Below are 57,671 nucleotides of genomic sequence, written 5' to 3' on the forward strand. Positions count from 1 at the left end.
GGTCTTCTGGACCTTGGGGTCAAAATCCTGCACCCCGAGGCTCGCCCGGTTGAGTCCGGACTGAGCGAGCGCCTCCACATGGTCGACGGTGATGGTACGGGGATCGATCTCGACGGCAATCTCCGCGGTCGCAAGGATCCCGAACGAGCGTTCCAGGAGGCTCATGACGCGCCGGAGATCGGCTCCCGACAGGATTGTCGGGGTGCCGCCGCCCCAATGGATATGTGCAACGTCCATCCGGTTCGGCAGAGACTTGGCCACAAGCTCGATCTCGCGCGCCAGGAGGTCCACATAGGAGGCAACCGGGCTATAGCTGCGGGCAACCGTGGTGTGGCACCCGCAATAGAGGCACAGTTCCGCGCAGAACGGGACGTGCAGATAAAGGGAAAGAGCCGTGTTTGGCGCCAGTTCCGAGAGCCAGTGCGCATAGATCGCCTTGTCCACTTCGGGCTTGAAGTGGGGAGCGGTGGGATAGCTCGTATAACGCGGAACGCGCTGGTCGTAGCGGGCGATGAGTTCTGGAGTCATCCCGGCTCTTTGCTCCGTCCCGGCGCCGGAAGCCTTGATTTAGGTCAAGCCGATGTGCGCTCCCGCGGCGTCAATCGGGGGCTTGCGGGTTGAACGTCGGGGATGATCCGCCATCTTCATTCTAGGGATGTCCCGTATTCAAGGGATGGTCCTTCGAGATCTCCTTCTCCGGGGGCTCCGGAGGCGGGTGCAAGGAGTTTGTCGATGCAATCACCTGAGGAGTGGCAGATCCCGCCCGAATTCCAACCTGATCCTGATGCGCTCGCCTACGATCTGCAGGAGGCTCTGAAGTCTATCGTTGCGCTCCGGGCCCGGGTCCCGGGCGATGCTTTCACGGCTGAAACCCTCGGGACCGATCGGGCCGGCCAAGGCGTAGTCATCCGGGCGGACGGTCTCATCGTCACGATCGGATACCTGATCGCCGAAGCGGAAGAGGTCTGGCTGACCACGAATACGGGGCGCACGGTCGAGGCCCATGTGATCGCGTATGATTATGACAGCGGCTTCGGGCTGGTACAGGCGCTCGAACCACTCGGGCTGCCGGCTTTGCCTCTCGGGGATTCTCGGCGCATATCGCCTGGAGATCGGGTCGTCATGGGAGGAAGCGGCGGCCGCACGCATTCCTTGGCGGCTCAGGTCGTCGCCTGTCAGGAATTCGCCGGCTATTGGGAATATCTCATCGACAATGCGATCTTTACCGTGCCGGCCCATCCTAATTGGGGAGGCACGGCGCTGATCGGACCACGGGGGGATCTGGTAGGCATCGGGTCGCTTCAACTCCAGCACCAGGCCCAGGGCGGCGCCATCGTTCCCTTGAACATGAGCGTGCCCATCGATCTCCTGAAGCCGATTCTGGACGACCTTTTGACCCTCGGCCGGGTCGGCGCTCCCCCAAGGCCCTGGCTGGGCTTCTATGCTTCGGAGACGGAGGAGGATCAGGTTTCGATCATCGGCCTTGCGGGCGATGCCCCGGCACAGCGCGCAGGGTTGAAGGCCGGCGATCATGTGAGGGCTGTCGCGGGAAGCGATATATCGTCCCTTCCGGAGTTCTACCGGGCGATCTGGTCCCTCGGCTCTGCCGGCGTGGACGTGCCGCTGACATTGGAACGCGAGGGCGATACCTTCGACGTGACGATCAGATCCGCCGATCGAAGCCGCTTCATGAAGACGCCGCGCCTCCAATAGAGCATCGGACGCAAAAGTGGGAACCGGTTTTGCGCGAAAAGATGCTCGAAGCAAGGTGTTAGAGCATCGAGCGTGGGAAGTGGGACCGGTAGTGCGTTCGATTTCACGTCCGATGTTGTTGTCGGAAACCCCGAATTTCTCGCTTCTCTGAAAGGACAAGCCATGTACATCCCTTGCCACGCAGGTCCGTTATGAACCGGGAGGTTGCGCTGCCGTCGGGCGAAACGATTCCTGCTCTCGGGCAGGGAACATGGCAAATGGCGGAGATGGCCGGCCATCGCGCTCAGGAGATCGAGGCACTGCGTCTTGGCGTCGAACTGGGCATGAGCCTGATCGATACCGCGGAGATGTATGGCGAGGGCGCTTCGGAGACGCTCATTGCGGAAGCCTTGGGCCCGGAGCGCGATCGGCTATTCCTCGTGAGCAAGGTCTATCCGCATCATGCGAGCCGTACAGGCGTGATCGAGGCATGCGAGCGGAGCTTGAGGCGGCTCAAGACGGACCGGCTCGATCTTTATCTTCTGCACTGGCGCGGAGGGGTGCCCCTGGAGGAGACGGTTTCCGGATTCGAGGAATTGCGCCGCGCCGGCAAGATTCGCCATTGGGGCGTCAGCAATTTCGACACCGACGATATGGAAGAGCTGTTCGATGCCGAAGGCGGCACGAACTGCGCAACCAATCAGGTCCTCTACAACGTCACGCGGCGCGGGCCGGAATATGATCTGATTCCGTGGATGGAGAAGCACCGGATGCCGCTGATGGCCTACAGTCCCATCGAACAGGGACGTCTGCCGAAAGCAGGTCTTCTTCAGGAGATCGGACGCAGGTACGATGCAAGCAGCTATCAGATCGCCTTGGCCTGGCTTCTTCGGAAACCCGACATCGTTGCCATTCCCAAAGCCTCGAGCCCCGCGCATGTGAGGGACAACCGGCGCGCCCTCGATATCCGGCTCAGCCGCGACGAGCTGGAGGCCATCGATGCGGAGTTTCCGCCACCAAGGCGCAAGCGCCCGCTTGAGATGATATGATACTTGCCTTTATCTGGAATGACCGAACAGGCATGTGTTGAGTCCGATGATATTTTCCAGAGCCGATGCCCTTACCGTTGCGGAGATTCTCAGGAACGCCGCGCAAAGCGAGATCCTGCCGAGGTTCAAGAATCTGTCCGCCGGTGGAATTCGCACCAAGACCTCTCAGCTCGACCTTGTGACGGATGCCGACGAGGTGGCAGAGCGCGCCATCGAAAACCAGCTTCTGCGGGCCTTTCCGAAGGCCGTCGTGATCGGTGAGGAGGGCGTCAGCCGGGACCCGGCCCTTCTCGACGGTTTGGGGGAGGCCGATCTTGCCTTCATTCTCGACCCTGTCGACGGCACCCTGAATTTCGCATCCGGCCTGCCGCTGTTCGGTGTTATGGCCTCGGCCGTGATGAAGGGCGAGGTCGTCTGCGGTGTCATTCTCGATCCGATTTCGGATGATTGGGCCGTCGCCGTTCGGGGCGAGGGGGCTTGGCTGCAACGCTCAGACGGCGCGACGCGGACTCTCAGTGTTGCTCCGCCTGTTCCTTTGCCGCAGATGGCAGGCAACGTGTCTTGGCGATATCTGCCCGAGGCATTGCGCCCGATCGTGACCGGCAATCTGCCGCGCGTTGCGATGGCGGCCGACTTGAGATGCGCCGCGCACACCTATCGCCTGCTCGCCGGCGGCCATCTGCATTTCTCCTTCTCGTCGAGCATAATGCCATGGGATCATGCCGCAGGCTGGCTGATCCACCGTGAAGCCGGCGGCTACACGGCCCACTTCGATGGGTCGCCCTACCGGCCTACCCATCGCGGCGGCGGTCTGATCAGTGCTCCCAACAAGGAAAGCTGGCAGGCTTTGCGGGACGCTCTTCTGCCGACTCAGCTGTAAGATCGCTGTCCGGCAGGCTCGACGATTGCGTCGATCTCGGCGATCCTGGCACAGCGTTTCTTGCACTGCCGATCCAGATGCCAGGAGCGGCCGACGCTCAGCCCGAGAGCAGGCAGAGACCAGAGAAAATCGATTGCACTCAACATGACGAGGAACAGGGCTGCGAGCGAGACGAGCCATATTTCGATCCGCCCGAAGCCGAGGGTGTACTCGTTCTTCAGGACGAGTTGCTGGCGCTCGAGGAGCAAATCGATATGAGCGGGCCTCATGTCCTTTCGCGTCGAGGATCTCGTTTCCTGGCTCAACGCCCGAAGTGTTTTGTGGAGCAGGGTCAATTGCGGCAGGCGGTCGTCGGAGCTGCCAGCCGGCTGGACGATGGAGAACGCGCTGAAGAGACGATTGTAGAGCGCCTGAACGGCAGGAGGGGAATTGTCCTGCTCCGAACCAGCACGCGGCGCTTGGAAGCGATCGGTGATGCGCCTGCGGATCTGCGCTGCCGTGCCATCGGCCTTGGAGAAGGTCTCGTCCTGTTTGAAGGAGATGGCAACATGGTCCGCAATCAGGTTCTCGACCGCTATGAAACTCTTCTCCGCCGGCATGAATCGTTCCCCTCCCTGAAGGCGGCGTCAGCGGCTTTGATCGTGGCTGCGCCGACAGACGATGGCCTTCCGATCATGAATTCTTAAGGTTAATGGACCCTTAAGGGAGGGTGTTCAGTCCGGCGGTAAGTAATGTTTATGCGTCGGATTCAGCTTCCGGATGTCCCGGAACCATTTTGGCCAAGTTCTGGAGGAAGGTGACAGCCTCTTTCGGGCGCCCTTCCTGCTCGGCGATCTTGCTGATGTTCTGGAGAAGGGTGGCGATTTCGTTTGCCTTCGCGACTCGCCCCACGGCCAGAACGTGGAAGAAAGCCGAGAAGGCGACCATGATGGCCTGATTGTGCTCCTCCAGTCTTTTGCTCTGCTCCTTCAGAGCCTTGATGTCCTTCTCCTGCGATGAAACGATATCCACAAGGGTCAGCATCTGTTCGGCTAAAGTATCGACGGAAGCGGTCATATCGGTCGGGATGTCCTGCTCTTCAGGAGGGGCGGGCGTGAATGCGTCTCCGGTCACATCATGACCTTCTCTCGGATAGGACGGCGTGTGCAAGGCGTCGGGTGAATCGTCCGAATCCTCGACTCTCACAGCCGGGAGACGGGCAGCATCCGCGATGCGTGATGCCGTCTGCTGCAGGAGACTGCGAAGGCGTTCCTGAACGCGTGCGATCATTGTGTAATCCAAGCACGGCTGCGCACTTTAGGAAAGTGCGATGTCACCACCCTGCGCTTGCCCGCTCAGCCCAGCGCATAGAGCAGGCGGGCCCGGATCGTGCCTTCGAGGGCCCGGATCTCCTTCAGCATCTCACGGCTGTGCTCGGGCTGGCCCTCAACCTCGATGACGACATAACCAATCTCGCCGTCGGTCTGCAGATGCTGGGCCGTAATATTGAGGCCACGCTGGGAAAATGCCTGGTTGAGGCGTCCGAGTATGCCGGGCACGTTACGATGCACATGAATATAGCGCGTTCCCGTGGCACGCGACGACAATTGGGCTTGCGGGAAATTCACCGCGCCTATGGTCGAGCCGACATCCGAATAATCGACCAGCTTCCGGGCCACTTCCGTGCCAATGCGCTCCTGCGCCTCCTCTGTCGAGCCGCCGATGTGAGGCGTAAGGATGACATTGTCGAGGCCCTGAAGCGGTGTTGCAAAGCGCTCCTTGTTCGAAGCGGGCTCGGCGGGGAAAACGTCAACGGCTGCGCCGCGCAAATGCCCGCTCTTCAGCGCTTCCGCGAGGGCACCGAGATCGACGACGGTCCCGCGGCTGTTGTTGATGAGATAGGCCCCGTTCTTCATCGCGGCCAATTCGGCGGCACCGATCATGCCATGCGTGGCGGGTGTCTCGGGGACATGCAGGCTCACCACATCGCTCTGGCTCAGCAGGTCGTACAGGTTGTCTGCCGGTTCGGTGTTGCCGTGCCGGAGCTTGTCGGTGTGATCGTAGAAGATTACCCGCATTCCCATCGACTCGGCGAGATAGGACAGTTGCGAGCCGATATTGCCGTAGCCGACGATGCCGAGCGTTTTGCCGCGGACCTCGTGACTGTCGACCGCCGACTTCTCCCAACCGCCGACATGGGCTGCCGCGGATTTCGGGAAGACGCGCCGAAACAGCATGACGATTTCGCCGATCACGAGCTCGGCGACGCTGCGGGTGTTGGAGAAGGGGGCATTGAAGACGGGAATCCCCGCGTGGCGGGCTGCGTCCAGATCGACCTGGTTCGTGCCGACACTGAAGCAGCCGACGGCGATGAGCCGATTTGCGGCGGCGAACACGTTCGGGGTCAGCTGGGTCCTGGAGCGAATTCCAAGAATATGCACGCCCTGGAGCGCTTCGATCAGCTGCGTCTCGTCAAGCGCTGTCTTGAGATGGGTCAGATTGGTATAGCCGGCAGCCCTGATCAGCTCGACGGCGCTGTCGTTGACCCCCTCGAGCAGAAGCACGCGAATCTTGTCTTTCTGAAGTGAGAATTGCTCGCTCATGTCGGCTCCATTCACCTGCCACGCTCTGCCCATAGCTCTCGCGGAACGCCCCAAAAATCCCTTTGGCGCTTCGGCTGCGAACTGAACATCCGTTGGGATGGTCAGTGCCCCAGCCGGGGCCTCCTTTGCAAGAGGGCAGGTTCCTCGGAGGGGGCAATTTCATACCTCCTATGCGTCACGGCCCCCTCTGGGAATGGGAGTATCTTGAATGAATCCGGTTGCTCGGGCGACCGGCCAGAAAGGCGGGAGCCGGTGCCGGATGTACGCACGGCTCCCGTTCTTTTGTTTCAAAACGCTCCGACGATCCGCGACCTGCTCGAGCCTAGCGCATCGTGTGAAAAAGTGGCCCCGGTTTTCGCGAGAACGATGCGCTCATTCCAAGAAGGGAGCATCGGATCGATCCCAAAAGTGGAAGCCACTTTTCACGTCCGATGCTCCAGCCCGTATCTCCCGACGTCTCATAAGCGGCAGCAATGCATGGAACCGGGGCAGGAAATTTTGCGTCATTCACGTGCAGATGCTGTAGAGGCTGTCGTTCTGCAGTCTCGCCTTTTTAGGTAAATAAACTTATAGAGGGGGCGCGGTGCCGCGGATCCTGACCTACAATGTCCGCCGCTGTCTTGGAACGGACGGGCGACTTTCTCCGGGGCGGATCGCCGATGTGATCGCCGCATACGAGCCGGACGTGGTGGCTCTGCAGGAACTCGATGTCAGGCGCGCTCGCACGGGCGGCGTCGATCAGGCGCATGCGATCGCACAGGCCCTCGGGATGCAGATGCACTTCCATGCCAGCCTTCGGGTGCTGGAAGAGGAATACGGCAATGCAATTTTGACGCACCGGCCCTCGCATGTGATCAAGGCGGGTCCGCTTCCAGCCGGATCCGGCCGCCGGGCGCGGGAACCAAGAGGAGCCCTCTGGACCTCGATCAATCTCGGCGGAACGGACGTGCAAGTGATCACGACGCACCTTGGTTTGCACCGTCATGAGCGTTTGGCGCAGGTCGATTGCCTTCTCGGGCCGCAATGGCTGGGACATCCGTCCTGCCGCGAGCCTGTCATTCTGCTGGGAGATTTCAATGCATCGCCCCGATCCCGGGCATATCGGCGATTGGCCTCCCATTTTCGCGACGCGCAGGTATCCGCGCCACACCGGCGCGCAAAGCCGACCTTCCCGTCTCGTCTGCCGATCCTGCGGATCGACCATGCCTTCGTCACACGCTCGATCCACGTGGTTCGTGTCGAGTCCGTACGATCGCCCATGGCTCGGATCGCTTCCGACCACCTGCCACTCATGGTCGAGTTCCAGGTCATGCCCGTAAAGGGAGGCAAGGTCGATATGGAGCATGTCCGGGAGTAGGCAGAATGGGAACCGGCACGCCTCAGGATCGCTTGTCCTCAATCGGTCCGGCGGGCAGACGTGACAGGCCAAAGTGACGGGCTTCGGCACCGTCTCTTCATGAAACGGGATGATGGATGCACAAATTCTGGAAGCCCCTCGTCGCGGTCGTTGCGGTTGGCCTCGCCGCCTTCCTGCTCTACCGCACCCTGAGCGGCTACAGCATCGATGACTTGACGAAAGCCGTCGCCGCCATTCCTGTGGGTCGCTTGGTTGTCGCAGGGGGCTTCGCCGCGGCGAGCTACATCTGCCTCAGCGGTTTCGATTACCTCGCGCTGCGCTATGTCGGGCGGCCCCTACCTTATCATAAGGCGGCCTGGGCCTCGTTTACCAGCTTGTCGCTCGGTCACAATATCGGTTTCGCCTTCCTCAGCAGCGGAGCGGTGCGATACCGGTTCTATCGCCGCTGGGGCCTGAGTGCGGAGCAAGTGGCGAAGGTCGTCGTCTTTTGCGGCACGACAGTCGGGATCGGCCTCATGGCGTTGGGCGGCATGGCATTGCTGTTGCGCCCTCGGCTTGCGGTCGAGATGACAAATCTCTCCATGCCCCTCGTCATCACTCTTGGCGTCATCTGTCTGGCTTTGCCCGTGCTCTACCTCGTGCTTTCGGCATTCGTTCGCAAACCCCTCAGCGTGTGGCGCTGGTCGTTCGAGTTGCCACGCCTGCGCTTGGCCCTTGGGCAGGTCATCCTCGGATCCGTCAACTTCGCCTGTGTCGCCGCCTGTCTCTACCAGGCTCTCGCCGCAGTGACGGATGTCTCCTACATGGGCGTGGCCTCCGCCTATGTGATCGCGAATACCGCCACCATCATCAGCCATGTGCCGGGAGGACTTGGCGTGATAGAAAGCGTGGTCATGTATCTTCTGCCGGGGCAGAACCTCATCGGACCGCTCCTGGTCTTCAGATTCGTCTACTTTCTGATCCCGCTCTTTCTGGGCCTCGTCGTCTTGCTGGTGACGGAACTTGTCTTTCGCAGGAAGAAGCGAGCCCGCGCCGCGCTTGAGGATGTCCCGGCCGGCGCATGATCAGTCCTTCGATCGCTTCATGAACCAGAATGGTTCGAAGGGCTCGACAGGGTCGAGAAGATTCGTGCCCATGGCAGGTTCGACCGGTCCCTCGTCGAACATTGCGTCGAACGGATGCAGACGTCTGTCGCGGACGTTCAAGCGCTCGATGGCGGCAATCAGCGACCCTCTCTCCTCCGAGATCATCTTCACCAAGGTATCGACGTCCGTATCCAGGTGCTCCGCGAGAAGACGGTTGCGCAGACCGTCGATGGCGCCGCGCATCTCGCCATTGGTGGCTTCGATGGCGAGATCGCATTCCGTGTCGAGGCCGAGTGAGCGGTTGTTCAGATTGGATGAGCCGATGCGGAGAAAGCGATCATCCACGATGATCAGTTTGGAGTGGACCAGAACTTGGCAGAATCCGTCTCCGGCCGGCACGACGGGATAGTAGGCGCGGAGTCGATCGTACCGATCGGCTTGACGCAGGCGGCGGATGAGACGGTCCCGGTTCGTCCCCATGACCTTTTTCTCCGCCCAGCCATGGGACTCATGGGTCTGGATCACCACGATCTCAGGTCCGTCCGGAGCGGCAAGATGGCGTTCAAGAACATCGCCGATGCAGGGCGCTGTCATATACTGCGCTTCGATGTAGATGGATTTTCTGGCAGCGGAAAGCGCATCGAGGTTGAGGGCCGCGGCTTCCTGAACGGCAGATTCCTGTCCCCAGGCCGGGTAGGTGCGCGCGATGGCAACCGGCGCACGGGAAAAGTCGGGAGCAAGATCGGAAGGCCAGGGATCCATGTCTGGTCGGGAGAGGGGTTGGACGTCCTCGCCGGTCGCGATTGTCCAGCGGGCACAGGCGAGTTGGGCGATCGAGTGCGCGGCAGGGCCGTTAACGGCCATCTGGACGTCATGAACAGGGTCGTAGATCGTGCCGTCGTCCCGCAAGCGAAAGGGCGTGTCGCAGGCATGTTCCTTCGTGTCCCAACGCCGCACGGTCAGATCCATCCCTCCGACGAAAGCCAGACTGTCGTCGATACAGACAATCTTCTGATGATGGGCGGCGTATAAGGGGTGGTGCCTGTCGAGACGCAGGTGAAGGCGAGGGTGATCCTGCCATTCGGCGCCAAAGATCAGCGGGCCCGATGCCCCGGGAGCGTGCACGACGGCCACGCTCCAGACCAGAATACGGATCTCGAGGTTCGGATTCTCTTCCACAAGCGATCGCAGCAGGTCCCCCAGCGGTGGTGACTCTGCAGGATCGACTTGGGGTCGAAGGCGAATGCTGCCGTCGAAATCCCAACCGATGATCATAATGGAACGTTGCGCCTTGCGGAGAGCTGTCTCCAGGCGGGCAAAATATTCCTCCCCGTCGACGAGAGCGGCGGCCCTATCCGCATGCACGATGCGCCAGCAGTTCCTGCCCGGCCGCAGGATCGGGCGTGAAGCTGCGCGCGTCTTCGTCGCTCTCCGGTTCCATCCGGTCAGTCCGCTGGTTTCATCGAGAAAGTTCACGTTGCTCATCGTCATGAGGACTGCATCGCCAACTCGATCGCCAAGCCATAGTTCCAGCCCATGAGATATTTTGCCTAGCTTGGTTCGAGTCCGATCGTCGTACGCATAAAAATAATCTTCTGATCGCGCTTAAAACCTCAAGCTTGCCCATATCGAGCCGTTGCCATTCGCCAAGAGCGCCTAATAACTTATGCAGCTTGCAGATGGTGATTGCTGCCTCGCGGGTGAAGATCATTCACCGCGTGTCGAGGCGCATCGGGATGAAGGCAAAAGGTGGTTATGGACAGTCAGCTAGAACAGAAGATCCGGGAACGGGCATACGAACTCTGGATGCAGCATGGGAGTCTGCCGAACCGGGCCGATGACTACTGGTACCAGGCCGAAGAGGAGATCCTTCGGCGCCAGGAGGACAGAGGACAAGGAATCGACGGTCCCGCAATCGTCGGCGATGAGGAGGCTGCCGTCGAGACCAGCCCAGCGCCGCTTGGAATGACCAGTCAAACTCTGGACGAGGTCTTAAGCGCTCCGGCCGCCCCCAAAGCCCGCAAGCGGAGAAGCACGGCTGCCGCAACGGCCGATACCGCCTCGGACATCAACGGGGTGGCCGGCGAGACGGTCGTTGCGCCGAAGCGGAAGCGCCCCAGAAAAACGACCCCATAGTTGGGAAGCGTTCAGGTCTTCCCTCGGTTCGGAGGGAAGGCCCGAGGGGCAGGCGCCCGTCGCAGGTTTTCGGAACAGGCGAAGAGAATTGCCGGCCGGTTTCTAGAGTCTACAGAGCAGAGCGGGCGTCCGCAGTTGATGTGAGGACTTTATCGTGCCTAGCCCAAGCGTTTCTTATGCACCTCTTGCCCGCCACGCGATGGCTTACATCCTTGCGGGGGGACGCGGTTCCAGACTCATGGAACTGACCGACATTCGCGCAAAGCCCGCCGTCTATTTCGGCGGCAATACGCGGATCATCGATTTCGCCCTCTCCAATGCGCTGAACTCGGGCATCCGCCGCATCGGCGTCGCAACGCAATACAAGGCGCACAGCCTCATCCGCCATCTGCAGAGAGGCTGGAACTTCTTTCGTTCCGAGCGCAATGAGAGCTTCGACATCCTCCCGGCGAGCCAGCGCGTTTCCGAAACCATGTGGTACGAGGGCACGGCGGATGCCGTGTATCAGAATCTCGACATCATCGCGAGCATCGATCCGGAATACATCATCATTCTGGCCGGTGACCACGTCTACAAGATGGACTACGAGATCATGCTCCGCCAGCATGTGGATTCCGGCGCGGACGTGACGGTGGGCTGCCTCGAAATTCCTCGCATGGAAGCAACGGGATTCGGTGTGATGGGCGTCGACGAGACGGACCGCATCGTGTCGTTTCTGGAGAAGCCGGCAGACCCACCTGGAATCCCGGGCCGGCCCGATATGGCTCTCGCCAGCATGGGGATCTATGTCTTCAACACGCGCTTTCTCTTCGACCAGCTCAAGCGCGATGCCTCGACGCCCGGCTCGAGCCGCGATTTCGGGAAGGACATCATTCCCTACCTCGTACAGCACGGCAAAGCAGTTGCGCACCGTTTCACCGATTCCTGCGTCCGGTCGGGTGCCGAGGCCGGAGGGAGCGATGCGCCCGCCTACTGGCGCGATGTCGGAACGGTCGATGCCTATTGGGAAGCCAATATCGACTTGACCGCCATTGTCCCGGCTCTCGATCTCTATGACCGCAATTGGCCGATCTCGACATTCTCCGAAACCTGGCCTCCCGCCAAGTTCGTCCATGATGAGAACGGGCGGCGCGGACACGCCATCAATTCTCTCGTGTCGAGCGGATGCATCGTGTCCGGCGCGTCCTTGCGCCAATCGCTCGTATTCACCGCAGCTCACCTCCATTCCTATGCTCATGTCGAGGGTGCGGTGATCCTGCCTTATGTGGATGTCGGCCGGAGGGCGCGGCTCAAGAACGTCATTATCGACCGCGGCGTGCGTATTCCGGAGGGTTTGGTCGTGGGTGAAGACCCGCAGGAGGATGCGCGCCGGTTCCGCCGGACGGACCGTGGGATCTGTCTCATCACGAAGCCGATGATCGACAGGCTCTCTGGATGAAGCCCCTGAATGTCCTGTCCGTCACGTCGGAGCTGTTTCCGATCATCAAGACCGGAGGTCTGGCCGATGTGGCCGGCGCTCTTCCCTTTGCCCTGAAGAAGGAAGGGGTGCGTGTCGTTTCGCTCCTCCCGGGATATCCCGCGGTCATGAGGGCACTGGAGCATGTCGAGGTGGTTCGAGAATATCCGGATCTCTCGAGAGGACCGGCACGGCTCATTTCTGCAACGGCCCGTCAATTAGAGCTTTTCGTTCTCGACGCCCCGCATCTCTATGCGCGTCCCGGCTCTCCCTACCTGACTCCGGAGGGGCGGGATTGGCCCGACAATGCACGGCGCTTCGCCGCGCTCGGACGCGTTGCCGCGGATATCGGGCAGGGGGCAGTACCGGGGTTCGTCCCCGATATCGTTCATGCCCATGACTGGCAGGCAGGTCTTGCGCCGGCATTTCTGCATTACGGCGACGGACCCCGGCCGGGTACCGTCATCACGATTCACAACATTGCCTTTCAAGGCATCTTTCCCGCGGACCTTCTCTATGAGCTCGGCCTGCCGCCCTATGCCTTCACGGTGGATGGAGTCGAGTATTTCGGTCAGATCGGCTTCCTCAAGGCAGGTCTGCGGCTGGCTGACCGGATCACGACCGTATCGCCGACCTATGCGAAGGAGATACAGACGCCGGAAAGCGGGATGGGCCTGGACGGCCTCCTGCGATCCCGTTCGAAGGACGTCTTCGGAATCCTGAACGGGATTGACGACAGCGTCTGGAATCCTTCATCGGACCTATCCTTGGCCGCAACCTTCACCGTAGATTCATTGGAACGACGCAGCGCGAACAAGCAGGCGCTTCAGGAGCGACTTGGGCTGGATCCTGATCCCGATGCGCTGCTCTTCGGTGTCGTGAGTCGATTGTTCGAGCAAAAGGGGTTCGACCTTGTTCTCGCGGCCTTGCCGACGCTGCTCGCGGACGGAGCGCAGCTCGCGCTTCTCGGAGCAGGAGACACGACGCTCGAGGAGAGCTTTCGGGCTGCCGCCATCGTCTATCCGGGACAGGTCGGGTGCTTTTTCGGCTATGACGAGGAGCTTGCGCATCTCATTCAGGGGGGGAGCGATGCTCTTCTCGTTCCGTCGCGCTTCGAACCCTGCGGCCTGACGCAGCTCTGCGCGATGCACTATGGCAGCGTGCCGATCGTCTCTCGCGTCGGCGGCCTCGCCGATACGGTGATCGACGCGAACGAGATGGCGATCGCGTCCGGAGTTGCGACGGGCTTTCAGTTCTCGCCCGTCAATCTGACCGGACTCCTGGATTCGATCAATCGCGCCAAGGCGCTCTGGCCGGATCGGAAATCCTGGCGGACCATGCAGCTGAACGGCATGGCGGCAGATGTCGGGTGGAGCAGACCTGCCCGACACTATGCGGAGGTCTACCGTTCATGCCTTCCAACGATCTGATCCGCTATCGGGTAGCGCATCGGGCGAGAAAGTGACCCCGGTTTTTCGCAGCCAGCGATACGCTGTTCGATAGGGTGAGCATCACGCTCGTCATGCCCGGCCCTGAGCCGGGCATCCACGGCTTTGTGGCGCAGGGGCTCCCAAGACGTGGACGGCTGCAACGAGTGCGGCCATGACGATGAACGGCGACGGCATCGGACGTGACATCGAACCCACGTCTGGTGCTTTAACATCGTGGTTTTGAGCATCTTTTCACGCAAAACCGCTTCCCGGTCTTGCGTCTGATGCTCTAGGCGCTTCGCTTTTTCTCCGGTTTAGGCTGCTCTTCTGGCCGGAGCTGGAAAAGAAGGAGCGAGCGTCCCGTCACGGTATATTCCTTGCCGAACCTGAACGGTGCCGGAAATGACAGCTCCGGCTTGTTCGTGTCGACAAGGCAGATCCAGCCCGTGCCACCCGTGACAGGCGGCAGCTTGCATTTCACGACGTCATGATGGGCATTGACGATCAGCAGCAATGTCACGTCCGTGCCGCGCCTGCGGATACCTGTCGGCTGGGCGCGACCGTCCAGCAGAATGCTCATGCAGCGGGCATGCGGGTCCTGCCAATGCTCGGGCGTCATCTCATCACCCGCAGGCGTGAGCCAGCTGATGTCCTTGACGTCGAGCTCCTCATTGTAGACGCCGGACAGAAAGCGTCCGCGCCGCAAGAGGGGTAGATTTTGCCGGAGCTGGATCAGCTTGCGCGTGAACTCGAAAAGCTCGGCCCCGTCCTCGTCGACGCCCTCCCAATCGATCCAGGAGATATCGTTGTCCTGCGCGTAAGCGTTGTTGTTGCCCTGCTGCGTTCGGCCGAACTCGTCACCCGCCAACAGCATGGGCGTCCCCTGGGAGAAGAACAGCGTCGCGAGGATGTTGCGTTTCTGGCGGTTTCGCAAAGAGCGTATCTCGGGATCCTGCGACTCGCCCTCGGCGCCATGGTTCCAGGACAGGTTGTGATCATGCCCGTCCATGTTGTCCTCGCCGTTCGCCTCATTGTGCTTGTCGTTATACGAGACGAGGTCATGAAGCGTAAAACCGTCATGCGCCGTGACGAAGTTCACGGACGCCCAGGGTTTCCGGCCACGCTTGTTGAAGAGATCGGCCGAGGCGGTGAGGCGGGAGGCGAGTTCCGGCAGCTGTCCGTCCTCGCCTTTCCAGAAGGCGCGAACCGTATCCCGATAGCGGTCGTTCCACTCGGCCCAACCGGGGGAGAAGCGACCAACCTGGTAGCCGCCGGGGCCGCAATCCCAAGGCTCGGCAATCAGCTTGACCCGACTGAGAACCGGGTCCTGCCGCACGGCGTCGAGAAAGCGACCATCCTCTTCGAAGCCATGCGGTTCGCGGGCCAGGATGGTGGCGAGATCGAAGCGGAAGCCATCGATCCGGACCTCCTGAGCCCAGTACCGGAGGCTGTCCGTCACCATCTGCAGGACGCGGGAGTGGCTGAGATTGACGGTGTTCCCCGTGCCAGTGTCGTTGATGTAGTATCGTTTGTCAGGAGCAAGCCGATAATAGGAAGCGTTGTCGATGCCCTTGAATGAAAGGGTCGGGCCCAGCTCGTTTCCCTCGGCCGTGTGGTTGTACACGACATCGAGGATCACCTCTATTCCGGCATCGTGGAAATGGCTGACCATCTCCTTCACTTCGTTCACGAACGGAGTTGCCAAATAGCGGGGCTGCGGGGCAAAAAAGCCGATGGTGTTATAGCCCCAGTAATTGTGCAGCCCTTTCTCGATCAGGTAACTGTCATCCACGAAGGCGTGAACGGGCAGGAGCTCGATTGCGGTGACACCGAGACTTCTGATGTAGTTGATGACTTCGTGGTGCATCAGCCCAGCGAACGTGCCTCGGATGTCTTTCGGAATCGCCGGATGCTTCATGGTGAAGCCGCGCAGATGGGCCTCATAGATGATCGTGCGTTCCCATGGGGTTTGAGGCCGGCGCTCATTGCCCCAGCTATAGGCGGATTCGATGACCCGGCACTTGGGCATGAAGGGAGCGCTGTCGCGTTCGTCGAAGGAAAGGTCGGCATCAGGGGAGCCGACCGTGTACCCGAACAGCGCCGGATCCCATTTAAGGTCGCCGAACAACTGTTTGGCATAAGGGTCGAGCAACAGCTTATTGTGGTTGAAGCGGTGCCCGGCGTCAGGTTCATACGGACCGTAGACGCGGTAACCGTAAGTGGTGCCAGGGCGTGCGTCCGGAAGATAGCCGTGCCAGACCTCGTCCGTGTACTCGGGAAGCTCGATCCTTTCGATCTCCCGCCTGCCGCTCGTGTCGAAAAGGCAGAGCTCGACTTTGGTTGCGTTGGCGGAGAAGAGCGCGAAGTTGACACCGAGCCCGTCCCAAGTGGCACCCAGAGGATAAGGCAGGCCCTCTCGAAGACGGGATGTGCGCCGCACGGCTGGGGCGACGATTTCGGTTGAGGCAGGTTGGTGGACTTCGACTTTGTCGTTCATCGGAAGGCTCTGGGAAGCGAAGCAGATCGGTTTAGGCCTTCAACGCGCAAAGACGCTGGAAGTCCCGTCGAAGCTCAACAATAAGTGCTCAAGTCCGGGAGGGCTCCCAAACGAAAATCAGAGTGGCGAGCGGTGGAATGGTCAGGCAAAGGGAACAGGGGCGTCCATGGCTGGGCGTATCCTCCGCCGATACCCCACCGAGATTGCCGATATTGCCGCCGCCATAGACGGCGGCGTCCGTATTCACGGCCTCCCGATAAAAGCCTGGTACCGGAACGCCGATGCGATATCCCTCCCGGGGAGCGGGCGTGAAGTTCGAGACGACCACGGCAATCGAATCCTCCCTATCGCCGCGGCGCAGCCAAGCAATCACGCTGTTGTCCCTGTCGTCCGACACAATCCATTCGAAGCCCTTCCATTCGCAGTCGCGCTCATGCAGGGCTGGTATCGTACGATAGGCGTGATTGAGATCGCGAATAAGGGTTTGAACGCCTTTGTGAGCGGGATCATTCAACAAGTGCCAGTCGAGGCTGCTGTCGTGATCCCATTCCCGCTCCTGTGCGAATTCCCCGCCCATGAACAGGAGCTTCTTGCCAGGATGCCCCCACATGAACCCGAAATAGGCACGCAGATTGGCGAAACGCTGCCATTGATCACCTGGCATCTTGCGAATGAGGGAGCCCTTGCCATGGACGACCTCGTCATGGCTGAGCGGCAGGATGAAGTTCTCCGAGAATGCGTAGAGAAGACCGAAGGTGAGGTCGTGATGGTGATAGCGGCGGAAGACCGGATCCTTGCTGATATAACGCAAGGTGTCGTGCATCCATCCCATGTTCCATTTGAACCCGAAGCCCAGGCCACCGGCATAGGTCGGCTGCGACACGCCGGGCCATGCGGTCGATTCCTCTGCGATCGTGATGACGCCCGGCGAGGAGGCATAGGCGACTTCGTTCATGCGGCGCAGGAAATCGATGGCGCCCAGATTCTCGTTGCCGCCGTAGCGGTTGGGAATCCACTCGTCGGGTTTGCGGGAATAGTCGAGATAGAGCATCGAGGCGACCGCATCGACGCGCAGACCGTCGAGATGGTACTGCTCGAGCCAGAAGCGAGCATTCGCCACCAGAAACGCAGCAACCTCCTGTCGCTCGTAATTGTAGATGTAGGTCCCCCAATCCTGATGAAAGCCGAGGCGGGGATCAGCATGCTCGTAGAGATGGGTGCCGTCGAAGTAGCTCAGGCCATGCGGGTCGTTCGGAAAATGCGCCGGGACCCAGTCCAGGATGATGCCGATCCCGGCTTCGTGAGCGGCTTCGACGAATGCCGCGAAATCTTCCGGCGTCCCGAAGCGGCTGGTCGGGGCATAGAGGGATATCGGCTGATAGCCCCATGAGCCGTCGAACGGGTATTCGGTGATCGGCAGAAGCTCGATATGCGTGAACCCCAGATCCTTCACGTAGGGAATGAGTCGGACTGCAAGCTCGCGGTAGGTGAGATAGCGATTGTCCTCCTCCGGCACGCGTGCCCAGGAGGCGAGGTGGCATTCATAGATCGCCATGGGAGACTTGCGGTGGTTTTGCGCCGCGCGGGACTTCATCCAGTCGCCGTCCCGCCATGGGAACGCCAAGTCGCCCTTCAGAACCGAGGCGGTCGCGGGAGGGTTCTCGGCCGTAAAGGCGACCGGGTCCGCCTTGAGCGCCAGGAGATTGCCGTGCAGACCCACGATCTCGAACTTGTAGCGCTGACCTGCAGCGACATCCGGGATGAAGAGCTCCCACACGCCTCCCTCGTGACGCCGCCGCATGGGATGACGGCGCCCGTCCCAGGCATTGAAGTCGCCGACGATGCTCACGCGGCGTGCGTTCGGCGCCCAGACGGCGAAGAGAAAACCCTGGATGCCGCCGAGGTCCAGATGATGCGCGCCGAGCTTCTTATAGACCGCGTCGCTGCCGGGGTGGCGAAGCGCAGCAAGATCTTCGTGCGACAGGAAGGTCCCGAAGCTGTATGGATCGTGCCGCACCTCCGCGTGATCCTGCCGCTCGATCCGCAGGCGGTAGTCCGGCCGTTCGGATGCTTTCAAGGTGCCGACGTAAAGCCCCTCCGGGTGCCTTCTCTCCATGGAGGCGAGAAGGGTTTCGCCGTCAGGGCCGACAAGAACCACATCGTCGGCATCGGGAGCGATGACGCGGATTTCCCACGTGCCGGGAGAAACCTCGTGAGGTCCAAGCACGGAAAAGGGGTCGCCCGAGGTGATGATGTCGGCGATGGTTCGCGGTTCGTCCGGGCGCTCCATGATGCTGTGCGATCCACCCCTGCGATGAGCCATTTCGGCATTCCCTCGGCTATCCTACGCAGCCATGGGCATGCCTGCCCGATGGCCTTCTTGCTTCGTGAGAGACACCATTATGGAGCAGGCGCATCGGGCGACCAGATCAAGGTCAAAGAGATGAACCTGCCCTGCTGCCCGGTCCGTCAGATCGGCTTGAGAACGGCGAAAGGAAAGGGCGAGAGTGTCCTGCTCAAAGCCTGCCCCTTATTCCCGGTCTCGACGATCTCGTCTGTTAGGATGTTACGCCAATGTCCCTCCGGCAGAGCTGCGCTGGTGCCTTCCCAGAGCACGCCGTCGAAACGAAGGCTGTCCGTGCCGGTCAACCGATCCCAGAGACGCGGGACAATCACGGCAACCCTGTCCGTCCCATGCCGCCTCTGGAAGGCGATCAGATGAGACGCTCGTTCGCCTTCGACCGGTAGGAGAGAGTAATCGCCATTGCCATAGAGGGCAGGGGCCTCGCGGCGCTCCTGCAGAAGGCGCCTGAGAACATGCTGTTTGATGTGGCCGTCCCGCCATCGTGTCAGGAGAGCATTCGGAGGAGCCGCATCATCGAGAGCTTTCGCTCGACTGGCGTAATCCACAGGGCGCCGGTTATCGGGGTCGACAAGGGAAAAATCCCAGAACTCCGTACCCTGGTAAATGTCGGGTACGCCCGGCAGCGTCATCTTCAGAATGGTCCGGGACAGTCCGTTGAGCATGCCGAGCATGGAGAGGCGCTGTGCAAGGGGGCGAAGGCGGGCGAGAATGGCGTTCTTTGGGTCGAGCACCACCCGCAGAAGGGTATGCGCGGCCTCCTCGTAGGGTTCGTTCGGGGCGACCCAATTGGTCTGGCGCTTGGCTTCGCGAAGCGCTTTCGTGACATAGCCCTGCATCCGCTCCTGAAATGAGCTGAGGTGAGCATTATCGTCCTGGTCCAGAAGCTCGAGCGGCCATGCGCCGAGGAGAGCCTGAAGCAGAATGACCTGATCGTTGGCGTCCGGCGCCGGCGCTCCGTTCACGTCCGAGAGATAGGCGGCGATGAGATCGCGCCACAATCTGAGGGTGCGCTCCCATTCTTCCGGCATCTCGGAGAGCGCGATCAATCGTGCCCGGGCATCCTCGCCCCGCTTCGTGTCGTGGGTGGCGGTTCCGACCATGGAGTGCGGCCAATTCAGCGCTCTGTCGGCATTCGCCTCGTGGAATGCCCTCGGGGTGATGCCGAAATGTCCGGGATCGCCGCCGACCTCGTTCAGGGCGATCAGCCGGCCGTAGCGGTAGAACAGCGTGTCCTCCAGGCTCTTGGCCATGACAGGGCCGGTCAATTGCTGGAAGCGTCGGCGGAAGCGGTACATGTCTTCAGGATTTGCCGCTTTCGCTTCGCCAAGGAGGAAGGCCCCTATGACATGATGCACGCTCCGATCGGGCAGCACGCTGGATCGTTGGGCTGCCGCGACGGTGTTCTCGATCAGCCGAACATCGGCAGGTGCCGGTTCGCCCTCCTTGAGATAGCTCCGATAGACCGGAAACGCGGCGATGATCTCGACCAGGGCTTGGCGCAGCGCATGAACCGTGTAATCACGCGTGCGGCGGCTGGAATCGGCAATCCCCTTGATGTCCGAAACCAGGGCTTCGAGCTCGCTTGCGAAATTCGTCCGCGTGATGGCGAGTTTCGCCTGTTTCAGCATCTCGTCGTAGTCCTCCGAGAGGCCCGAGGCCTCCCGGTAGATGCGTTCGAAAGCCTCGCCCGACCGGTGATCGACGAGGACGCCGTCGATCAGATTGAGCACATCGTATCCGGACGTTCCGGCGACGGGCCAGGGGCGGAGCTTTTCGCCGGGTTCGAGAATCTTCTCGACGACCACATAGAAGCCCGGGCCGACCTTGCCCTGCAGGGTATGGGCATAGCCCTCCGGATCCGCAAGGCCGTCGATATGATCGATCCTCAGGCCGTGAACACGATCCTCGTTCACGAGACGGATGACGAGATCATGGGTGCGCTCGAAGACGTCGGGAGTTTCGACACGCACGCCCGCAAGACTGTTGATGTCGAAGAAGCGCCGGTAATTGATGTCGCTCGACGCAACCTGCCAATAAGCCAAGCGATAGGCCTGGGCTTCGAGCAGGCGATGAAGCGAATTGAAGCTCTCAGGAACATCCTTCGTGCCATTGATGGTCGTCACGGCATGATCGATGGCTTTCCGGATTGCCGGCTGGCTGGCTGAAATCGCCGCCACGCGTCCCTTCAGCCGCTCGGCTTCCTCCATCAGGCGAGAAGCCCGTTCCGACGAGGGCGCCTCTCCCATGGCACGCATCTGTTCCGTCAGGGTGAGGAGCTCGCGAGCCTCCGCGCCGTTGCCGAATGCCGCCAAGGCTAGGTCGAGGATCATGGGATAGGTGATCGGACAGATCGGGAGACGATGCTCCCAGTGCCAGACACTGAAACTTCCCTTCTCCGCATCGAATTTCAGTTGAATGTGCCCGTTCTCCAAGGCCTCGCCATAAAGGCTGCCGAGAACAGGAACGATGAGCTTGCCTTTCGCTGCCGGGCGCTCCCAGTCGATGTCGAACGTGCTCGCGAACGGCGACAGACGTCCCCATTCCAGCACGGAGAGCCACGACTCGTTCGCATCGCCGCCGACACCCATATGGTTGGGGACGATATCGAGCAGAAGCTTCAGGCCGTGAGCGGTCAAGGCGTTCGACAACCGACGCAATCCTTCCTCGCCGCCGAGCTCCGGATTGATCGTGGAATGGTCTACGATATCGTAGCCGTGGGTCGAGCCGGAACTCGCCGTCTGGATGGGAGACGAATAGACGTGGCTGATGCCGAGTTTCGCCAGGTACGGCACGATCTCGACCGCGTCGTCGAAGGTGAAGTCCTTATGAAATTGCAGACGGTAGGTGGCCCGGGGCGCAGGTGAGGCGAGGCCGCTTCCGGGGCCTTGTGCACTTCGTCCTTCTTCCGCCAGGGCAACGGACAGCTTCGCCAGCTGACCGCCGGGGGCCGTGATGGACCGGATGGTGTTGGAAAGGCGCCTGCGCCAGTTCGGATGGCCTGCCTCCCTGCCTGGCATGTTGGGTTGGTTCAACTCACCGGATGCGTCTTCGATCTGCAGGGCCGTGAGAGCGCAAGCCGTTCGGGCGAGATAACGCACCGCCTTCTCCAGGGGCGGCTGGGTCGGTGCGTCGGGCGTGGAAAGCAGGTCCTCCTCGGCGAGAGCTTTCGCGAAGTTCCGCTTGTCGGCATCCCGCATCTTGTGCTCCTTGGCTGCAGTCTGCGGGTCGAAGATGCCGAGCGTCTGCCGGAGATCGATATCGAGACCCTGCCACCATCCTCTGAATGTCGGAAGGTCGTGGGTCGTGAGCACGGAGAGTGCGGAGCGAGGATACTCGCTTGGCCTTTTGAAAGCGGATCCCTCGCGCTCGAATGGCAGAACACGGTAGCTGAACACGCCGGATGCCATGATCGCATCCGAGAAGCCCTCCGGCGCGGTCCCGAGATCCTCTGCTATGACAAGGCACTTGGCACGATGGCTTTCAACCCGCAGAACTGCGAGCATCGCCTCGAACGGATAGTCGACATAGGCTCCTTGCGACGCCGACGCACCTGCGGGAATGAGGAAAAGGCGCTGCAGCTGAAAGGCATGGTCGATCCGGATCGCACCGGCATGCCGCATGTTCGCGGCGACCAGATCGCGGAAGGCCGCCAGGCCTTGCTCTTCGAGGGTCAGCGGGTTGAAGGGCGGCAGGCCCCAGTTCTGACCCTGAGGACCCAGCGGATCCGGAGGTGCGCCGATGGAAAGTCCGGAGGCAAAGCGCTCAGGGGCTGCCCAGATTTCCGATCCGCCTCCATCGGCTCCGACGGCGAGATCGCGGTAGAGGCCAATGGCCAGGCCGGCTGCTCGGGCTCGCTTCGCGGCATCGGCCAACTGGCGATCCGCAAGCCATTGCAGCCAGACGTGAAAGGCGATGCTCTCCTTGTGTTCCGAGCGAAACCGTTCGACCTCCGCAGCGCGCACATCCCGATAGGTCTCCGGCCAATCGCCGACCCATGCACATCCCTGCTCGCGCAGACGTTCCGAGATCGCCTCGAACGTGGCATGTGCCTCGAGCGCCTGTCCGCCGTCCCGGCGGAAGACTTCGAAGGCTGCCTGGTCGCCACTCTGTCTGAAATGCAGCCACAAGGCATCGAGGACGGAACGCTTGATGGACCATGCATCGCCATAATCGATGAGCAGGGCCTCACGCAGGCGCGACAACTGCTCCTGGACGGAAGGGCTGTCGAAAATCCGCCGGGCCTCACTCTCGACAAAGCCTTCGACGGCAGTCGGATCGATATAGAGGGCCTCCAGGAACAATCGCGAGGATGGCGAATAGGGAGAGATCTTCGTGCGATCCGTGGAGAAAAGAGCGTGGACAGGGCTGAGGCCCAGAAAGGATGCGCCCCAGGGACCAAGGTTCTCCGCCAGAAGGGCCACGTCGGAGTATCCGCCCACGCCAAAGTCATGATCGGAACGCAGGGAGTAGATCTGCGCCACGGCTCCCCAAAGGCGCTTGTCATCCTTGATGGCCTCAGGCTGCCAGCAACGGTCGGGCGATGCGATCAGGGTCGCTTCGAACTCGCCGAGCTGAAGGCGGTGGTAGCCCATGGGCAGACCCGGAAGCTTGAGCGTTGAATCTCCTTGAGCGATCTTCCCCTGATGGATCGTCCCGCCTTCCTCGATGAGTGTCCACCGGACCTGATCGGTCTTGGCGCGCAATTCGATCCGGAGCGGGCAATCGGAAGAAACCGGAATGATGGCCGGAAGAGGCGCGCCTTTCAGACGTTCCAACCTCGCAAGACTGTCCTGCGCCTCCTTTTCCGTCGCAACATGAAGCCCAAGGGCTTCCAGAATGGCGTTTCGGGTTTCCGGGCTGGTCTCGATACGTCGCCCGAATGCATCCGTATAGTCCGGCGAAAGGCCGATCAGTTCGGCCATGCGCCTGAGGACGGCATCGCGATTGCTCATGCGGATGCCTCTTTCACGATGATGCCCCTCCATGGTGCGAGTTGAATGATCCCGGAGATTGTCGCGGTATCCGCGTTCGACCATAGGATGCGAGCATCGTGTCCGATGTCGACGTCAACGGGACGCTCTCCGAAGTTCGCCCAAACCCGCAGGATCCCGGTTTCGAACGTCCAGGCAAGTTCGAGGACGTTGTCCTGCGAGACGAGATGACGCGAACCTCGGAATTCACTCTTGATCATCGGCAGGATCTCGTCCCTTCGGAGTTTGAGCAGGTGCTCCGTTTCCAGCAGGGCTTCGCGGTGCGGGGGGCGATCCTTCTCTGCCCAGTCGATCTTGGATCGCGCGAATGTCGCCTCATTTGTCGGGTCAGGGATGCGCTGTGCGGTATCGGGATCGGCGAAAGCCTTGAAGTGCTTGAACTCTCCTCGGCGGCCATCGCGCACGGCCTTGGCAAGTTCAGGCTCGGCCTCGAAGTCGACGAAGAACTGGAACGGCGATGAGGCGGACCACTCCTCCCCCATGAAGAGGAGAGGGATATGAGGCGAAAGCAGGAAAATGGCCTGGGCCAGCTTGATCCGGTCGGGCGCAATGAGATGCGCGAGGCGCTCCCCGAACGCCCTGTTGCCAATCTGATCGTGGTTCTGGAGGAAGGATACGAACGCGGTCGGCGGCAGGTGCGCGGACGGCTCTCCACGTACCACGCCGGGCCGGTGCGTCGATGGTTCGCCTTGATAGGCGAAGCCTTCGGCAAGCGCGCGGCCGAGGCGCTTCAAGGGTTGGTCCGCGTAATCCTCGTAGTACCCTTCGGTCTCGCCGGTCAGCAGAGCATGCCAGGAATTATGGGTGTCGTCGGCCCATTGCGCCGAGTAGAGGCGAGGCCGCCGATCGGATCCGCGAGAAAGCCAGCTTGCCTGATTGGCTTCGTTTTCGAGGACGAGATGGATCTCACGCTCGGGAAAGGTTTGACGGATACGTGTTGCAAGCTCTTCGAGAAAATGCGGCGTGCTCTCATCGACGATGGCGTGAACGGCATCGAACCGCAGACCGTCAAAGTGATATTCCTCCAGCCAATAGAGGGCATTGTGAATGAAGAATTCACGCACGACGCGACTTCCATCGCCATCCACGTTGATGCCGGCTCCCCATGGAGTCGGATGCCTGTCGGTGAAAAAGGATTCCGCATAGGCATGGAGATAGTTACCGGACGGGCCGAAATGGTTGTAGACCACATCGAGGAACATCATCAGGCCGAGTCCATGCGCATGATCGACCAGCCGCTTCAGATCATCGGGGCTGCCATAGGCGGAGTCCGGAGCATAGGGTAGCACGCCATCGTATCCCCAGTTTCGGCGTCCGGGAAATTCCGCAATCGGCATCAGCTCTACCGCCGTAACGCCGAGGTGTCGCAGAAACTCGAGCTTGTTCATCAAGCCGGCAAAGGTTCCTTCCGGGCTCGCCGTGCCCACATGCACCTCATAGAGGACGGTTTCCTCCCATGGGCGCCCTTTCCAGGATGAATCCGACCAACGATAGGAACGTGGGTCCACGACGAGACTCAGGCCGTGGACGTCGTCCGGCTGGAAGCGGGATGCAGGGTCCGGCACGATGAGATTGCCGTCGATTTTATAACCGTAGCGGCTGCCGCTCCGGGCCCTGTTCGACGTAAGGCGGTACCAGCCATCGCCCGATGGCCCGATGAGGTGGTCTTCACCGTCCAGCACCAGCATTACCTCATGGGCCGTGGGAGCCCAGAATGCAAAGCGTATGCCGCCGTCCACGTTCTCGGCCCCGAAAGGCATCTGATGAACTCGCCGCATGGGATCTCCGAAGGTTTGGGCACTTGCGAACGAGCTTCGCTGTGCAATGTTCCCAGGTACTGCAAAATTTACTGCCGAGCTTGTGATCTGCTGCCGCCGCTCCGGCCCTCGACGGGAGAGCGCTCAAGCGCATCGTGCGAAAAAGTGGCTCCGGTTTTTCGCCAGAACGATGCGCTCATCTAAGAAGGGAGCATCGTGCGAAAAAGTGGTTCCGGTTTTTCGCCGGAACGATGCGCTCATCTAAGAAGGGAGCATCGTGCGAGAAAGTGGCCCCGGATTTCGCCAGAACGATGCGCTCGTCCCAAAAAGGGAGCATCGGATTGAGTCCTCAAAAGTGCAAAACCACTTCCCGCGTCCGATGCTCTAGGCCGAGTATGCTTCGGGCGGTTCGGAGTAGTTAAAAATAGCCAGGAATTTTTACGGAACTTTCCGTCGGGCGCCGCGTTAGAAGGCCGACCTGCTTTTGGCGCGGGAGGTCACTGGGGAACGCGCCTTCGTGACGATATGTTGGAAACACTACACTCGGAAGCTGATGCAGCTTTCGCGACGACGGCGCGTGTCGGTCTGCATCATGATCATCGGCCTTCAGTTTCATTAACCCGCAGGCAGTCAATTCTTTTCGTAACATCCGAGATTGCCGATTACATCAAGGCAGGAGGGCTCGGGGAAGTATCGGCAGCTCTGCCCAGGGCGCTGAGGTCGCACTATGATGTTCGTATCCTGATCCCGGGCTATCGGCAGGTCCTCTCTCAGATCGGCGCAATCGAGGAGATCGCGCAGCTTCCCTCTTCATTCGGGATTCCGGCCTGCGGGCTTGGCAGGGGCATGACGAAGGACGGGCTGACGGTTTACGTCCTCCTGTGCCCCGAGCTGTATGACAGGGACGGTTCGCCTTATGTCGATTCGTTCGGCATGGATTGGAGCGACAATGACATTCGCTTCGCACGCCTTGGTTTAGCCGCTGCCGATATTGCTTGCGGCAAGGGAGACCCTCTGTGGTGTGCGGATCTGCTGCACCTCAACGATTGGCCGTCAGGCCTTGCCGCCGCCTATCTCACGTGGCGCGGACAGCATATCCCGACCATTCTGACGATCCATAACCTGGCTTACCAGGGAATTTTCGCGCGCGATCGTTTGTCGAGCCTCGGTATCCCCGACGCCGCTTTTCACATCAACGGCGTCGAATTCCACGGCAAGATGTCTTTTCTGAAGGCGGGAATTTTCTATGCATCGCACATCACGACCGTGAGCTCGACTTATGCAAAGGAGATTACGCAGCCCGAACATGGCTGCGGGCTCGATGGCCTCCTAAGAACCCGTGCGCGGCAAGGACGCCTTGACGGCATCATCAACGGAATCGATCAAAGCTGGGATCCGAGCAAGGATCCCAATCTGGTCAGCCGCTTCTCCGCTGAAAATTGCAGAGGAAAGCGCGCCAACGCCAACAACGTGCGCAAGAGCTTCGGTCTTGCCCTTTCTCAGGGGCCGCTCTTTGCGGTCGTGTCGCGGCTTGTCCATCAAAAGGGAGTCGATCTCGCCATTTCTGCCGCCGAAACGATCGTGTCCCAGGGTGGACAGATTGCCGTCATCGGGCAGGGAGAGCCTCGATTTGAAACCGAGCTTCGCGCTCTTGCGCAGCGGCATCCGGGATCGGTCGGCGTGAAGATCGGATATGATGAGAGGGATGCGCGCCGCATGTATGCGGGCAGCGACTTTCTTCTGATGCCCTCTCGCTTCGAACCGTGCGGCTTGAGCCAGATGTACGCACAGCGCTTTGGATCGCTGCCGATTGCCCATAAGACGGGCGGTCTCGCCGATACCATTGAGGATGGAGTCAACGGCTTCCTCTTCGGCGAACCATGCCTCTTCCGCTTCATGGATGCGATCAAGCGGGGACTTGAGACATTTCGGTCCCGTCCGCGACTGACGGCGATGCGGCGAGCCGCGATGAACAGACCGCATGGATGGGATCGCTCTGCGTCCAAGTATAAGGAAGTCTACGAGCGAGCGTGCCGAACGGCGGCTTACGCATAAGCCCCGATGATCTCCGGTCGGATGAGGCGAGTGAGGCAGGCGCCTGCTCGCCTTGGCGATGAGCCTCCCTTCCGTATTCTGAAGCAGGGCGATAGGCGCACAGAACCCGAGAGTGATATGGTATAAAATTAAAGTCGATAAAACTGCGGCACGTTGTCGGTTTGTCCATTGGGAGTTGTATTTCCTCCTATCATTTCTTATGCGAGCCTCTGTCGGAAGAGGAAAGACAATGGGCACGCCTCCGCGCATAGGCTTAATCGTCGATGAGGACGCATGCTATCGCATGGCCATGGGGGCCGTTCTCGAAAGCCAGTTCAACTATTCGCGGTTCATCGAGGTCGATTCTCTGGATGCGGCTTTGGACCGGCTCGGGGAATGCGCGAACATTGCTCTGGCTTTGTTCGATCTTTCCGCACCGGGGGTTAGAACGCCCTCCAACCTGCGTACGGTTCGTGAGTGTTTCCCGCAGACACGGGTCGCCGTCGTCTCCGCGTCCGACAATCGGCACAATATTCTTCTGGCACTTGAGGCCGGCGTGCACGGCTATCTGGTGAAGACGATGGGTGCCGCCGATATGGCGAACGCCCTTAAGATCATTCTGGATGGGGGCATTTACGTTCCGGCCAGTTTGGCTGACGTCTCGTCATTGCGTGACGAATTCCCGAACGACGATCCGGAGCAAAAAGCCGCCGAGGAGGAGGCCCCAGCGCGGAGTTCCGAGAAAGACACACCGATCAGTCCACTGACGCCACGGCAGCAGAATGTGCTTGACCTGCTGGTCCAGGGAAAGACGAACAAGGAAATCGCGCTGGCTCTCGGATTGGGTGAGGGAACGGTAAAGATCCATATGGCGGCGATCTTCCGATATTTCGGCGTCAACAACCGTGCCGCTGCAGCTGTCGCCGGCGCGCGCCCTTATCCGGATCGCAGGCGGAAGCTGTTGAGCGGCATATAGCGTGCGTTGAATTCCAGCTCTGCTCGATTCGAGGGCACTGGTCCGGGAAAGACTATGCGTCGCTCTGGCCGTATGCCTCGGCCATTTGCCTGATATCCGCGAGTTTGGAGCTGAAGGCCGACCAATCATCCCGTTGTGCAATAGGCTCCCAAAGGGCCTCGACCTCGTCGATGAGCATCGTGCAGGGCGTCTCTCTTGCAAAATAGGCGTGGCTCGGCCTGATCTCCGGGCGAGGTTGGAACTCCTCGACAGCCGTGCGGAATGGCTGAAACGCAGCATCGGCGTAAAGCGACGAGGAGGGGCTCCGTTCTGCGCGTTCGGCGCTTGCGATGCCTCCGAACCAGTCAAAGAAGGTCTGCTCGAAGGGGGCCTTGGTACGGTGCAGGAATGCCCATAAGTGTCCCGCAAGGGAACCGTTCAGTTCGGGGGTGCGTGGCTGAAGACCCAAGCGGCGGAGGATTGCGCTTGCAAATTCTTCGTGCAGAGCAGGCTCGAAGGCTCGCAGCGATGCTTCAAGGCTGCTCTGATCCGCGATGGGAAGCAGGCACTCTGCGAGCCTGAACAGGTTCCAAAGAAGAGCGTCGGGCTGGCGTCCAAAAGCATAAAGCCCCGTCTCATCGAAATACGCGGCCGTGAAGGCAGGGTCGTAGGTCGGCAGGAAGCGCCAGGGGCCGTAATCGAAACTCTCGCCCGTGACGTTGATATTGTCGGTATTGAGCACGCCATGCACGAAGCCGGCCGCCATCCATTGCGCGCCCATGCACGCCACCCGCCGGGAGACTTCCTCGACGAAGGCGGCCGCGCGATCGGTTACGTTGTCGCGCCAGATTTCAGGCATGTAGGTCGTGATCGTGTAGTCGAGGAGCTTGCTGATATTGCCGGTCTCGCCGAGGTAGAGCAGGCGCTGAAACGTGCCGATGCGGATATGCGAATGGCTGAGACGCACCAGGACGGAAGATCGAGTCGGTGAAGGCTCGTCTCCTCGTTCCAGTTCTTCGCCGGTCTCGATCAGGCTAAAGGATTTGGACGTGTCGACCCCGAGCGCCTCCAGCATTTCCGTCGCTAGGATCTCCCTGACACCGCCTTTGAGGGTCAGGCGTCCGTCAGCATGGCGCGACCAGGGTGTCTGTCCGCTGCCCTTCGTCCCGAGATCGAGCAGTTTTCCATTCTGGGTATCGTGGAGTTGCGCGAAGAGAAAACCACGTCCATCACCGAGGTAGGGGTTGTAGGTTCGGAACTGGTGGCCGTGATAGCGGAGTGCGAGAGGTTCCTGAAAGCTGCCGGGAAGAGGGTTGAACAAGCCGAAATGCCGCAGCCAGGCCTCGTCAGTCAAGCTCCCGAGACCGGTCCGCTCGGCCCATCGCTGGTTCCGGTATCTCAGACGATGCGTCGGGAAGCGTGCGGGTGCGACGGTATCGTAAAAATCTGGCCCGAGACTCTGGTGACTGATCGACGGGCGGTACGCGGGCGAAGGCATCGGGTCAGGTTCCATGTGTCCTGTTCAATGTGTCCAGTTCAACGTGTCCTGTTCAACTCGCGGCGGGTCGAGCCGTTCAAGACGTCAACTTCGCTTCGCAAGTCAATATAACGGGCGCACCTAGGAAACAAAGCTGACATGTCAGCGGTGAGTTGTAATGAAGTATATGAATATATCGCTCATCGACCATGCTGTGGAAAAATATTTTTCAGGTAAGACTTCGTTAAATCCTGATCATTTTCCGCAACTTGGTGCGGAAACTATGGATCGTTTCAGCTTTTCTGGGCCTTTGGCGCAGGTCGGGAGCTTGGCCGACGCACAGGCTGCTTCTATGATTCCTGGAGCGAAGCAGTCCTAGGAGAGATGAATGGTACCCAAGGAATTGGTTGCCCTCTGTGGGCGTATTGCATTGGTCGTGCTCGTCTTCGCATTCGTGGCAGGGATCATTGTGGGACCGCTTCTGCCGAAGTCGGGCCCCCCTCACTCGGTCACGGCTGCGCAGGACCGTTCAGGTTCCGAACTGATCCGCGTCAAAGCCACTCCGGGCTCGGGAGGACGGGGATAGAGCATCGGACGTGAAAAGTGGATTTACACTTTTGGGATCGATCCGATGCTCCCTTCTGAGATGAGCGCATCGTTCTGGCGAAAAACCGGGGCCACTTTTTCGCACGATGCGCTATGAGTCTTTTAGCTTCGGGAGTCTATGGAGGTTGCCCCCGGGGCGGTCGGCTTCGGTTGTGAGCTCTTTCGGAAACGCGCAATGAACGACGATGCCATCTTGCGGCAGGAAATCCGCGCTTCCTTGAGCGGAGCCCGTAGTCTGATCCGCTGCTATTCAGGGCTGTATTCCGGCGAGGATCTTATCCGAGATGTGCTCAAAGCCTGTGATGAAGTAGCGCAGACCTCCGCCTCAACGCCGCGCCTGCGAGAGGCTCGCCGGATCGTCCAGGAGCGGTGCACGAAGCTGGTGCGTGACGCGGATCGGTTTTCCATGCGCGATCCTGCGACCATTGCGGCATCCCGGGCTCAAGCTTTCGCGTCGATCGATACTTTTCAGGACGCGCTGCTCGAGATCCGCCGGATTGAAGGGGCCGCTCCGCGGATCGGCGCGCTCCTGAGACGACGGAGTCTCTAGAGCATTGGACGTCAAAAGTGGGTCCCACTTTTGGGGTTCCATCCGATGCTCCCTTCCTTGAAAGAGGGCATCGTTCCTGCGAAAAGCCGGAGCCACTTTTTCGCACGATGCGCGATGTGAAACTGGCAGGACTACCGGGCGTTGACGCTCCATTCAGCGAATCGTCCACCCGTGAGTGCCCTATGCATCCCAAGTCCGTCGTTTCCCAGGAGAAGGGGCATAGCCTCTTGGCGCTTGCGCCATCCGTCGGCCTCCACGCGGTGCGCGTGATCACGTTGGCGGATCAGGCCGGGGCCGACGGTCTGTTCTATCTGGCGCAGGGGCAGCGCAGGGCCGAGCAGCTGGTCCAGGCGGTCAGGGGATTGGCACCGGACTTGCGCGTCTTCCACCTGCCTCCATGGGATTGCCTTCCCTATGACAGCGCATCGCCCTCTCATCACGTGATGGGGCAGAGAATGTCGGTGCTTCGGCAGATGGCATTGTCCAAGAGCGGAAGACGCGTCCTGATCACAAGTCCAGCCGCGATCGTTCAGCGCGTACCGCCGCAGAACGTATGGGCTGGCGCCACCATGACGTTAAAGGTGGGGGACAGGTTCTCGCAGGAGGAGCTGGAACTCTTTCTGCACCGTACCGGACATGTGATCGATGACCGGGTCGATGAACCTGGAGAAGCAGCCCTTCATGGTCAGGTGGTCGATATTTTCCCAGCCGGTTCCACTCAGCCGTTCCGAATCGAGCATGACGGCAGGACGATCCGTGCCATTCGCCGCTACGATCCCGTTTCTCAGCGGACGGAGGAGGAGGTCGACGGCATCGTCCTGGAACCCGCGTCGGAAGTGGTGCAGGCGGAGACAGGCAATGATGCTTCTCTTCCGGAAAGGTATTCCGGAATGGAACATCGCCTGCCTGATTACTATGGCAGGCTCGAGACGATTTTCGATTATTGGCCCGCTGCTGCGATCGTCCAGGAAGACCGAGCGGAGGAGCGTCGTCAGGACGTCATGGAGCAGATTGCGGACGCTTTCGAAAGCCGCACCAGCCTGAGCATCGGGACCGATCACGCGGTAAAGCCCGAACGCCTCTTCATTCCCGATGACGAATGGCAGGAGCTGTTCAGGAAACGGCAAGTGACGGTCATTCACAAGGCAACCGAGGATGACAGGTCCGAGGTGCCCTTCTTTGCGGGTGCACGGAATCCGATGGAGGCGCTGTCCGGATTCCTTCGTGCACAGATCGAGAGCAAGCGCAAAATCGTGCTTGTTGCGTCGACCGAGCGGGATCTGAACCGTTTGGGCCGCAGGGTGAGAAGCTTCCAGGCACAGCCGGCTGCGGTCGCGCGGTGGAGCGAGATTATCTCCGGACCGCCTCAGGGATGGTTTGCAATCAAGGCCGACATCCAGAACGGCTTCGTGGACCCGGCTTCCCATATTGCGGTCGTTACGGCTCACGACGTGTTCGGAAGCCGCGCAAGCGGCAATGGCGCCTCAGCGACACCGGCTTCCGTGCCCTTGATGGACATGAATTTTCGCATCGGAGACATCGTCGTTCATACCGAACACGGCCTTGGCAGGATGGAGGGGCTCGAAACCGTATCGCTTGAGGGCGAGCAGAGTGAGGACGCGGTGCGTCTCGCATACGCGGACAATGCGATATTGGCGGTGCCCGCCGCGGAGATGGACCGGATCTGGCGTTATGGCGCTGCCTCCGACGCCGTCAGGCTTGATAAGCTCGGTGCCGATACCTGGGCTGCTCGCCGTCGCAAGATCGAGGAAGACCTCCAGGATACGGCCCGGCAGATGACCGATCTCGTTGCGGAGCGAAAGGCGGCCGTCTGCGATCCTGTCATTCCACACACTCGGGCCTATGAGCGCTTCGTCGCCCGCTTCGCCTTTTCCGAGACACCGGACCAGTCCCGCGCCATCGAAGAGGTCCTTCGCGACCTTGCGTCAGGACACCCGATGGACCGTCTGGTTTGCGGCGACGTCGGTTTCGGGAAGACGGAAGTTGCATTACGGGCGGCAGTTGCCGTTGCCCTCGCCGGCAGGCAGGTCGCCATCGTCGCGCCGACGACGGTTCTCGCACGGCAGCACTTGCGCACGTTTGAACGACGGTTTGCAGGGCTCGGGATCGAGATTGCCCATCTTTCGCGGCTCGTAGCCCCTGCACAGGCGCGGAGCGTCAGGAAGGGCCTTGCCGACGGCTCCATCAGGATCGTCGTCGGAACACATGCGCTCGCCGGCAAGGGGGTCAAGTTCCATGATCTCGGTCTCGTGGTCATCGACGAAGAGCAGCGTTTCGGCCTCAACCACAAGGCGAAGCTCCGGGACCTGGCGAAGGGCGGACACGTTCTGACGCTCACTGCAACACCGATTCCTCGTACTCTGCAAGCGTCGCTTGTGGGCTTGCAGGATATCAGCATCATCGCAACGCCCCCCGTCCGGCGGCAGCCGATCCGCACCATTGTGACGGCCTTCGATCCGGCGACCGTGCGAGAGGCGCTCATGCGCGAGAGGCGCCGTGCGGGGCAGAGCTTTGTGGTCTGCTCGCGGATCGAGGACATCGATCCGATGAGGAAACAACTGCAGAGGCTCGTGCCCGAGCTGGATCTGATCGTGGCGCACGGCCAGATGCCGCCGGCCGAGACGGACGAGGCGATGGTTCGTTTCGCCGATGGGGAAGGGGATGTGCTGCTCGCGACCAACATTATCGAAAGCGGCCTCGATGTGCCTCGCGCCAATACCATGCTGGTCTGGAGAGCGGATCGTTTCGGCCTCGCGCAACTTCATCAGTTGCGGGGACGCGTCGGGCGCGGACGCCTTCGTGCCTCTGTCTATCTGCTGACGGAACCAGAGCGGAAGCTGCCAACAGCGACGGAGAAACGGTTGCGGACGCTGGAATCGCTGGATCGCCTCGGAGCAGGGTTCGACATCAGCGCGCAGGATCTCGACCAGCGGGGTGCGGGTTCTCTTCTCGGAGAGAAGCAGGCCGGGCACGTCAAGCTGATCGGGCCTGATCTTTATCGGTCCATGCTGCAGCGCGCGCTTCGCGGCGAGACTTTCGAAGACATGTGGTCGCCGGAGCTCAACCTCGGCATCGCGGGCAATATTCCGGAGACATATGTCGCCGATCCGGAAACGCGGATCAATCTCTACGCGCAGATCGCACGGCTCGATCCGTCGGAGAGCGTGGACGATCTTCATGCCGAGATCGAAGACAGGTTCGGAGCTTTGCCGCAGCCTCTTCGCAACCTCATGAACCTGACCGAGGTGAAGCAACTTTGCATCCGCCTGGGCATCGCACGCATCGATGCAGGGCCGCTGGCGATCGCCCTGACGTTTCGGCCAGGAGCGGCAGAGCGCTTCCCGATCGAGCATCCAGCCGGCCCTTTCGAGGACGAGCTTCGCTGGAATGGAGGGCGGCTTGTCCTGGCACGCTCGATCGAGGAGCCCGAAGAGCGCCTCGCGTGTATTCAGGCTTTGCTGGGCAGCCTTGTCTAGCCCATCGTGCGAAGAAGGGCCCGGTTTTCCGCAAGAACGATGCGCTCTTTCCAGGAAGGGGGCATCGGACCCAATCCCAAAAGAGCAATTCCACTTCCCGCGTCCGAGGCTCTGAGGCCCGCGGTTCGACGCTTCCTTGAGGATGATGTGCGAACCTATCGGCCCGAACGGACTTATGTCTGAAGCGATGGACGAGAACGAGGAGCCGATGACTTCCGAGGAGATCAAGGAACTGAATGCGGCACGCGAGAGCCTTGTAAAGCGGCGCCGAGAGATGACCCGGCAGATCGCCGAGGCGCCGCTACCCTCTATCGAGATGGCGGAGGAGCTTTCAAAAATCCTGAATGCCATCGAGGCACTGGACCGCGCTCTGAATGAAGCCGGACACCCTTACATGAGCCAGTCCGTCGTGGATCAGGTGCGCGGCGAAATCTGAGTGGACCCGAGGCGGTCTGCAGATCGCGGTTGAAAGCCCCTCCTGTCCTATCCGGAGAGGCTTTCCGGGCCCTAGCGCATCGTGCGAAAAAGTGGACCCGGTTTTTCGCCAGAACGATGCGCTCATCTCAGAAGGGAGCATCGTGCGAAAAAGTGGACTTGGTTTTTCGCCAAAACGATTCGCTCTTTCCAGGAACGGAGCATCGGCCCCAAAGTGCAAAGCCACTTTTGGGGCCGATGCTCTAGCCCGTGTGGGCAGGTCCCGGGGGTGAGATTCATCGTGGGCAAGAGCCACGCTCGCGACTTTCGCAGCATGGAAAGAGCCGGTTTTTGATGTTTTGATCTTGTATTACATCGCCGCTTCAGGGTGAATTGCCGGGAGAAAGAATACCTGTAGGCCCTCCATGCCCCATTCCAACGCCCGTACCGTGGCGGCGTCTCATGCAGACAGCCAGCAGGACGATGCCCGTATGTTCGATCTGGCGCCGGTGTCCCTCTGGCTGGAGGATTATAGCGGCGTCAAGCAGCTCCTCGAGGAGTGGCGAGCCGCCGGGGTGACCTCGTTGCGGGAGTACCTGGAAGAGGATGTGGAGCGTGTCAGCGCCTGCTCGAGCCGGATCCGCGTCATCAAGGTCAATCACAAGACGCTCAGCCTCTTCGAGGCGGGCAGCCTGAGCGAACTGGTCGCCAGTCTCGACCGGATCTTCCGGGCCGATATGCTCAAGACCCATATCGATGAGCTGGTGCAGCTCTGGAACGGGGAGCTCCAGTTCGAGAGCAATACCGTCAACTACACCCTGTCCGGGAAACGGCTGGACATCCAGCTCAAAGGATCCGTCCTGCCGGGGCATGAAGAGCAGTGGGATCGGGTCCTCGTGGCGATCGAGGATGTCACCGAAAGGGAAACGGCCCGCCGCGAACTCGCCATCAGCGAGGCCTATGCGCGCGGTCTCTTCGAGCATTCGCCAGTGTCCCTGTGGGTCGAAGACTTCAGCGCCGTCAAGCAGTTGCTCGAGGACGTCCAGCGTCAAGGGATCAAGGATTTCCGGACTTTCACCGATGTGCACCCGGAGTTCATCACCCGCTGCCTGAGCGAGATCCGGGTCATCGACGTGAACCGGCATACGCTCGAGTTGTTCGCGGCCCCGGACAAGAAGACACTGCTCAGCAATCTCGGGGACGTTCTCCGCGAGGAGATGCAGGAGAGTTTCCGGGAGCAGCTCATCGATCTCTGGCACGGAAGGGTTTTCCAGCAGCGGGAGGTGGTGAACTATTCCCTCTCGGGGGACGAGCTTCATCTTCACCTGCAGTTCTCCGTTCTGCCCGGATACGAAGATGATTGGTCCCTGGTCCAGGTTGCCCTCACGGACATTACCGCCCGCAAGCGCGCCGAGGCTTATCTGGAATATCTCGGGAAGCACGACGTCCTGACCAAGCTCTACAACCGGTCGTTCTATGTCGATGAGCTTAACCGGCTCGAGCGCAAGGGGCCGTTCCCGGTCACGGTGATCATCATCGACCTCAACGGTCTGAAGGCGGCGAACGATCAGCTCGGACATGCCGCCGGCGACGCATTGCTGCGTCGCGCAGGCGAAGTCCTGGGCAAAGCCGTGGACAGGCCCGCATGCGCGGCCCGCATCGGCGGCGACGAATTCGCGCTGCTGCTGCCGGGAACGGAAGAGCGCGATGCCAAGCTTGTCCTGGAGAGCATCGAGAACCTGCTCGAGGTCAACAATCAGTTCTATACCGGCCTTCCGCTTCATTTCTCCATGGGGCTCGCCACCAGTAAGCAGGGCGAGCGGATGGAAGCCGTCGTCAAGCGCGCCGACCTGCGGATGTACGAGGCGAAGCGGGCCCACTACGCGGCCATGAAGGCGGAGAGCGAGGGCTGAGGTCAGGCGGTCCTCTCACTCCGTGATTTCAACGATCTCCGCTTTGGTCGAGCCCACGGGGATGACGTCGCCGACTTCCTTACCCATCAGCGCCTGAGCAAGGGGGGAGACATAGGAAATCGTCCCCTTGGCGGGGTCGGCTTCATCCTCTCCGACGATGCGATAGGTCTGACGGCGGCCATCCTCGCGCTCAAAGGTGACCCGAGCGCCGAAGCGCACATGGGCCGTGTCGCGGGGATGCGGAACCACCTCGGCCGACACGCGGCGGGCCGACCAGTACCGCAGGTCGCGCGAAAGACGCGCCAACTCGGCCTTGTCGTCCGCAGCCTTTGCCTGCTCGAGACGCTGCTCAAGGGCAGCGATCTCCACATCCATCTGGGCTAGTCCCGACGGAGTGACGAGATGATGGGGGCTCAAGGCCCGGTCCGGGAGGTCCTCGAAGGCTTCCCCACCTTCAGTTTCACGAACAAAGGCACGGCTCATTGACGCTTCCTCCGCGCTCTCGAAGAAAACGCATCAAACCCCCGAGGTTTCCCGGTTACGACTTTATTGCTCAGCCTGGCGCAGGCGTCCCACGATTCCGCCCGGAAAAGCGTAGACGCTGATCACGAACAGCGCGCCGAGCCAGAGCAGCCACCGGTCGGGATGGATCAAGTTCGGCAGCACCGGTATGCCCGCAAGCGCCTTGTTGCCGGCTTCCATGAGGACCTGCAGGTAGCTCTGGGCCAGGATGAAGAGGGCCGCACCGATCACGGACCCATACATCGTTCCCATGCCGCCGATCACGACCATCAGCAGGATGTCGATCATGATCGAGAAGGAAAGTGTCGTATCCGGTCCGTTGTATCGCAGCCATAGGGCCATAAGAGCGCCCGCGACCGTCGCCGCAAGGGCCGAGGCGACCGAGGCCATCGTGCGGTAGGCCACGACGCGGTATCCCAGAGCCTCGGCGCGGAACTCATTCTCGCGGATCGCCTGCAGCACGCGACCGAACGGCGAGTTCACGATGCGCAGGAGCAGGAGGAACATGAGAAGCGCAACGACGAACAGCATGTAATAGGCGAGCACGCGCCCATTGACCGGAATGCCCAGCACCGGCTCCGGCAGAAGCCGGAAGGCCGGGCGCAGCTCATAGGGAAGCTGAAACGAAAGGCCGTCCTCCCCGCCCGTGATGGCCGAGAGCTGCGAGGCGAGGACCGCCATGGCGGAGGCTACCGCCAGCGTGATCATGGAAAAGAAGATCGCACGCACGCGCAAGGAGAGCAGGCCGATGGCGACGGCAAGAAGAGCCGAGACGAGGAGCGCCGCGGCAAGGCCGATGAAGACCGAGGTCCAGGTCGGCCCGAGCCGTTCCAGCGCGATGGCCATGCCGTAGCCTCCGATGCCGAAGAACATGGTGTGGGCGAAGGAGACGATCCCGGTATAGCCGAGCAGCAGGTCATAGCTCGCCACCAGGACGATGAAGACGCAGATCTTCGCGGCGGTGCTCAGGGGCTGGCTTCCGGAGAACAGGAACGGCGTCGCCGCAAGAGCAAACAGGATCGCGAGCAGGATGAAGGTCAGTGCCTTCGAGCGCGGCGGATCCGAAGACAGGATCGCGCTGAAAAACCCGCCTTGCTTGCGGGCTCCGTCGAGGTGGAGGGGGTGGGCAGGAGACGAATTCATCGGCGCGCAACCGGAAAGAGGCCCTGCGGACGCCAGATCAGCACGAGAGCCATGACGAGGATATTGGAGATGAGGGCCAGCTTCGGTTCGAGGAAGCCGACGTAATTCGCAACCAGCGCCACCAGGATGGAACCAACGAAGCAGCCGCCCACCGAGCCGAGGCCGCCGATGATGATGACGATGAACACGAGCACCATTACGTCCATTCCCATCCCGGCGGTGAGCGTCTGCCGGTAGAAGGCCCACATCACGCCGCCGAGCCCGGCAAGGGCCGAGCCCGCCACGAAGACGCTGACGAACAAGCGGCGGATGCGGTAGCCGAGCGCCTCGACCATCTCCGGGTTCTCGACGCCGGCCCGGATGAGAAGACCGAGGCGGGTGCGGTTGAGCAGAAGCTGCATGCCGACGAACACCGCAAGGCCGATGCCGACGGCCACGATGCGGTACCGCTCCATCACCACCTCGCCGATCACGAAGGCGCCGCGAAGGGTTTGAGGCAGGGGAATGGGAATCGGAGACGCCCCCCAGATGGCGTGGATCGCCTGCTCGGCCACGATCAGACCACCCATGGTGACGAGGATCTGCTTGAGATGATTGCCATAGACCGGGCGGACGATGACCCGTTCGAAGGCCATGCCGACGACGCCCGTGAGGCCCATCGCGACCAGGATGCAGAGCAGAAGAAGGGCGAGATTCAGCCAAAGAGAGTCGGCCTGGGCCCAGCCTGCGAGGGGGCCGAGGACGATGAGGCTCGCGTAGGCCCCGAGCGAGATGAAGACCCCGTGGCCGAAATTGATGATGTCCATGAGGCCGAACACCAGGGTGAGCCCCGATGCCATGAGGAAGATCATCATGCCCATGGCAAGGCCGGCCACCGTGAGCGTCACCCAGGCGGGAAAGCTACCGACCAAGGGAAGGGCAGCGAGCGCGAGGACCGGGACGAGAAGGATCGGCAGCCAATCCGTCCGCGAGCGGGGAAGCGGTTCATGGGACGCAGAGGCGTCGGCAGCCATATCGGTCATTGGTGAGCATCCATGGAAAGGCCGAGCAGGCGCTGCTGCAGGTTCTTGTCCGTCGCCAGATCGCTCATGGCGCCGGAATGCACGGCACGCCCGTCGTCCATGACGACCACGCTGTCGCCCAGCACCGATGCCGCATGGAAATTCTGCTCCACGAGCAGGATCGTTTCGCCCGCGGCCTTCAAGGCCCCGAAGGCTTCGATCATGCTGCGCACCATCACGGGGGCAAGTCCCTTGGTCGGCTCGTCGATAAGCAGAAGGCGGCGCGGTTCCGCGATGGCCCGGGCGATGGCGAGCATCTGCTTCTGCCCGCCCGACAGATTGCCTGCAGGCAGGTTCCAGAAGCGTTTCAGGGCCGGAAAGAGGCCGAGCATCCAGTCGAGACGCGCAGGGTCCACCGGGCCGCTGCGGGCGGCGAGAACGATGTTCTCCCGCACGGTAAGATCCGTGAAGATGCCCATCGATTCAGGAACATAGCCGATGCCCGCGCGCGCGATGTCGGGCGTGCTGTTTGTCGTAATGTCCCTGCCGTCGAAGCGGATTGTTCCGGACGAGGCCCGCCACAGGCCCATGATGGTCCGCAGGGTGGTCGTCTTGCCCGCACCGTTGCGGCCGAGCAGCATGGTCAGCTGACCGGCTGGAACGGCGAAGTCCACCCCATGCAGGATGTGATAGGGGCCGATATGCGTATGAACCCCGGAGAGCTGCAGCAGGGGCTCAGGCATTGGCCGTCTCCACTCCGAGATAAGCCTGTTGGACCACCGGGGAGGCGATGACCTTCGCGGGATCTCCGTCGGCCACGAGGGCGCCGTTGTGCAGCACGATGATCCGGTCCGCGAGCGAGCGGACCACGTCCATCTTGTGCTCCACGAGAAGGACCGTCGCCTCGCCGCGTTGCTTGATGTCCTGAATGAGCTCGAGCACGGTCGGCACCTCGTCGACGCTCATTCCCGCCGTCGGCTCGTCGAACATGAAGACTTTGGGCTCCATCGCGATCAGAAGCGCCACTTCGAGCTTGCGCTGATCGCCATGAGAGAGCGCCTTCGGGGCGATGTGGCGCTTGTCGCTCAGGCGGACCCGCTCGAGAATCTCCTCCGCTTTTCGAATGAGGTCGCGGCGAGCGTTCCACACTGTCAACAGCGACCATCCCGCCTCCGCGCGGCTTTGGACCGCGAGCCGCACGTTTTCCAGCGCCGACAGATCGGGGAAGAGATTGGTGAGCTGAAAGGCGCGGCCCAATCCGCGCTTGGCGCGGGCGGACGGGGGGAGGGCCGTGATGTCCTCCCCCGCCACCAGAACCTGTCCCGATGTGGCGCGCAGCTGGCCGGATATCAGGTTGAAATAGGTGGTCTTGCCCGCTCCGTTCGGGCCGACGATAGCCGTGAGAGTTCCGGGACCGAACCGGCACGAGACGTCATCGACGGCCACATGGCCGCCGAAGCGGACGGTGAGCCCGCGCGTTTCGAGCGCGGGCATTGCGGCTGCCGGGGACGTCACGTCTGGCTTGAGCATCGGACGTGAAAAGTGGATTTGCACTTTTGGGATTCTCTCCGATGCTCCCTTCCTGGAAAGAGCGCATCGTTCTGGCGAAAAACCGGGACCACTTTTTCACACGATGCGCTAGCGCTTGTTGCGGACCGGAATCGGCATCTTGTCGGCCGGGATCGTCGCGACGAGGTCGAGCAGGTCGTTCGAATCCTTGCCGTTGGCCCTGACCTTGAAGTGATACATCTCCTGCAGGGCCTGATGATCCTCCTTGCGGAAGGTCATGGCGCCTTTCGGGGTATCGAAGCTCATGCCTTCCATGGCCGCGATCAGCTTCTCGGTGTCGGTGCCCCCGGCTTTCTGAATGGCCGTGACGACGGCGGACGCAGCCGCGAAACCGCCCGCGGTGAAGAAGTCCGGGGGGGCGTTGTAGCGCTTCTGATGCTCGGCCACGAGCCAGTCGTTCAGAGCGTTCTTCGGGAAGTCCCAGTAATAATAGATCGCCCCTTCCATGCCGGGATAGTTCTTGTAGATCTGCATGGCGGGCAGAATGTTGCCGCCCGGTGCGATCTCGATGCCGAAGCGCTCCGGCTTCAGGTCCGCGATCTTCGGCAGGGGATGCTGGCCGGCCCAGATGATGTGGATGATCTTCTTGCCCGGCTTGTCCTTCAGGGCGTCGAAAATGCGCTGGGCCGAGGCCGTGAAGTCCGTGGCGTTCTGCGGGGCGTATTCCTCGAAGACGACCTTCGCGTTCGGGCGGATTTCCGAGAGCGCGCTCTTGAGGGCGGCGACGCCGTCGCGGCCGAAGGCATAGTCCTGGGCGAGGGTTGCGATGGAAACGTCACCGGTCGCCGGGACGGCGGCCGCGTTGCCATAGGCATCCTGCGTCGAGTTGCGGGCCGTGCGGAAGATGAAGCGGTTCCACTTTTCGCCCGTGATCGCATCGGCTACGGCGGGCTCGACGATCAGGATCTTGCCGTTTTCCTCCGCGACCGGCAGCATCGCGAGCGCCGCAGCGGACGAGGTGGTGCCGACGGCGATATCGACATTGTCGTCGTTATAGGCCTGTTCCAGCAGGGTCTTCGCGATATCCGCCTTGAGCTGGTCGTCCTTGACGATCACGGAGATCTTGCGGCCGTTCACCGCCATCGAACCCTTGGTGAGGTACTCGAGGCCCATCATGAAACCGGCTTCCGTCTGCTTGGCATAAGCTTCGAGCGGCCCGGTCTTGCCCGCAATCAAAGCAATCTTAATGTCTTGCGCAAGGGCGGCGGACGTAAAGAGAATCCCTGCCGTAACGGCAGAAATGGTGAACTTGAGACGCATCGGTTTCCCTCTGTGTTTTTATTACGGCATTGACGGTCGCGTCGCCGGACCTGTCAAGTTCGTTTGTGGGGAAGACCTTAGAGTGGCGATCAGTCTTTGGGTTAAGCCTCCGGCAGGACCGGGTTCTTGATGTCCCTGGCTTCGCGCCCGCGCCGGGCGGCTTCGCGTTCGAGGAACAGCAGCGCCACCCCCGCCGTGCAGATGACGCCGGCGCCCACGAGGGTCCAGAACCCGACGATGTCCCCGAAGGCCAGATAGCCCAGCACGATGGCCCAGACGATGAGGGTGTACTGATAGGGCGCGACGACGGAAGCCGGGGCGATCTTCAGCGAGCGGTTGACGCAGGCATGACCGGCCATCGAGACGATGCCGAGCAGGAACAGGCCGGCAAGGTCCAGCCAGCCCGGCGCCACCCATGCGAATGGTGCCACGGCGATGCCGAAGATGACGTTGCCGAGCATCTGGCCCAGAACCAGCGTTCCGTCATCCGTGTCCCGCAGCTTGCGGGTCGTGATCATCAGGAGCGAGTAGAACATGCTGCCGGCCAGGGCGATGAGGGCCGGCCAGGAGACCGTGGCCGGTGACGGGCGAAGCGCGATCAGCACGCCGACGAAGCCCACGGCGATGGCGGCGATGCGCGGCTTGTCGATCCTCTCGCCCAGCAGGAATGCCGCGAAGGCCGCGACATAGATCGGGCCGGCGAGGTAATAGGTCATGACGTCGGCGAGCGGCAGGTAGGTGACGGCCCAATAGAAGCAGGAGACTTCGAGGGTCGAGAGCAGGATCCGGAAGGCATGGAGGCCCGGCTGCGGCGGAACCCTGATCGGGACGTTCTGCTGCCGCATGATCGGAAGCAGAACGGCCAGGGCCGCGAGGCCGCGCAGGAGCAGGATCTGCCCGACGGAATAGGTGGCGACGAGCCACTTGCCCATGACGTCGTTCATGGAGAACAGGAAGGTGCCGAGCAGCATCAGGCCGATGCCGATCATGGCACCCGAACGCACTCTCGGGGAGGGGGGCGAAGCGTGACTCATGGCCCCCACACATGCGGGAAGCGCGTGCAATTCACAAGGGGCATGAAAACTGTCTTAATGAGTGTGAGCAAGGAGATGCGTTCATGGATGACCCGACACCGCACGTTCCCGATTACGAGGCACGGGTGCGGGCGAGCTTCGCGAAACAGGGGCTCATGCGGACACTGGGGGCCTCCATCGCCCGCGTCTCGTCCGGGGCGGTCGACCTTGTTCTGCCGACCTCGCCCGCGGTGTCGCAGCAGCATGGCTTCACGCATGCGGGGGCCGTTGCGAGCATCGCGGATTCGGCGGCCGGTTATGCGGCTCTGACCCTGATGCCGCCCGGAGCGGGTGTCCTGACGGCCGAGTTCAAGATCAATCTTCTCGCGCCGGCTCTGGGAGAGCGCATCGTGGCACGGGGCAAGGTCGTCAAGGCGGGCCGCACGCTGACCCTTGCGCAGACCGATGTCTTTGCCGAGCGCGAGGGTCATGAAAAGCTCGTCGCCGTTCTGATGGCCACCCTCATGACGGTGGAGGGACGCTCCGGGGTGGATGATTAGAGCATCGAACGCGGGAAGTGGGAACCGGTTCTGCGTGAAGAGATGCTCTAAGTGTTTAGAACGTCTTCGCCCCGTTCACGGGGAGCATGATGGCGTAAAGCGACGTCGTCGCGCAGATGAACAGCCGGTTGCGCTTCGCGCCCCCGAAAACCACGTTGGCGACCGTCTCCGGAACCAGGATCTTGCCGATGAGCGTGCCATCGCTCTCGTAGCAATGCACTCCGTCTCCCGCACTGGTCCAGATCCGTCCCTCGTCGTCGAGCCGGAAGCCGTCGAACAATCCACTGGTGCAGGTGGCGAAAACGCTTCCGCCCGTAAGCCGACCGTGCTCGCCCACATCGAAGACCCGGATATGGCGGGGGCCGTCCATCACATGCGTCGCGCCCGTATCGACGATATAGAGCTTCTTCTCGTCGGGGGAAAAGGCGAGCCCGTTGGGGCGGACGAAATCGTCGGCGACGATGCCGATGGAGCCGTCCTGCGGGTCGACTCTGTAGACATAGCAGGCGCCGATCTCGCTTTCCGCCTTATGGCCCTCGTAATCGGAATCGATTCCATAGGCCGGATCCGTGAACCAGATCGAGCCGTCCGTCTTCACGACCACGTCGTTGGGACTGTTGAGGCGTTTGCCTTCGTAATGGCTGGCGATGACCGTGATGGAGCCGTCATGCTCCGTACGGGTAACGCGCCGGTTGCCGTGTTCGCAGGTCACGAGGCGACCTTCGCGGTCGACCGTGTTGCCGTTCGAATATCCGGACGGGGCACGAAAGACGCTGACGGTGTTCGATGTCTCGTCGAAGCGCATCATCCGGTCGTTGGGAATATCGCTCCAGACCAGGTAGCGCCCCGCCGGGAAATAGGCCGGGCCCTCGGCCCAGCGGCACCCCTCCGCGAGCTTTTCCAGCCGGGCCGTAGGATTGATCAGACGTCGAAAGCGCTCATCGAGTTCAACGGCCATGTCACGCAACATGGTGGGCCCTCACTGCTTGGCACATCGTGCGAGAACGTGGACCGGATTGTCGCACGATGCGCTCATGAAGGAAGAGTGCATTGGATGGAGCCCAAAAGGGCAGGTCCACTTTTCGGCTAGCGCGGCCCGCTGGGTCCGCGCGATGCTCCCACTATAGCCCAGCATAGCCCAGCGCATCGTTTGCTGCGAAAAACCGGGTCCGGTTTTTCGCCCGAGGCGCTAGTGAGCCATGAGAACGGGGATGGTGGTATTGCTCAGAATATGGCTGGTCGCCCCTCCGAAGAACATCTGCCTCAGGCGGCTCTGGGTGTAGGCGCCCTTGACCAGAAGGTCGCAGCCGAGGGTGGCGCACTCGGACAGAATGGCCTCGCCCGGCTTGTCCGCCGGGTCGGGAACGGCGATGGCCTCGGCGGCGATATCGTGCATCCTCAGGGAGCGGGCGAGTTCGGATCCGGAAGGGCCGGGTACGCCCCAATCCTCCAACTCGAGGATGACGACGCGCCGCGCCTTTTTCAGAAGCGGCATGGCCCCGAGCACGGCGCGCGCCGTCTCGGTGCTGCGGTTCCAGGCAATGACGACGACGTCGCCGAAGGTCCGGGGTACGCCCGGCGGGGCGATCATGACCGGACGGCCGGTCTCGAACAGCGCAGCCTCGACCGTCGAAAGGCGCGTCTGGCCCTCGGAGCCGTCGGGCCTGCCGACCACGGTCGTGTCGAACACCCGGCCATAGGCGCCCAGGAACGCATCCTCCATCAACCCGTCCTGACGCCATCCGAAACTCAGGCCCGCCAGGCCCGCGGACGCGCGCGCGATCTGCTTGGTGGCCATGAAGCCTTCGAACCGCTCGCGGCAGGTGCGCGCGATGTCGATGCGGTTTTCCGGGGTCAGCGGCGAGGGAACGCCAATGGCGATGTCGACCGGCAGAACGACCGGGTAATCGGGGGTGATCGCCAGACCCTCGATATAGCTGTCAAAGGTTCGGCTGAGAAGGAGGGCCAACTCGAGTTGGCTCTCGACGAGGCCATGATCTTCGATCGGAACGAGAATGCTTTTCATGAGATTATTGTCGCGCGCCAAGCCCCGCTCGGCAAGGGCCTTCGACGAAGGTGGCATCCGGGCCAGCGCATCGTGCGAAAAAGTGGCTCCGGCTGTTCGCAAGAACGATGCGCTGTTCTAGAAGGGAGCATCGGGTTCAACCCCAAAAGGGTAAATCCACGTCCCGCGTCCGATGCTCTAGGCGATGGTGAAGTCGTCGGGGTTCCAGGATACCTTGGGATATTGCGGGTCCATCTCTTCGAGGGTCGCCTTGACGATGGAGGCGACGGCCGCGTTGCGGACCCATTTCCGGTCGGCCGGGATGACATACCACGGAGCATGCTGCGTGGAGCAGCGGTTCAGCATGGTCTCGTAGGCCTCCTGGTATTCGTCCCAGAAGGCCCGGTCCTCGAGATCGCCCGGGTTGAATTTCCAGTGCTTTTCCGGGTTGTCGAGACGCTCCTGGAGCCGGTCCTTCTGCTTGTCCTTCGAAATGTGCAGCATGAACTTGAGAATGGTCGTGCCGCTCTCCGTCAGCATTCTTTCGAAGGCGTTGATCTGGTCGTAGCGTTGCTCGACGGCTTCGTGCGGGGCGAGCTTCCTCACCTTCGCGATCAGGACGTCCTCGTAATGGGAGCGATTGAAAATGCCGATGGTGCCGCGCCTCGGACAGGCCGCGTGGACGCGCCACAGATAGTCGTGCGCGAGCTCCTGCGCCGTCGGAACCCCGAAGGCGGTGACGGAGACCCCCAAGGGGCCGGTTGCATTGAACACGGTGCGGATCGTGCCGTCCTTGCCGGAGGTGTCGGTGCCCTGAAGCACGACGAGGAGGGCGCGCGAGCCCTCCGCATAAAGCCTGTCCTGCAGGACGTTGATGTCCCGAGCCATGGCGTCCGTGGCGGTCTTCGTCTCTCGCTCGTCGTCGAACAGACTGGAATCGCGCGGGTCGCGATCCTTCAACCTGGCGCGCTCTCCCGGTTCGACCCGCAGTTTATCGATGATGGCACGCTCATGACCCGTCATACCCGACACTCCTGAAATCCCTCAGGACGATAGGGCACCCACCCGCGAAAGGAAGGTCCGGACGGGGCCGGGACCTTCTTTACGGGGGGCCATTCGCACCCTGGAGCCTCGAACGCGGGAAGTGGATTTGCCCTTTTGGGATTGATCCGATGCTTCCTTCTTGGAATGAGCGCATCGTTCCTGCAAAAAACCGGTTCCCACTTTTTCGCACGATGCGCTAGCAAGAGAGCTCCACGCTCACGAAAGGCGCCCCGCGATGTTGGTCCTCCATTACTATCCCGGCAATGCCAGCCTGCTGCCGCACATGATGCTGCGTGAGATCGGCGCGCCTTTCGAGATGCGTCTCGTCGACCGGGACAACAATGCCCAGAAGAGCCCGGAGTACCTGAAGCTCAATCCGAACGGCCGCATTCCCGTGCTGATCGACGGCGACCTCGTGTTGTTCGAGACTGTAGCGATCGCCCTGCATCTCATCGACCGGTTCCCCGAGGCCGGTCTCGCTCCGCAGGTGGGAAGCCGTGAGCGGGCGGAGTTCTACAAATGGGTGGTTCACCTGACGAACACCCCGCAGGCCGAATATCGCGCCTGGTTCTATCCGCATGAACATGTGACCGACGAGGCCGCCATACCGGCCGCGAAGAAGGCCGCCGAGCAGCGTCTCTACGGGATGTTCGACGTGATCTCCGAACAGCTCGGAAACCGGCAATGGCTCCTCGGAGATCGCTTCTCCGCGGCCGATCTCTTCCTGTTCATGCTGATCCGCTGGGGACGGGCCATGCCGCGACCGCCGCGGGCGCTTCCCAATCTGAACGCGTTGGCCGAGCGGGTGCTGTCGCGTCCTGCCGTTCAGGAGGCTCTCAAGGTCGAAGGAATTCAGGCGCCTTTCTTCTGAGAGGCGCGCTTCGAACGCCGTGCCTCGGGCAGAACCTGATCGATCGTCGCGATCCGGGCCCAGGGATCGTTCCGCAGGGCCGCGAGACGCTGGTTCAGGTTCTCGACCGTAAAGCCGTTCGGCTTGAGGTCCGGCGTCAGCTCTTCCCAGGCGACCGGTGTCGCCACGGGCGCACCGGGGCGCGAGCGGGTGGAGTAGGGGGCCACGGCGGATGCCTCACGGTTGTTGCGCAGGTAATCGATGAAGATCCTGCCCTCGCGCTCGGTCTTGATCGATGTGGTGGTGTAACGCTTCGGCTCGTCCCTCGTGATGGCTTCCGCCATGTCGCGGGTGAAGGCCAGCGCCTCCTTCCAGGACGCCTTCGGCGTCAACGGGACGACCACGTGAAGACCCTTGCCGCCTGTCGTCTTGACGAGGCTTTCGAGGCCGAGCGCCTGCAACCGTTCACGGATGGCGAGCGCCCCCTCGATCACCTGGCGCCACGCGATCCCCTCGCCGGGGTCGAGATCGAAGATCAGCCGGTCGGGACGCTCCAGATCCTCGAGCGTCGCATTCCAGACGTGCATCTCCAGGACGCCGGATTGGACGAGCGCAACGACCCCTTGAATGTCGCGGACGGTCAGCACCTCCAGCGTGCCGGAGGAATCGGGCGCTTCCGTCCTGCGAATGGCCGGATTCATGCCCGCCCAGGAATGTCGCTGGACGAAGCATTTCTTCTGAGCGCCGCCAGGGCAACGGATCAGGGTCAGGGGGCGGTTGACGAGATGCGGCAGGAGCCATTCGGCGATGCCCGCGTAGAACTCGGCCAATTCCTGCTTGGTCAGCCGCTGATCTTCCCACAGGACCCGTTCGGGATGGGTGAGGGGAATGCCCGCGACCTCGACGCTGTCCGATTTGGAGGTCTTGGCAGGGGAAGGACGCTTCGTACGGGATGCGGGCTTATCCGCCGAGGACGCCGCCGACTTCTTCGATGCCGCTTTCTTGACCTTGGCGCCTCCAGCCACCCGGCCGGGCGCAATCTCGTCGAGGGAGCGGCCCGATTTCACGGACAGAGGCTCTTCCTCGAGAATGTCCGGATCGCGATCCGCGCGGGCATAGGCATCCTCGGCCTTGATCAGCAGCCAGGATTCCTGGCGTTCGCGAGGGCGCTTCGCCATGCGGACCAGATGCCACGTGCCGTGCAGCTTCTCGCCGTCGAGGCGGAAGGTGAGGCGGCCCTTGTCATAACCCTCGTGAGGGTCACCCTCGGGCTCCCAGGTGCCCCGGTCCCAGACCAGGACCGCCCCGCCGCCATATTGTCCTTCGGGGATCGTGCCCTCGAAATCCGCATAGGCGAGGGGATGGTCCTCCACGTGGACCGCAAGGCGCTTCTCGCCCTTGACGAGGCTCGGTCCCTTGGCGACGGCCCAGCTCTTGAGCACGCCGTCGAGCTCCAGGCGGAAATCGTAGTGCAGGCGCGAGGCGTCATGCTTCTGAATTACGAAGGAGAAGCCTTTGCGCCGTGCCGTCGTGCCCTCCGGCTCGGAGGTTTTGGTGAAGTCGCGCTTGGCGCGATAGGATGCGAGCTTTGCCATGGCGCGGAGTCAAGTCCGCCCCCTGGATTTCGGTTCCAGCATCAGGAGGCCAGCGGGCGGTCTCCGGCCCCGGAGGTCTCGCGTTCGCCCAGGAAGGCGGCGGCGATCAGGTCCCGGGTATAGGCCTCGTACGGGTGTTCGAAGATCGCCTCGGCGCTGCCGCGCTCCACCACCTTGCCGGTCTTCATGACCATGATCTCGTCCGACAGCGCCCTGACGACCGCGAGGTCGTGGCTGATGAACACGTAAGCCAGGCCATGCGCCTTCTGAAGGCCGCGCAGCAGGTCCACGATCTCCTTCTGCACGGACCGGTCGAGGGCCGAGGTGGGCTCGTCGAGCACCACGAGCTTCGGATGCAGGATCATCGCGCGGGCGATGGCGATCCTTTGGCGCTGGCCGCCCGAGAATTCATGCGGGAAGCGGTTTCGCCAGGCCGGATCGAGCTGCACCTCCTCGAAGGCCTGCGCCGCCCGGCGGTCGCGCTCCTTGCGGGAGATGCTCGGTTCATGAACGAGCAGGCCCTCGGTGACGATCTCGCCCGCCGTCATGCGCGGGGACAGGGAGCCGAAGGGGTCCTGGAACACGAGCTGGAGATGGCGGCGCAGCGGGCGCATGCCCGAGCGGTCGATCGGCATGAGGTTGCGGTCCTCGAACCGCACCATTCCGGAGGCGGGGAGGAGCCTCAGGATCGCGCGCCCGAGGGTGGATTTGCCCGAGCCCGATTCCCCCACGACGCCCACCGTTTCGCCGGCCCGTACGGTGAGACTGACGTCATCGACGGCGCGCAGGATATGGGTCGCCTTGCCGAAGAGGTTCTTCTCGAGAGCGAACGCCACCTTGATGTTCCTGGCGTCCAGGATCACCGGCGCGCCGGACGGCGCCGGCTCTTTGCGGCCGCGCGGCTCGGCGTCGATCAGCATCTGCGTATAGGGATGCTGGGGCGCGGCGAAAATCTCCGCCGTGTTCCCGCTCTCCACCACCTCGCCGCGTTTCATGACATAGGTGCGGTCCGCGAAGCGGCGCACGATGCCGAGGTCGTGGGTGATGAACACGATGGACATTCCCAGGCGCTTCTGCAGGTCGCGCAGCAATTCGAGGATCTGCGCCTGAACGGTCACGTCGAGGGCCGTGGTCGGTTCGTCCGCGATCAGCACGTCCGGGTTGTTGGCGAGCGCCATGGCGATCATCACGCGCTGCCGCTGGCCGCCGGACATCTCGTGCGGATACGCATCGATGCGGCGGGCGGGATCGGGAATGCGCACCAGTTCAAGAAGTTCGATGGCGCGCTTGCGCGCCTCCGCCTTGCTCATCCTCCCATGGGCTATCAAAGGCAGCGCGAGCTGATCGCCGATCCGGTAGAGCGGATCGAGCGAGGTCATGGGCTCCTGGAAGATCATGGTGAGCTTCGAGCCGCGAAAGGCGTTGAGCTTCTCGGGTGGGAGGCCGATCAGTTCCTGGCCGCGATACTTCACCGAGCCTTCGGCCCAGCCGTTCGATGCGAGAAGGCCCATGACGGACATCATGGTCTGGCTCTTGCCCGAGCCCGACTCGCCCACGATGGCGACGGTCGCGCCCGGCGGAATATCGAGGTCGATTCCCTTGACGGCATGAAGGATGCCGTCCCCCGTGCGGAAGCGGACGTTAAGGTCGCGGACGGAAAGAACGGGTTCGGCCATGTCACCGATCCTTCGGGTCGAGCGCGTCGCGCAGGCCGTCACCGATGAAGTTGAGACAGAAGAGGGTCGCGACGAGCGTAATGGAGGGATAGATCAGCATCCAGGTGGCGCCCTGAATGTTCTTGGCGCCTTCGGAAATCAGCACGCCGAGGCTGGTGTTGGGTTCCTGCACGCCGAGTCCCAGGAAGGAGAGGAAGCTCTCCAGCAGGATCACCCTCGGCACGAGCAGCGTCATGTAAACCACGACCGGGCCCAGAGTGTTCGGGATGACGTGGCGCCGGATGATGCCTTTCGACTCCACGCCGAGCGCTTCCGCAGCCTGCACGTATTCCTGGCGCTTGATCGAGAGTGTCTGGCCGCGCACGATCCGGGCCATGTCGAGCCACTCCACCGCGCCGACCGCGATGAACATCAGGATGAAATTGCGGCCGAAGAACACGACCAGCATGATCACGAAAAAGATGAACGGCAGCGAGTAGAGAATGTCGACGACGCGCATCATCACGAGGTCCACGCGCCCGCCGAGATAGCCGGAGGTCGCGCCGTAGACCACGCCGATGAGGATGGCCACGAAGGTGGCAAGCAGGCCGATGGCCAGCGAGATCTGGCCCGCCTTCATGGTCCGGGTCAGCAGATCGCGCCCGTTCGTGTCGGTGCCGAAGAAGAAGTACAGCTGCTTCACCGGCACGTCCACGACGAGCCTGCGGCCTTCATCCTGACGATCGACGACCCTCGCGGCCCCGAAGAAATCGGAGCGCTCGAAATAGGCGAGCAGCCGCTCGTCGATGGGGCGCGCGCTCGTGCTCACCAGGGTGAGATGCACGACGCCGTCGTCGATGCCGATGTTCTCCGCCTTGGCCCGGACCCGAGAGCCGATGCGCTCGATCTGGGGCTCGATCTGGTCCGCCTTGGGATAGGCCTCCATGCTCGCGGGCACCTTCACGTAATCCGGGTAGACCCGGTCGAAGGGATGCCCCGTGAAGAACGGACCGAAAATGCACGTAAGGGCGATCAGACCCAGGACGATGATGCTGGTGAGGGCGGCCCGGTTTCGGACGAGACGTCCCCGCGCCTCGGCCCAGAGGGAGCGGCCCGCGACGACCGGCCCGGTCATGGTTTCGACAGGAAGAATAGCGCCTTCGGCCATGAGGACCTCAATCGTAACGGATGCGCGGATCGATCAGCGCGTAGAGGATATCGACCACGAGGTTGAAGAGCAGGACGAAGACGGCGACCACCACCACGGTGCCCATGACGAGCGTGTAGTCGCGGTTGAGGGCGCCTTCGACGAAGTAGCGGCCGATCCCGGGAAGGCCGAAGATCGTCTCGACGACCACCGAACCGGTGAGCAGGGCGGCGGCCGCAGGGCCGAGATAGGACACGACCGGAAGTGCCGCGCCCCGAAGGGCGTGGGCGACGACGGTTCGCGTCGGCAGGCCCAGGGATCGCAGCGTTCTAATATGGTTCGAGCGCAGGTTCTCGATCATGGCGGCGCGGGTCATGCGCGCCACGACGGCGATCTGGGGCAGCGCCAGAACGATGACCGGCATGATGAGATGGCGCGGGTCTCCGTTGCCCCAACCGGCAACCGGCAACATCGCGAGAGCGAGGCCGAAGACGAGCTGCAGGATCGGGGCGACCACGAAGTTCGGGATGGTCAGGCCGAGCGCGCCCATGCCGGTGACGATGTAATCGATGGTGCTGTTCTGGCGCAGGGCCGCAATCGTTCCGAGCGTCCCGCCGACGAGGATGGCAAGCATCAGGGCGAGGGCTCCGAGGGTCATGGAAACCGGCAGCCCGCGCGCGAAGAGCTCGGCGACCGAGAAGTCGCGCAGTATGAAGGAGGGGCCGAAATCGCCGTGCATCAAGGCACTGAGATAGAGCCAGTACTGCTCGATCAGCGGCTTGTCGAGCTGGTAGATCCGGTTGAGGTTCTCCATGACCTTCGCTTCGAGCGGGCGCTCGAGATCGAACGGACCGCCGGGAGCGAGCCGGATCAGGAAGAACGAGATCGTGACGATGATGAACAGCGTCGGTATGGCCGAAAGGAACCGGCGGATGATGAAGGAGAGCACGGCAAGGCTCCTCCCGTGAAACGCGATAACGGATCAAAGAACAGGGCGGCCTCATAATCGGGCCGCCCTGTTCCGGACAATAATTTTATTGCGTCTTCGAGAGGAAGCGTGACGGATAGACGCCGCGCGTGTTCTGGACGAACCCTTGGATCTTCGGCGAGATCAGGTTTGTCTTGCCGTAGTACATGATCGGGATCCAGGGCATGTCCTTCATGAGGATCGCCTCGGCCTGCTTCATGAGGTCCGCGCGCTTCTTCAGGTCCAGTTCCTTGGCCGCGTCGTCGAGCAGCTTGTCGAATTGCGGGTTCTTGTACTTGCCGTAGTTGAAGCCCGTGTTGTCGCTCTTGAGCAGGAACAGGAAGTTGTTCGGATCCGAGTAGTCGGCGATCCAGCCGTAGCGGGCGACGTCGAAATCGCCCCCATCGCGCAGATGAGCGAAGTGGGTCTTGCCGTCGGTGTTGATGAAGGACGTCTCGATATCGGCGGCCTTCCACTGCTCGGCGACGGCGATCACCGAGTTGCGGTTGTTGTCCGTCGTGTTGTAGCGGACCTCGACCTTCAGCGGCTTGCCGGGACCGAAGCCGGCCTCCTTGAGGAGCTCCTTGGCCTTGTCCTCGCGGTCGATCGGCGACATGTCCTTGTAGTCCACATAGGCCGGCTCGCCGTAATTGCCGACGCCTGGCGGGATGAACGAATAGCCGGGCTGCATGGTCTGACCCCAGATCTGCTCGGCGATGAACTCGCGGTCGACCAGCATCGAGAGAGCCTGGCGCACGCGCACGTCGCTGAACGGCGCCTTGGAGGAGTTCACGACCAGGAACCAGGTGCCGAGATAGGGACCGAGCTTGACCTGATCCTTGAAGCGTTCCTTCAGCGACTTGATCTGATCGGCCGGAAGCTCATCCATGGAGTCGAGCTCGCCTGCCTCGTAGCGGCGCACGGCAGCGGCCAGATCCGGATGCGGGATGAAGTTGACCGTATCGATCTGGACGTTCTTGGCGTCCCAGTAATTCTCGTTCTTCACGAGCTTGATGTGGGAGTTCGGCGCGAACTCGGCGAGCTTATAGGCGCCGTTCGTCACCATATTGCCGGGCTTCACGAAATCCTTGCCGAACTTCTCGACGGAGGCCTTGTGGACGGGCAGGCTGGTCTGGTGGGTGAGCAGCTCGATGAAGTAGGGGGTCGCCGCCTCGAGGGTAATCTCGACTGTCTTAGGATCGACGGCCTTCACACCCAGTTCCTCGGGCTTGGCCTGGCCTTTGTTGATCTTCTCGGCATTCTTGATCGGGTAAAGGATGTTCGAGTACTTCGCGCCCGTGGCCGGATCCATGATGCGGCGATAGGAATAGACGAAGTCCTCGGCTGTCACCGGATCGCCGTTCGACCACTTGATGCCGTCGCGGAGCGTGAAGCGATAGGTCAGGCCGTCATCCGAAACCTCCCACTTCGCGGCCTGACCCGGAACGGCCTCGCCCTTGGCGTTGTAGGTCACGAGGCCTTCGAGCATGTCGCGCAGGATGTGGGCTTCCTGGACCGTCGAGGTCTTGTGGGTGTCGAGCGTTTCCGGCTCGCCCAGGTTCCCGCGGTTGTAGACCACCTCGGCAGAGGCGGCGCTCATGGCGCCCATGAGAGCCGCCGTAGCGACGGCTGCCAGTGCCGTACGTTTGATCCATGATGACATCGGACGCGTTCCCTTTCTGTTTATATCTTAAGGCTTTAGAATGTCTCGGTCAGAGCCGATACGGCGGTAACCTTGTCCTATTAGTTGAACAATCGGCGGTTCGTGTCCAGTCCCGCTCGCATCCCGTTACGGAACCATAGGTTGTCGAAGAGCCCGGCGTGCCGGGAGCTTTCAAGCCCCTGCGTCGAACACGAGGCCCGCGGCTTCGATCCCGCCCGCTGCGGCGATCTCGTCATTGTCGGAGGTGTCGCCGGACACGCCGACGGCTCCGAGGATCTGGCCCTGGGAATCCTTGATCAGCACGCCGCCCGGAACCGGTACGAGCTGCCCGCCCACTGCGTGTGTGGCGGCGGCCACGAAATAGGGGCGATCGGTCGCCATCTTGTGGAGAGCCCGCGAGCCGACGCCGAGGGACAGCGCGCCATAGGCCTTGCCCATGGCGATCTCGGCGCGCTTGAGGCTCGTGCCGTCCTCGGAAAGGAGCGCTTTCAGGGCGCCGCGCGCATCGTAAACGACGACCGAGAGCGGCTTGAACGACTTGTCCCGGGCGGTCTTCAGGGTCGCTTCGGCGATGGTCTGGGCAGTCTTCAGGCTGAGATCGGACATGAGGTCCTCCATTGGGGTGTTTATCGGTGGGTTGTTTTCGGGACTGGGATTCGCGGTTTCAGCGCGCGACGGCCTCGCGGTTCGCCAGCCAGGTCGCAACGGCCTTGCGCTCGTCCGGAGTCATCTCGGTGATGTTGTTGGGCGGCATGGCGTGGGTCAGCACGGCCTGGATCCGGATGATCTCCGCATGGCGGGCGATCTCCTCGGGCGTGTCGAGCCGCACGCCCTTGGGCGCGATGGCGATGCCGTCCCAGACCGGCTCGGCCGCATGGCACATGGAGCAGCGGGACTGGATGGCGAGGGTCGCTTCCTCGAAGGCGGCGGCAGGTTCCACGGCGGTTGCGGCGTCCGCCCTATCGTCGTTGCCGGGCTTTCCGATGATCGACAGCCAGATCGCGAGCGCCAAGGCGGCGGCGGCGACCCCCCAGGTCCACCAAGGCGAGCCCTTGCCGGCGTGCTGCGAATTGAAGAAATGCCTGATGATCGCGCCGGCGATCAGGACGAGGCCGATGATGCCGACCGCGTAGCGGGACGACCACGCCAGCGGGTAGTGGTTCGAGAGCATCAGGAAGATGACGGGCAGGGTCAAATAGTTGTTGTGCGTCGAGCGCAGCTTGGCTTCCTTGCCGAGCTTCGGATCGGGCGAGCCGCCCGCCAGCAGGGTCGCCACCACCTTCTTCTGGTTCGGAATAATGACGAAGAACACGCTCGCCGACATCCAGGTGGCGATCATCGCGCCCGTATGAAGGAAGGCGGCGCGCCCGTTGAAGACCTGCGTGAACGCGAACGCGGCGAGAAGAATATAGGCGAAGAGAACGGCGCCGAGCACGAGCCCGTTCTTGCCGAGGGGCGAGCGGCAGAGGCCTTCATAGACGAACCAGCTCACCACGATGCCGCCTATTCCGAGGGTGGCAGCCTGCCACGGGGCGAGGGCCCGCACGGACGGATCGATCGTATAGAGGTCGGCGTGGAGATAGTAGACCCAGACGATGAGGAAGAAGCCGCTGATCCAGGTGGAATAGCTCTCCCATTTGAACCAGGTGAGCTCCTTCGGCAGCTCCGGGGGCGCGACGAGGTATTTGCGCATGTTGTAGAAGCCGCCGCCATGGACCTGCCAGGCCTCGCCTCCGACGCCTTCCGGCAGCCCCTCCCGCTTCTTCAGGCTCAGATCGAGATGAATGAAATAGAAGGAGGACCCGATCCAGGCGATCGCCGTGATCACATGGGTCCAACGCAGGATCTGGCTGATCCATTCGGAGATTTGCGGGTCGATCATGCAGCCACTTCGATCATGAAGGAAACCTTAGCCTAGCGCATCGTGCGAAAAAGTGGACCCGGTTTTTCCTAAGAACGATGCGCTCATCTAAGGAGTGAGCATCGGATTCAATCCCAAAAGTGCAAATCCACTTTTGGGGCCGATGCTCCACGGCGATGCCCCTCATTGCGGAAGGCCTTCCCGGACGCTTTTTCAACAGGAAGCCCTCCCGGCAAAACCTGGACTTTCGGATGAGTTGAGCGTCGAATGCTTGACCTCGGGGGCCGGACCCCGAAAAGATTCCCGCCTTTCCCTCAAGCCTTCGGAGGTTCCATGGGCCGTCTGTCCACGCATGTTCTGGATACTGCCTCCGGCACGCCCGCCCGGGGGGTCGCCATCGAGCTCTTTACGGTCCAGGGCGAGAGCCGTCGCTCCATCCTGCGCACCGTCACCAACGCGGATGGGCGCACGGACGCTCCGCTGATGAGCGGCGAGGCGTTTCGTCCCGGCACTTACGAACTGGTCTTTGCCGTCGGCGAATACTTCAGGACGCGTGGGACCCCCGCCGCCGAGCCGCCGTTCCTGAACTACGTTCCCATCCGCTTCACCATCGCGGAAGCCGATGGCCATTACCACGTGCCGCTCCTCGTCTCGCCCTGGAGCTATTCCACCTATCGCGGAAGCTGACCCCCATGCCTGACACCATCTATCCCCGCGACCTCGTCGGTTACGGCCGCACCCCGCCCCATCCGCGCTGGCCGGACAATGCGCGGATCTGCGTTCAGTTCGTGATCAACTACGAGGAGGGCGGCGAGAACAACATCCTGCACGGCGACCGCGCCTCGGAGGCCTTCCTGTCCGAGATCGTGGGCGCGCAGCCCTGGCTCGGCCAGCGCCACATGAGCATGGAGTCGATCTACGAATACGGCTCCCGCGCCGGCTTCTGGCGCCTGTGGCGGATGTTCACCGCGCGCAAGATGCCCGTCACCGTCTACGGCGTCGCGACCGCGCTCATGCGCAATCCGGACGCGGTGGCGGCCATGAAGGAGGCGGATTGGGAAATCGCCAGCCACGGCCTGAAATGGATCGACTA

General features: G+C 61.9%; 46 protein-coding genes (2 of these 46 running past the window's edge). 19 read left to right on the forward strand and 27 right to left on the reverse strand.

Annotated elements, in window-relative coordinates; all coding sequences use genetic code 11:
* Nucleotides 1-528, reverse strand: partial view of an oxygen-independent coproporphyrinogen III oxidase gene (gene hemN / locus AB8841_RS16035; RefSeq protein ID WP_370436825.1) — the beginning only. It extends 816 nt beyond the left edge of the window; only the first 528 of its 1,344 coding nucleotides appear in the window; it begins with the start codon at nt 526-528; the stop codon falls past the left edge of the window.
* A gap of 204 nt (nt 529-732) precedes the next feature.
* Here hemN and AB8841_RS16040 point away from each other — a divergent pair, with 204 nt between their 5' ends.
* The 3 genes from AB8841_RS16040 to AB8841_RS16050 all read left to right on the forward strand — a co-directional run bounded on the left by AB8841_RS16040 (nt 733) and on the right by AB8841_RS16050 (nt 3,621).
* Nucleotides 733-1,713, forward strand: a complete 981-nt coding sequence (locus AB8841_RS16040; protein ID WP_370436826.1) for a S1C family serine protease — start codon at nt 733-735, stop codon at nt 1,711-1,713.
* 191 nt (nt 1,714-1,904) lie between these two features.
* Nucleotides 1,905-2,741 carry an aldo/keto reductase gene (locus AB8841_RS16045; RefSeq protein WP_370436827.1) on the forward strand — a complete coding sequence of 279 codons (837 nt, stop codon included), beginning with the start codon at nt 1,905-1,907 and terminating at the stop codon, nt 2,739-2,741.
* A 46-nt stretch (nt 2,742-2,787) separates the two neighbouring features.
* Nucleotides 2,788-3,621, forward strand: a complete 834-nt coding sequence (locus AB8841_RS16050) for an inositol monophosphatase family protein (RefSeq protein ID WP_370436828.1) — start codon at nt 2,788-2,790, stop codon at nt 3,619-3,621.
* Here AB8841_RS16050 and AB8841_RS16055 read toward each other — a convergent pair.
* From AB8841_RS16055 to serA, 3 genes are all read right to left on the reverse strand, one after another.
* Nucleotides 3,612-4,220, reverse strand: coding sequence for a hypothetical protein (locus tag AB8841_RS16055; RefSeq protein WP_370436829.1), 609 nt, complete (start codon nt 4,218-4,220; stop codon nt 3,612-3,614). The genes AB8841_RS16050 and AB8841_RS16055 overlap by 10 nt on opposite strands.
* Before the next feature lie 136 nt (nt 4,221-4,356).
* The gene (locus AB8841_RS16060; RefSeq protein WP_370436830.1) at nt 4,357-4,890 is read right to left on the reverse strand and encodes a hypothetical protein; all 534 of its coding nucleotides are present in this window, start codon (nt 4,888-4,890) and stop codon (nt 4,357-4,359) included.
* A 65-nt stretch (nt 4,891-4,955) separates the two neighbouring features.
* Nucleotides 4,956-6,203 (reverse strand): phosphoglycerate dehydrogenase, encoded by a 1,248-nt coding sequence (gene serA / locus AB8841_RS16065; protein WP_370436831.1) that lies wholly within the window; start codon nt 6,201-6,203, stop codon nt 4,956-4,958.
* A 583-nt stretch (nt 6,204-6,786) separates the two neighbouring features.
* Between serA and AB8841_RS16070 the strand changes: the two genes are divergently transcribed.
* Nucleotides 6,787-7,560 carry an endonuclease/exonuclease/phosphatase family protein gene (locus AB8841_RS16070; RefSeq protein ID WP_370436832.1) on the forward strand — a complete coding sequence of 258 codons (774 nt, stop codon included), beginning with the start codon at nt 6,787-6,789 and terminating at the stop codon, nt 7,558-7,560.
* A gap of 116 nt (nt 7,561-7,676) precedes the next feature.
* A complete protein-coding gene (locus tag AB8841_RS16075; protein WP_370436833.1) occupies nt 7,677-8,624 on the forward strand; it encodes a lysylphosphatidylglycerol synthase domain-containing protein in 948 nt (315 codons plus the stop codon).
* Here the strand turns inward: AB8841_RS16075 and AB8841_RS16080 are convergent, their stop codons facing one another.
* Nucleotides 8,625-10,136: a phospholipase D-like domain-containing protein gene (locus AB8841_RS16080; RefSeq protein WP_370436834.1), complete on the reverse strand. Its 1,512-nt coding sequence runs from the start codon at nt 10,134-10,136 to the stop codon at nt 8,625-8,627.
* Between the two features lie 264 nt (nt 10,137-10,400).
* Here AB8841_RS16080 and AB8841_RS16085 point away from each other — a divergent pair, with 264 nt between their 5' ends.
* The 3 genes from AB8841_RS16085 (at nt 10,401) to glgA (AB8841_RS16095) (ending at nt 13,667) form a co-directional block, all read left to right on the forward strand.
* Nucleotides 10,401-10,781 carry a DUF2934 domain-containing protein gene (locus AB8841_RS16085; RefSeq protein ID WP_370436835.1) on the forward strand — a complete coding sequence of 127 codons (381 nt, stop codon included), beginning with the start codon at nt 10,401-10,403 and terminating at the stop codon, nt 10,779-10,781.
* A gap of 154 nt (nt 10,782-10,935) precedes the next feature.
* Nucleotides 10,936-12,219: a glucose-1-phosphate adenylyltransferase gene (glgC, locus tag AB8841_RS16090; RefSeq protein ID WP_370436836.1), complete on the forward strand. Its 1,284-nt coding sequence runs from the start codon at nt 10,936-10,938 to the stop codon at nt 12,217-12,219.
* The gene (gene glgA, locus AB8841_RS16095) at nt 12,216-13,667 is read left to right on the forward strand and encodes a glycogen synthase GlgA (RefSeq protein WP_370436837.1); all 1,452 of its coding nucleotides are present in this window, start codon (nt 12,216-12,218) and stop codon (nt 13,665-13,667) included. The genes glgC and glgA (AB8841_RS16095) overlap by 4 nt, the downstream gene beginning before the upstream one ends.
* A gap of 289 nt (nt 13,668-13,956) precedes the next feature.
* Here the strand turns inward: glgA (AB8841_RS16095) and glgX are convergent, their stop codons facing one another.
* The 4 genes from glgX to treZ form a co-directional block, all read right to left on the reverse strand.
* Nucleotides 13,957-16,164, reverse strand: coding sequence for a glycogen debranching protein GlgX (gene glgX / locus AB8841_RS16100; RefSeq protein WP_370436838.1), 2,208 nt, complete (start codon nt 16,162-16,164; stop codon nt 13,957-13,959).
* Between the two features lie 88 nt (nt 16,165-16,252).
* Nucleotides 16,253-18,487: a 1,4-alpha-glucan branching protein GlgB gene (gene glgB / locus AB8841_RS16105; protein ID WP_370436839.1), complete on the reverse strand. Its 2,235-nt coding sequence runs from the start codon at nt 18,485-18,487 to the stop codon at nt 16,253-16,255.
* A 146-nt stretch (nt 18,488-18,633) separates the two neighbouring features.
* Nucleotides 18,634-23,481 (reverse strand): malto-oligosyltrehalose synthase, encoded by a 4,848-nt coding sequence (locus tag AB8841_RS16110; protein ID WP_370436840.1) that lies wholly within the window; start codon nt 23,479-23,481, stop codon nt 18,634-18,636.
* A complete protein-coding gene (gene treZ, locus AB8841_RS16115; RefSeq protein WP_370436841.1) occupies nt 23,478-25,298 on the reverse strand; it encodes a malto-oligosyltrehalose trehalohydrolase in 1,821 nt (606 codons plus the stop codon). The genes AB8841_RS16110 and treZ overlap by 4 nt, the downstream gene beginning before the upstream one ends.
* Before the next feature lie 504 nt (nt 25,299-25,802).
* Between treZ and glgA (AB8841_RS16120) the strand changes: the two genes are divergently transcribed.
* Together glgA (AB8841_RS16120) and AB8841_RS16125 are read left to right on the forward strand one after the other, a co-directional pair.
* Nucleotides 25,803-27,332 carry a glycogen synthase GlgA gene (gene glgA / locus AB8841_RS16120; protein ID WP_370436842.1) on the forward strand — a complete coding sequence of 510 codons (1,530 nt, stop codon included), beginning with the start codon at nt 25,803-25,805 and terminating at the stop codon, nt 27,330-27,332.
* A 112-nt stretch (nt 27,333-27,444) separates the two neighbouring features.
* Nucleotides 27,445-28,287, forward strand: coding sequence for a LuxR C-terminal-related transcriptional regulator (locus AB8841_RS16125; protein ID WP_370436843.1), 843 nt, complete (start codon nt 27,445-27,447; stop codon nt 28,285-28,287).
* 52 nt (nt 28,288-28,339) lie between these two features.
* Here the strand turns inward: AB8841_RS16125 and AB8841_RS16130 are convergent, their stop codons facing one another.
* Nucleotides 28,340-29,764 (reverse strand): protein adenylyltransferase SelO, encoded by a 1,425-nt coding sequence (locus AB8841_RS16130; protein WP_370436844.1) that lies wholly within the window; start codon nt 29,762-29,764, stop codon nt 28,340-28,342.
* Between the two features lie 157 nt (nt 29,765-29,921).
* Here AB8841_RS16130 and AB8841_RS16135 point away from each other — a divergent pair, with 157 nt between their 5' ends.
* From AB8841_RS16135 to AB8841_RS16155, 5 genes are all read left to right on the forward strand, one after another.
* The gene (locus tag AB8841_RS16135; RefSeq protein ID WP_370436845.1) at nt 29,922-30,122 is read left to right on the forward strand and encodes a hypothetical protein; all 201 of its coding nucleotides are present in this window, start codon (nt 29,922-29,924) and stop codon (nt 30,120-30,122) included.
* Nucleotides 30,123-30,524: 402 nt separating this feature from the next.
* Nucleotides 30,525-30,899: a hypothetical protein gene (locus AB8841_RS16140; protein ID WP_370436846.1), complete on the forward strand. Its 375-nt coding sequence runs from the start codon at nt 30,525-30,527 to the stop codon at nt 30,897-30,899.
* Nucleotides 30,900-31,081: 182 nt separating this feature from the next.
* Nucleotides 31,082-34,396: a transcription-repair coupling factor gene (gene mfd, locus AB8841_RS16145; RefSeq protein ID WP_370436847.1), complete on the forward strand. Its 3,315-nt coding sequence runs from the start codon at nt 31,082-31,084 to the stop codon at nt 34,394-34,396.
* A gap of 187 nt (nt 34,397-34,583) precedes the next feature.
* Nucleotides 34,584-34,832, forward strand: a complete 249-nt coding sequence (locus AB8841_RS16150) for a hypothetical protein (RefSeq protein ID WP_370436848.1) — start codon at nt 34,584-34,586, stop codon at nt 34,830-34,832.
* Nucleotides 34,833-35,235: 403 nt separating this feature from the next.
* The gene (locus tag AB8841_RS16155; RefSeq protein WP_370436849.1) at nt 35,236-36,723 is read left to right on the forward strand and encodes a diguanylate cyclase domain-containing protein; all 1,488 of its coding nucleotides are present in this window, start codon (nt 35,236-35,238) and stop codon (nt 36,721-36,723) included.
* A 15-nt stretch (nt 36,724-36,738) separates the two neighbouring features.
* On the opposite strand, the gene greA is transcribed toward AB8841_RS16155, so the two are convergent.
* The 7 genes from greA to AB8841_RS16190 form a co-directional block, all read right to left on the reverse strand.
* Nucleotides 36,739-37,206 carry a transcription elongation factor GreA gene (greA, locus tag AB8841_RS16160; RefSeq protein WP_370436850.1) on the reverse strand — a complete coding sequence of 156 codons (468 nt, stop codon included), beginning with the start codon at nt 37,204-37,206 and terminating at the stop codon, nt 36,739-36,741.
* Between the two features lie 63 nt (nt 37,207-37,269).
* Nucleotides 37,270-38,388 (reverse strand): branched-chain amino acid ABC transporter permease, encoded by a 1,119-nt coding sequence (locus tag AB8841_RS16165; protein WP_370436851.1) that lies wholly within the window; start codon nt 38,386-38,388, stop codon nt 37,270-37,272.
* A complete protein-coding gene (locus tag AB8841_RS16170) occupies nt 38,385-39,410 on the reverse strand; it encodes a branched-chain amino acid ABC transporter permease (RefSeq protein WP_370436852.1) in 1,026 nt (341 codons plus the stop codon). Before AB8841_RS16170 ends, AB8841_RS16165 begins: the two co-directional genes overlap by 4 nt.
* On the reverse strand, nt 39,407-40,132 hold the full coding sequence (locus tag AB8841_RS16175; protein WP_370436853.1) for an ABC transporter ATP-binding protein: 726 nt from the start codon (nt 40,130-40,132) through the stop codon (nt 39,407-39,409). The genes AB8841_RS16170 and AB8841_RS16175 overlap by 4 nt, the downstream gene beginning before the upstream one ends.
* Nucleotides 40,125-40,883, reverse strand: coding sequence for an ABC transporter ATP-binding protein (locus tag AB8841_RS16180; RefSeq protein ID WP_370436854.1), 759 nt, complete (start codon nt 40,881-40,883; stop codon nt 40,125-40,127). Before AB8841_RS16180 ends, AB8841_RS16175 begins: the two co-directional genes overlap by 8 nt.
* A 144-nt stretch (nt 40,884-41,027) precedes the next feature.
* Nucleotides 41,028-42,218, reverse strand: a complete 1,191-nt coding sequence (locus AB8841_RS16185; RefSeq protein ID WP_370436855.1) for a substrate-binding domain-containing protein — start codon at nt 42,216-42,218, stop codon at nt 41,028-41,030.
* 101 nt (nt 42,219-42,319) lie between these two features.
* Entirely contained in the window at nt 42,320-43,207 is an 888-nt protein-coding gene (locus AB8841_RS16190; protein WP_370436856.1) for a DMT family transporter, read from the reverse strand.
* A gap of 128 nt (nt 43,208-43,335) precedes the next feature.
* On the opposite strand from AB8841_RS16190, the gene AB8841_RS16195 reads away from it, so the two are divergent.
* Entirely contained in the window at nt 43,336-43,791 is a 456-nt protein-coding gene (locus AB8841_RS16195) for a PaaI family thioesterase (protein WP_370436857.1), read from the forward strand.
* Between the two features lie 55 nt (nt 43,792-43,846).
* Here AB8841_RS16195 and AB8841_RS16200 read toward each other — a convergent pair whose 3' ends face one another.
* From AB8841_RS16200 to AB8841_RS16210, 3 genes are all read right to left on the reverse strand, one after another.
* Nucleotides 43,847-44,761, reverse strand: coding sequence for an SMP-30/gluconolactonase/LRE family protein (locus AB8841_RS16200; RefSeq protein ID WP_370436858.1), 915 nt, complete (start codon nt 44,759-44,761; stop codon nt 43,847-43,849).
* 219 nt (nt 44,762-44,980) lie between these two features.
* Nucleotides 44,981-45,874 (reverse strand): universal stress protein, encoded by an 894-nt coding sequence (locus AB8841_RS16205; protein ID WP_370436859.1) that lies wholly within the window; start codon nt 45,872-45,874, stop codon nt 44,981-44,983.
* Between the two features lie 120 nt (nt 45,875-45,994).
* On the reverse strand, nt 45,995-46,819 hold the full coding sequence (locus AB8841_RS16210) for a polyphosphate kinase 2 family protein (protein ID WP_370436860.1): 825 nt from the start codon (nt 46,817-46,819) through the stop codon (nt 45,995-45,997).
* Nucleotides 46,820-47,075: 256 nt separating this feature from the next.
* Here AB8841_RS16210 and AB8841_RS16215 point away from each other — a divergent pair, with 256 nt between their 5' ends.
* Nucleotides 47,076-47,711 (forward strand): glutathione S-transferase family protein, encoded by a 636-nt coding sequence (locus AB8841_RS16215; RefSeq protein WP_370436861.1) that lies wholly within the window; start codon nt 47,076-47,078, stop codon nt 47,709-47,711.
* On the opposite strand, the gene ligD is transcribed toward AB8841_RS16215, so the two are convergent.
* The 7 genes from ligD to AB8841_RS16250 all read right to left on the reverse strand — a co-directional run bounded on the left by ligD (nt 47,693) and on the right by AB8841_RS16250 (nt 56,599).
* Nucleotides 47,693-49,285 (reverse strand): non-homologous end-joining DNA ligase, encoded by a 1,593-nt coding sequence (ligD, locus tag AB8841_RS16220; RefSeq protein ID WP_370436862.1) that lies wholly within the window; start codon nt 49,283-49,285, stop codon nt 47,693-47,695. The two genes, AB8841_RS16215 and ligD, sit on opposite strands and share 19 nt — an antisense overlap.
* Before the next feature lie 41 nt (nt 49,286-49,326).
* Nucleotides 49,327-50,961 (reverse strand): ABC transporter ATP-binding protein, encoded by a 1,635-nt coding sequence (locus AB8841_RS16225; RefSeq protein ID WP_370436863.1) that lies wholly within the window; start codon nt 50,959-50,961, stop codon nt 49,327-49,329.
* 1 nt (nt 50,962) lies between these two features.
* On the reverse strand, nt 50,963-52,108 hold the full coding sequence (locus tag AB8841_RS16230) for an ABC transporter permease subunit (protein ID WP_370436864.1): 1,146 nt from the start codon (nt 52,106-52,108) through the stop codon (nt 50,963-50,965).
* 7 nt (nt 52,109-52,115) lie between these two features.
* Nucleotides 52,116-53,036, reverse strand: coding sequence for an oligopeptide ABC transporter permease OppB (gene oppB, locus AB8841_RS16235; protein ID WP_370436865.1), 921 nt, complete (start codon nt 53,034-53,036; stop codon nt 52,116-52,118).
* A gap of 85 nt (nt 53,037-53,121) precedes the next feature.
* Nucleotides 53,122-54,717 carry a peptide ABC transporter substrate-binding protein gene (locus tag AB8841_RS16240; protein WP_370436866.1) on the reverse strand — a complete coding sequence of 532 codons (1,596 nt, stop codon included), beginning with the start codon at nt 54,715-54,717 and terminating at the stop codon, nt 53,122-53,124.
* Between the two features lie 171 nt (nt 54,718-54,888).
* The gene (locus tag AB8841_RS16245; protein ID WP_370436867.1) at nt 54,889-55,323 is read right to left on the reverse strand and encodes a heme-binding protein; all 435 of its coding nucleotides are present in this window, start codon (nt 55,321-55,323) and stop codon (nt 54,889-54,891) included.
* A gap of 58 nt (nt 55,324-55,381) precedes the next feature.
* Entirely contained in the window at nt 55,382-56,599 is a 1,218-nt protein-coding gene (locus AB8841_RS16250) for a urate hydroxylase PuuD (RefSeq protein ID WP_370436868.1), read from the reverse strand.
* Between the two features lie 312 nt (nt 56,600-56,911).
* On the opposite strand from AB8841_RS16250, the gene uraH reads away from it, so the two are divergent.
* Nucleotides 56,912-57,265: a hydroxyisourate hydrolase gene (gene uraH, locus AB8841_RS16255; protein ID WP_370436869.1), complete on the forward strand. Its 354-nt coding sequence runs from the start codon at nt 56,912-56,914 to the stop codon at nt 57,263-57,265.
* A 5-nt stretch (nt 57,266-57,270) separates the two neighbouring features.
* Nucleotides 57,271-57,671: the beginning of an allantoinase PuuE gene (gene puuE / locus AB8841_RS16260; RefSeq protein WP_370436870.1), read on the forward strand. It continues 1,042 nt past the right edge of the window; the window shows 401 of its 1,443 coding nt (coding positions 1-401); it begins with the start codon at nt 57,271-57,273; its stop codon lies off the right edge, out of view.

It is taken from the genome of Microvirga sp. TS319 (genome assembly GCF_041276405.1).
In the GTDB taxonomy this organism is placed as follows: domain Bacteria; phylum Pseudomonadota; class Alphaproteobacteria; order Rhizobiales; family Beijerinckiaceae; genus Microvirga.

What these genes read in the sequence shown, in the direction of transcription:
- AB8841_RS16040 (WP_370436826.1), top strand. Translation starts at nt 733, where the DNA reads ATGCAATCACCTGAGGAGTGGCAGATCCCGCCCGAATTCCAACCTGAT.
- AB8841_RS16045 (WP_370436827.1), top strand. Translation starts at nt 1,905, where the DNA reads ATGAACCGGGAGGTTGCGCTGCCGTCGGGCGAAACGATTCCTGCTCTC.
- AB8841_RS16050 (WP_370436828.1), top strand. Translation starts at nt 2,788, where the DNA reads ATGATATTTTCCAGAGCCGATGCCCTTACCGTTGCGGAGATTCTCAGG.
- AB8841_RS16055 (WP_370436829.1), bottom strand. Translation starts at nt 4,220, where the DNA reads ATGCCGGCGGAGAAGAGTTTCATAGCGGTCGAGAACCTGATTGCGGAC.
- AB8841_RS16060 (WP_370436830.1), bottom strand. Translation starts at nt 4,890, where the DNA reads ATGATCGCACGCGTTCAGGAACGCCTTCGCAGTCTCCTGCAGCAGACG.
- serA (WP_370436831.1), bottom strand. Translation starts at nt 6,203, where the DNA reads ATGAGCGAGCAATTCTCACTTCAGAAAGACAAGATTCGCGTGCTTCTG.
- AB8841_RS16075 (WP_370436833.1), top strand. Translation starts at nt 7,677, where the DNA reads ATGCACAAATTCTGGAAGCCCCTCGTCGCGGTCGTTGCGGTTGGCCTC.
- AB8841_RS16080 (WP_370436834.1), bottom strand. Translation starts at nt 10,136, where the DNA reads ATGACGATGAGCAACGTGAACTTTCTCGATGAAACCAGCGGACTGACC.
- AB8841_RS16085 (WP_370436835.1), top strand. Translation starts at nt 10,401, where the DNA reads ATGGACAGTCAGCTAGAACAGAAGATCCGGGAACGGGCATACGAACTC.
- glgA (WP_370436837.1), top strand. Translation starts at nt 12,216, where the DNA reads ATGAAGCCCCTGAATGTCCTGTCCGTCACGTCGGAGCTGTTTCCGATC.
- glgX (WP_370436838.1), bottom strand. Translation starts at nt 16,164, where the DNA reads ATGAACGACAAAGTCGAAGTCCACCAACCTGCCTCAACCGAAATCGTC.
- glgB (WP_370436839.1), bottom strand. Translation starts at nt 18,487, where the DNA reads ATGGCTCATCGCAGGGGTGGATCGCACAGCATCATGGAGCGCCCGGAC.
- AB8841_RS16110 (WP_370436840.1), bottom strand. Translation starts at nt 23,481, where the DNA reads ATGAGCAATCGCGATGCCGTCCTCAGGCGCATGGCCGAACTGATCGGC.
- treZ (WP_370436841.1), bottom strand. Translation starts at nt 25,298, where the DNA reads ATGCGGCGAGTTCATCAGATGCCTTTCGGGGCCGAGAACGTGGACGGC.
- glgA (WP_370436842.1), top strand. Translation starts at nt 25,803, where the DNA reads ATGTTGGAAACACTACACTCGGAAGCTGATGCAGCTTTCGCGACGACG.
- AB8841_RS16130 (WP_370436844.1), bottom strand. Translation starts at nt 29,764, where the DNA reads ATGCCTTCGCCCGCGTACCGCCCGTCGATCAGTCACCAGAGTCTCGGG.
- AB8841_RS16135 (WP_370436845.1), top strand. Translation starts at nt 29,922, where the DNA reads ATGAAGTATATGAATATATCGCTCATCGACCATGCTGTGGAAAAATAT.
- AB8841_RS16140 (WP_370436846.1), top strand. Translation starts at nt 30,525, where the DNA reads ATGAACGACGATGCCATCTTGCGGCAGGAAATCCGCGCTTCCTTGAGC.
- mfd (WP_370436847.1), top strand. Translation starts at nt 31,082, where the DNA reads ATGCATCCCAAGTCCGTCGTTTCCCAGGAGAAGGGGCATAGCCTCTTG.
- AB8841_RS16150 (WP_370436848.1), top strand. Translation starts at nt 34,584, where the DNA reads ATGGACGAGAACGAGGAGCCGATGACTTCCGAGGAGATCAAGGAACTG.
- AB8841_RS16155 (WP_370436849.1), top strand. Translation starts at nt 35,236, where the DNA reads ATGCCCCATTCCAACGCCCGTACCGTGGCGGCGTCTCATGCAGACAGC.
- greA (WP_370436850.1), bottom strand. Translation starts at nt 37,206, where the DNA reads ATGAGCCGTGCCTTTGTTCGTGAAACTGAAGGTGGGGAAGCCTTCGAG.
- AB8841_RS16165 (WP_370436851.1), bottom strand. Translation starts at nt 38,388, where the DNA reads ATGAATTCGTCTCCTGCCCACCCCCTCCACCTCGACGGAGCCCGCAAG.
- AB8841_RS16170 (WP_370436852.1), bottom strand. Translation starts at nt 39,410, where the DNA reads ATGACCGATATGGCTGCCGACGCCTCTGCGTCCCATGAACCGCTTCCC.
- AB8841_RS16175 (WP_370436853.1), bottom strand. Translation starts at nt 40,132, where the DNA reads ATGCCTGAGCCCCTGCTGCAGCTCTCCGGGGTTCATACGCATATCGGC.
- AB8841_RS16180 (WP_370436854.1), bottom strand. Translation starts at nt 40,883, where the DNA reads ATGCCCGCGCTCGAAACGCGCGGGCTCACCGTCCGCTTCGGCGGCCAT.
- AB8841_RS16185 (WP_370436855.1), bottom strand. Translation starts at nt 42,218, where the DNA reads ATGCGTCTCAAGTTCACCATTTCTGCCGTTACGGCAGGGATTCTCTTT.
- AB8841_RS16190 (WP_370436856.1), bottom strand. Translation starts at nt 43,207, where the DNA reads ATGATCGGCATCGGCCTGATGCTGCTCGGCACCTTCCTGTTCTCCATG.
- AB8841_RS16195 (WP_370436857.1), top strand. Translation starts at nt 43,336, where the DNA reads ATGGATGACCCGACACCGCACGTTCCCGATTACGAGGCACGGGTGCGG.
- AB8841_RS16200 (WP_370436858.1), bottom strand. Translation starts at nt 44,761, where the DNA reads ATGTTGCGTGACATGGCCGTTGAACTCGATGAGCGCTTTCGACGTCTG.
- AB8841_RS16205 (WP_370436859.1), bottom strand. Translation starts at nt 45,874, where the DNA reads ATGCCACCTTCGTCGAAGGCCCTTGCCGAGCGGGGCTTGGCGCGCGAC.
- AB8841_RS16210 (WP_370436860.1), bottom strand. Translation starts at nt 46,819, where the DNA reads ATGACGGGTCATGAGCGTGCCATCATCGATAAACTGCGGGTCGAACCG.
- AB8841_RS16215 (WP_370436861.1), top strand. Translation starts at nt 47,076, where the DNA reads ATGTTGGTCCTCCATTACTATCCCGGCAATGCCAGCCTGCTGCCGCAC.
- ligD (WP_370436862.1), bottom strand. Translation starts at nt 49,285, where the DNA reads ATGGCAAAGCTCGCATCCTATCGCGCCAAGCGCGACTTCACCAAAACC.
- AB8841_RS16225 (WP_370436863.1), bottom strand. Translation starts at nt 50,961, where the DNA reads ATGGCCGAACCCGTTCTTTCCGTCCGCGACCTTAACGTCCGCTTCCGC.
- AB8841_RS16230 (WP_370436864.1), bottom strand. Translation starts at nt 52,108, where the DNA reads ATGGCCGAAGGCGCTATTCTTCCTGTCGAAACCATGACCGGGCCGGTC.
- AB8841_RS16240 (WP_370436866.1), bottom strand. Translation starts at nt 54,717, where the DNA reads ATGTCATCATGGATCAAACGTACGGCACTGGCAGCCGTCGCTACGGCG.
- AB8841_RS16245 (WP_370436867.1), bottom strand. Translation starts at nt 55,323, where the DNA reads ATGTCCGATCTCAGCCTGAAGACTGCCCAGACCATCGCCGAAGCGACC.
- AB8841_RS16250 (WP_370436868.1), bottom strand. Translation starts at nt 56,599, where the DNA reads ATGATCGACCCGCAAATCTCCGAATGGATCAGCCAGATCCTGCGTTGG.
- uraH (WP_370436869.1), top strand. Translation starts at nt 56,912, where the DNA reads ATGGGCCGTCTGTCCACGCATGTTCTGGATACTGCCTCCGGCACGCCC.